Annotated in this window: 52 protein-coding genes (1 of these 52 cut by a window edge); 23 read left to right on the forward strand and 29 right to left on the reverse strand. The window is 74.2% G+C overall.

What is annotated here, in order from left to right:
• The 3 genes from ACK8OX_RS18895 to ACK8OX_RS18905 form a co-directional block, all read right to left on the reverse strand.
• On the reverse strand, positions 1 to 973 hold a 973-nt coding region (locus ACK8OX_RS18895; RefSeq protein ID WP_430665789.1), incomplete at its 3' end, for a hypothetical protein.
• A complete protein-coding gene (locus ACK8OX_RS18900) occupies positions 870 to 1,712 on the reverse strand; it encodes a hypothetical protein (RefSeq protein ID WP_430665790.1) in 843 nt (280 codons plus the stop codon). The genes ACK8OX_RS18895 and ACK8OX_RS18900, both read right to left, overlap by 104 nt.
• Positions 1,705 to 2,649, reverse strand: a complete 945-nt coding sequence (locus tag ACK8OX_RS18905; protein ID WP_430665791.1) for a glycosyltransferase family 2 protein — start codon at positions 2,647 to 2,649, stop codon at positions 1,705 to 1,707. The genes ACK8OX_RS18900 and ACK8OX_RS18905 overlap by 8 nt, the downstream gene beginning before the upstream one ends.
• Positions 2,650 to 2,733: 84 nt before the next feature.
• On the opposite strand from ACK8OX_RS18905, the gene ACK8OX_RS18910 reads away from it, so the two are divergent.
• Entirely contained in the window at positions 2,734 to 3,048 is a 315-nt protein-coding gene (locus ACK8OX_RS18910) for a hypothetical protein (protein WP_430665792.1), read from the forward strand.
• Here the strand turns inward: ACK8OX_RS18910 and ACK8OX_RS18915 are convergent.
• Together ACK8OX_RS18915 and ACK8OX_RS18920 are read right to left on the reverse strand one after the other, a co-directional pair.
• On the reverse strand, positions 3,005 to 4,189 hold the full coding sequence (locus ACK8OX_RS18915; RefSeq protein ID WP_430665793.1) for a glycosyltransferase family 4 protein: 1,185 nt from the start codon (positions 4,187 to 4,189) through the stop codon (positions 3,005 to 3,007). The two genes, ACK8OX_RS18910 and ACK8OX_RS18915, sit on opposite strands and share 44 nt — an antisense overlap.
• Positions 4,186 to 5,280: a glycosyltransferase family 4 protein gene (locus ACK8OX_RS18920; protein ID WP_430665794.1), complete on the reverse strand. Its 1,095-nt coding sequence runs from the start codon at positions 5,278 to 5,280 to the stop codon at positions 4,186 to 4,188. Before ACK8OX_RS18920 ends, ACK8OX_RS18915 begins: the two co-directional genes overlap by 4 nt.
• Before the next feature lie 245 nt (positions 5,281 to 5,525).
• Here ACK8OX_RS18920 and ACK8OX_RS18925 point away from each other — a divergent pair, with 245 nt between their 5' ends.
• Complete coding sequence (locus ACK8OX_RS18925; protein ID WP_430665795.1) at positions 5,526 to 6,914, forward strand: leucyl aminopeptidase family protein; 1,389 nt, start codon at positions 5,526 to 5,528, stop codon at positions 6,912 to 6,914.
• A 180-nt stretch (positions 6,915 to 7,094) separates the two neighbouring features.
• On the forward strand, positions 7,095 to 7,499 hold the full coding sequence (locus tag ACK8OX_RS18930; protein ID WP_430665796.1) for a MarR family transcriptional regulator: 405 nt from the start codon (positions 7,095 to 7,097) through the stop codon (positions 7,497 to 7,499).
• A gap of 172 nt (positions 7,500 to 7,671) precedes the next feature.
• On the opposite strand, the gene ACK8OX_RS18935 is transcribed toward ACK8OX_RS18930, so the two are convergent.
• From ACK8OX_RS18935 to ACK8OX_RS18970, 8 genes are all read right to left on the reverse strand, one after another.
• Positions 7,672 to 8,604: a 2-hydroxyacid dehydrogenase gene (locus ACK8OX_RS18935; protein ID WP_430665797.1), complete on the reverse strand. Its 933-nt coding sequence runs from the start codon at positions 8,602 to 8,604 to the stop codon at positions 7,672 to 7,674.
• A complete protein-coding gene (locus ACK8OX_RS18940) occupies positions 8,604 to 9,080 on the reverse strand; it encodes a hypothetical protein (protein ID WP_430665798.1) in 477 nt (158 codons plus the stop codon). Before ACK8OX_RS18940 ends, ACK8OX_RS18935 begins: the two co-directional genes overlap by 1 nt.
• On the reverse strand, positions 9,077 to 10,726 hold the full coding sequence (locus tag ACK8OX_RS18945) for an ABC transporter ATP-binding protein (protein ID WP_430665799.1): 1,650 nt from the start codon (positions 10,724 to 10,726) through the stop codon (positions 9,077 to 9,079). Before ACK8OX_RS18945 ends, ACK8OX_RS18940 begins: the two co-directional genes overlap by 4 nt.
• Positions 10,723 to 11,757 carry an ABC transporter permease gene (locus ACK8OX_RS18950; protein ID WP_430665800.1) on the reverse strand — a complete coding sequence of 345 codons (1,035 nt, stop codon included), beginning with the start codon at positions 11,755 to 11,757 and terminating at the stop codon, positions 10,723 to 10,725. The genes ACK8OX_RS18945 and ACK8OX_RS18950 overlap by 4 nt, the downstream gene beginning before the upstream one ends.
• Positions 11,754 to 12,872, reverse strand: coding sequence for a microcin C ABC transporter permease YejB (locus tag ACK8OX_RS18955; RefSeq protein ID WP_430665801.1), 1,119 nt, complete (start codon positions 12,870 to 12,872; stop codon positions 11,754 to 11,756). The genes ACK8OX_RS18950 and ACK8OX_RS18955 overlap by 4 nt, the downstream gene beginning before the upstream one ends.
• 254 nt (positions 12,873 to 13,126) lie before the next feature.
• The gene (locus tag ACK8OX_RS18960; RefSeq protein ID WP_430665802.1) at positions 13,127 to 14,998 is read right to left on the reverse strand and encodes an extracellular solute-binding protein; all 1,872 of its coding nucleotides are present in this window, start codon (positions 14,996 to 14,998) and stop codon (positions 13,127 to 13,129) included.
• 44 nt (positions 14,999 to 15,042) lie between these two features.
• Positions 15,043 to 15,825: a histidinol-phosphatase gene (gene hisN, locus ACK8OX_RS18965; RefSeq protein WP_430665803.1), complete on the reverse strand. Its 783-nt coding sequence runs from the start codon at positions 15,823 to 15,825 to the stop codon at positions 15,043 to 15,045.
• Between the two features lie 109 nt (positions 15,826 to 15,934).
• The gene (locus tag ACK8OX_RS18970; RefSeq protein ID WP_430665804.1) at positions 15,935 to 16,471 is read right to left on the reverse strand and encodes a c-type cytochrome; all 537 of its coding nucleotides are present in this window, start codon (positions 16,469 to 16,471) and stop codon (positions 15,935 to 15,937) included.
• Between the two features lie 195 nt (positions 16,472 to 16,666).
• Between ACK8OX_RS18970 and ACK8OX_RS18975 the strand changes: the two genes are divergently transcribed.
• Complete coding sequence (locus ACK8OX_RS18975) at positions 16,667 to 17,566, forward strand: prephenate dehydratase (protein WP_430665805.1); 900 nt, start codon at positions 16,667 to 16,669, stop codon at positions 17,564 to 17,566.
• A 185-nt stretch (positions 17,567 to 17,751) separates the two neighbouring features.
• Here the strand turns inward: ACK8OX_RS18975 and ACK8OX_RS18980 are convergent, their stop codons facing one another.
• Genes ACK8OX_RS18980 through ACK8OX_RS18990 form a run of 3 tightly spaced genes read right to left on the reverse strand, consistent with a single transcriptional unit; the run spans position 17,752 to position 20,495 of the window.
• Positions 17,752 to 18,663, reverse strand: coding sequence for a prephenate/arogenate dehydrogenase family protein (locus tag ACK8OX_RS18980; protein WP_430665806.1), 912 nt, complete (start codon positions 18,661 to 18,663; stop codon positions 17,752 to 17,754).
• On the reverse strand, positions 18,653 to 19,738 hold the full coding sequence (hisC, locus tag ACK8OX_RS18985; protein ID WP_430665807.1) for a histidinol-phosphate transaminase: 1,086 nt from the start codon (positions 19,736 to 19,738) through the stop codon (positions 18,653 to 18,655). Before hisC ends, ACK8OX_RS18980 begins: the two co-directional genes overlap by 11 nt.
• A 13-nt stretch (positions 19,739 to 19,751) precedes the next feature.
• Entirely contained in the window at positions 19,752 to 20,495 is a 744-nt protein-coding gene (locus ACK8OX_RS18990) for a chorismate mutase (protein ID WP_430665808.1), read from the reverse strand.
• 150 nt (positions 20,496 to 20,645) lie between these two features.
• Between ACK8OX_RS18990 and metX the strand changes: the two genes are divergently transcribed.
• Together metX and metW are read left to right on the forward strand one after the other, a co-directional pair.
• The gene (gene metX / locus ACK8OX_RS18995) at positions 20,646 to 21,800 is read left to right on the forward strand and encodes a homoserine O-acetyltransferase MetX (protein ID WP_430665809.1); all 1,155 of its coding nucleotides are present in this window, start codon (positions 20,646 to 20,648) and stop codon (positions 21,798 to 21,800) included.
• A gap of 41 nt (positions 21,801 to 21,841) precedes the next feature.
• Entirely contained in the window at positions 21,842 to 22,441 is a 600-nt protein-coding gene (gene metW, locus ACK8OX_RS19000) for a methionine biosynthesis protein MetW (protein ID WP_430665852.1), read from the forward strand.
• Positions 22,442 to 22,589: 148 nt separating this feature from the next.
• Here the strand turns inward: metW and ACK8OX_RS19005 are convergent, their stop codons facing one another.
• Positions 22,590 to 22,763: a hypothetical protein gene (locus ACK8OX_RS19005; protein WP_430665810.1), complete on the reverse strand. Its 174-nt coding sequence runs from the start codon at positions 22,761 to 22,763 to the stop codon at positions 22,590 to 22,592.
• A 205-nt stretch (positions 22,764 to 22,968) separates the two neighbouring features.
• Here ACK8OX_RS19005 and ACK8OX_RS19010 point away from each other — a divergent pair, with 205 nt between their 5' ends.
• The 7 genes from ACK8OX_RS19010 to ACK8OX_RS19040 all read left to right on the forward strand — a co-directional run bounded on the left by ACK8OX_RS19010 (position 22,969) and on the right by ACK8OX_RS19040 (position 30,281).
• Positions 22,969 to 23,958: a Bug family tripartite tricarboxylate transporter substrate binding protein gene (locus ACK8OX_RS19010; RefSeq protein ID WP_430665811.1), complete on the forward strand. Its 990-nt coding sequence runs from the start codon at positions 22,969 to 22,971 to the stop codon at positions 23,956 to 23,958.
• Between the two features lie 265 nt (positions 23,959 to 24,223).
• A complete protein-coding gene (gene phbB / locus ACK8OX_RS19015; RefSeq protein WP_430665812.1) occupies positions 24,224 to 24,946 on the forward strand; it encodes an acetoacetyl-CoA reductase in 723 nt (240 codons plus the stop codon).
• A gap of 2 nt (positions 24,947 to 24,948) precedes the next feature.
• Positions 24,949 to 25,599, forward strand: coding sequence for a YciI family protein (locus ACK8OX_RS19020; protein ID WP_430665813.1), 651 nt, complete (start codon positions 24,949 to 24,951; stop codon positions 25,597 to 25,599).
• A gap of 79 nt (positions 25,600 to 25,678) precedes the next feature.
• The gene (locus tag ACK8OX_RS19025; protein WP_430665814.1) at positions 25,679 to 26,644 is read left to right on the forward strand and encodes a tripartite tricarboxylate transporter substrate binding protein; all 966 of its coding nucleotides are present in this window, start codon (positions 25,679 to 25,681) and stop codon (positions 26,642 to 26,644) included.
• An 82-nt stretch (positions 26,645 to 26,726) separates the two neighbouring features.
• A complete protein-coding gene (locus ACK8OX_RS19030; protein ID WP_430665815.1) occupies positions 26,727 to 27,704 on the forward strand; it encodes a Bug family tripartite tricarboxylate transporter substrate binding protein in 978 nt (325 codons plus the stop codon).
• A gap of 104 nt (positions 27,705 to 27,808) precedes the next feature.
• The gene (locus ACK8OX_RS19035) at positions 27,809 to 28,765 is read left to right on the forward strand and encodes an acetyl-CoA carboxylase carboxyltransferase subunit alpha (RefSeq protein WP_430665816.1); all 957 of its coding nucleotides are present in this window, start codon (positions 27,809 to 27,811) and stop codon (positions 28,763 to 28,765) included.
• Positions 28,766 to 28,775: 10 nt separating this feature from the next.
• Positions 28,776 to 30,281 (forward strand): MFS transporter, encoded by a 1,506-nt coding sequence (locus ACK8OX_RS19040; protein ID WP_430665817.1) that lies wholly within the window; start codon positions 28,776 to 28,778, stop codon positions 30,279 to 30,281.
• 17 nt (positions 30,282 to 30,298) lie between these two features.
• Here ACK8OX_RS19040 and ACK8OX_RS19045 read toward each other — a convergent pair whose 3' ends face one another.
• From ACK8OX_RS19045 to ACK8OX_RS19080, 8 genes are all read right to left on the reverse strand, one after another.
• Positions 30,299 to 30,556, reverse strand: coding sequence for a hypothetical protein (locus ACK8OX_RS19045; protein ID WP_430665818.1), 258 nt, complete (start codon positions 30,554 to 30,556; stop codon positions 30,299 to 30,301).
• Between the two features lie 57 nt (positions 30,557 to 30,613).
• A complete protein-coding gene (locus tag ACK8OX_RS19050) occupies positions 30,614 to 32,023 on the reverse strand; it encodes an ATP-binding protein (protein ID WP_430665819.1) in 1,410 nt (469 codons plus the stop codon).
• Between the two features lie 241 nt (positions 32,024 to 32,264).
• Positions 32,265 to 32,945 (reverse strand): winged helix-turn-helix domain-containing protein, encoded by a 681-nt coding sequence (locus ACK8OX_RS19055; protein WP_430665820.1) that lies wholly within the window; start codon positions 32,943 to 32,945, stop codon positions 32,265 to 32,267.
• An 82-nt stretch (positions 32,946 to 33,027) separates the two neighbouring features.
• The gene (locus tag ACK8OX_RS19060; RefSeq protein ID WP_430665821.1) at positions 33,028 to 34,125 is read right to left on the reverse strand and encodes a trypsin-like peptidase domain-containing protein; all 1,098 of its coding nucleotides are present in this window, start codon (positions 34,123 to 34,125) and stop codon (positions 33,028 to 33,030) included.
• A gap of 428 nt (positions 34,126 to 34,553) precedes the next feature.
• Positions 34,554 to 36,998 (reverse strand): ATP-dependent helicase HrpB, encoded by a 2,445-nt coding sequence (gene hrpB / locus ACK8OX_RS19065; protein ID WP_430665822.1) that lies wholly within the window; start codon positions 36,996 to 36,998, stop codon positions 34,554 to 34,556.
• Between the two features lie 72 nt (positions 36,999 to 37,070).
• Positions 37,071 to 38,195, reverse strand: coding sequence for a G1 family glutamic endopeptidase (locus ACK8OX_RS19070; protein ID WP_430665823.1), 1,125 nt, complete (start codon positions 38,193 to 38,195; stop codon positions 37,071 to 37,073).
• A 4-nt stretch (positions 38,196 to 38,199) separates the two neighbouring features.
• Positions 38,200 to 39,180, reverse strand: coding sequence for a phosphatase PAP2 family protein (locus ACK8OX_RS19075; RefSeq protein WP_430665824.1), 981 nt, complete (start codon positions 39,178 to 39,180; stop codon positions 38,200 to 38,202).
• A gap of 49 nt (positions 39,181 to 39,229) precedes the next feature.
• Positions 39,230 to 40,789 (reverse strand): winged helix-turn-helix domain-containing protein, encoded by a 1,560-nt coding sequence (locus ACK8OX_RS19080; RefSeq protein WP_430665825.1) that lies wholly within the window; start codon positions 40,787 to 40,789, stop codon positions 39,230 to 39,232.
• Positions 40,790 to 41,009: 220 nt separating this feature from the next.
• On the opposite strand from ACK8OX_RS19080, the gene ACK8OX_RS19085 reads away from it, so the two are divergent.
• The 3 genes from ACK8OX_RS19085 to ACK8OX_RS19095 all read left to right on the forward strand — a co-directional run bounded on the left by ACK8OX_RS19085 (position 41,010) and on the right by ACK8OX_RS19095 (position 45,607).
• Positions 41,010 to 42,008, forward strand: coding sequence for a TAXI family TRAP transporter solute-binding subunit (locus ACK8OX_RS19085; protein ID WP_430665826.1), 999 nt, complete (start codon positions 41,010 to 41,012; stop codon positions 42,006 to 42,008).
• Between the two features lie 144 nt (positions 42,009 to 42,152).
• Positions 42,153 to 44,471 (forward strand): methyl-accepting chemotaxis protein, encoded by a 2,319-nt coding sequence (locus ACK8OX_RS19090; RefSeq protein ID WP_430665827.1) that lies wholly within the window; start codon positions 42,153 to 42,155, stop codon positions 44,469 to 44,471.
• Positions 44,472 to 44,587: 116 nt separating this feature from the next.
• Positions 44,588 to 45,607: an aspartate-semialdehyde dehydrogenase gene (locus ACK8OX_RS19095; protein ID WP_430665828.1), complete on the forward strand. Its 1,020-nt coding sequence runs from the start codon at positions 44,588 to 44,590 to the stop codon at positions 45,605 to 45,607.
• Positions 45,608 to 45,731: 124 nt separating this feature from the next.
• Here ACK8OX_RS19095 and ACK8OX_RS19100 read toward each other — a convergent pair whose 3' ends face one another.
• Positions 45,732 to 45,881 carry a hypothetical protein gene (locus ACK8OX_RS19100; RefSeq protein ID WP_430665829.1) on the reverse strand — a complete coding sequence of 50 codons (150 nt, stop codon included), beginning with the start codon at positions 45,879 to 45,881 and terminating at the stop codon, positions 45,732 to 45,734.
• Between the two features lie 167 nt (positions 45,882 to 46,048).
• Here ACK8OX_RS19100 and sdhC point away from each other — a divergent pair, with 167 nt between their 5' ends.
• From sdhC to ACK8OX_RS19120, 4 genes are all read left to right on the forward strand, one after another.
• Positions 46,049 to 46,492 (forward strand): succinate dehydrogenase, cytochrome b556 subunit, encoded by a 444-nt coding sequence (gene sdhC, locus ACK8OX_RS19105; protein ID WP_430665830.1) that lies wholly within the window; start codon positions 46,049 to 46,051, stop codon positions 46,490 to 46,492.
• Between the two features lie 8 nt (positions 46,493 to 46,500).
• The gene (gene sdhD, locus ACK8OX_RS19110) at positions 46,501 to 46,926 is read left to right on the forward strand and encodes a succinate dehydrogenase, hydrophobic membrane anchor protein (RefSeq protein ID WP_430665831.1); all 426 of its coding nucleotides are present in this window, start codon (positions 46,501 to 46,503) and stop codon (positions 46,924 to 46,926) included.
• Positions 46,927 to 47,001: 75 nt separating this feature from the next.
• Positions 47,002 to 48,813 carry a succinate dehydrogenase flavoprotein subunit gene (gene sdhA, locus ACK8OX_RS19115; RefSeq protein ID WP_430665853.1) on the forward strand — a complete coding sequence of 604 codons (1,812 nt, stop codon included), beginning with the start codon at positions 47,002 to 47,004 and terminating at the stop codon, positions 48,811 to 48,813.
• A 7-nt stretch (positions 48,814 to 48,820) separates the two neighbouring features.
• Complete coding sequence (locus ACK8OX_RS19120; protein WP_430665832.1) at positions 48,821 to 49,603, forward strand: succinate dehydrogenase iron-sulfur subunit; 783 nt, start codon at positions 48,821 to 48,823, stop codon at positions 49,601 to 49,603.
• Between the two features lie 49 nt (positions 49,604 to 49,652).
• Here ACK8OX_RS19120 and ACK8OX_RS19125 read toward each other — a convergent pair whose 3' ends face one another.
• Positions 49,653 to 50,414, reverse strand: coding sequence for a sulfite exporter TauE/SafE family protein (locus tag ACK8OX_RS19125; protein ID WP_430665833.1), 762 nt, complete (start codon positions 50,412 to 50,414; stop codon positions 49,653 to 49,655).
• Positions 50,411 to 51,010: a DUF938 domain-containing protein gene (locus ACK8OX_RS19130; RefSeq protein ID WP_430665834.1), complete on the reverse strand. Its 600-nt coding sequence runs from the start codon at positions 51,008 to 51,010 to the stop codon at positions 50,411 to 50,413. Before ACK8OX_RS19130 ends, ACK8OX_RS19125 begins: the two co-directional genes overlap by 4 nt.
• A gap of 145 nt (positions 51,011 to 51,155) precedes the next feature.
• Here ACK8OX_RS19130 and ACK8OX_RS19135 point away from each other — a divergent pair, with 145 nt between their 5' ends.
• Entirely contained in the window at positions 51,156 to 52,361 is a 1,206-nt protein-coding gene (locus ACK8OX_RS19135) for a PQQ-dependent sugar dehydrogenase (protein ID WP_430665835.1), read from the forward strand.
• Complete coding sequence (locus ACK8OX_RS19140) at positions 52,361 to 52,945, forward strand: c-type cytochrome (RefSeq protein ID WP_430665854.1); 585 nt, start codon at positions 52,361 to 52,363, stop codon at positions 52,943 to 52,945. The genes ACK8OX_RS19135 and ACK8OX_RS19140 overlap by 1 nt, the downstream gene beginning before the upstream one ends.
• An 18-nt stretch (positions 52,946 to 52,963) precedes the next feature.
• Here the strand turns inward: ACK8OX_RS19140 and pip are convergent, their stop codons facing one another.
• Positions 52,964 to 53,914 (reverse strand): prolyl aminopeptidase, encoded by a 951-nt coding sequence (pip, locus tag ACK8OX_RS19145; protein ID WP_430665836.1) that lies wholly within the window; start codon positions 53,912 to 53,914, stop codon positions 52,964 to 52,966.
• A gap of 134 nt (positions 53,915 to 54,048) precedes the next feature.
• Here pip and ACK8OX_RS19150 point away from each other — a divergent pair, with 134 nt between their 5' ends.
• Positions 54,049 to 54,529: the 5' portion of a hypothetical protein gene (locus ACK8OX_RS19150; RefSeq protein ID WP_430665837.1), read on the forward strand. It continues 272 nt past the right edge of the window; only the first 481 of its 753 coding nucleotides appear in the window; its start codon is at positions 54,049 to 54,051; the stop codon falls past the right edge of the window.

Here is a 54,529-nt window from a genome sequence, read left to right on the forward strand (position 1 = left end):
GCATGTCGAGCAAGGCAAGGCTGGCCTCGGCCGGCACCAGCATCGCCCCCGCCTCGGCCTGACCTTCCGCCAGGGTCAGCCCGGCGGCGGCCAGCGCGGTCTGCTGTTCCTCCGACGCGCCGGGCGCCGCCAGCGGCCCCGGCGCGCCGCGCAGCAGGGCCAGCGCCTCGGGCGGGGGCAGGGCGGTCTCGGCCGCGGTCTCGGCCAGCGCGCGGGCCAGCGTCGCGCTCGGCGCGCCGCCGTCGAGGGCGTCGATCCGCGCCTCCAGCGCGCGCAGCGTCTCGGCCTGTTGCAGCGCGAAGGAGGTGAAGCGCTGCGTCTGTTCCGACACCGCCGCCTGGCGCGTCGCCGCCAGTGCCTCCTCGAACCGGGCGAGGCGCGGGGCGGCATTGGCCAGGCGCTTCAGCCCGCGCGCGGTGCGGGTGGCCGGGCGCAGCGCGGCACCGAGCGGCGATTCGCGCAGCCGCCGCCGCACGCGGTCGCTGAAGGCCTGCAGGGCGACGCCGGGGATGGTCGCGCCCCGCGCCTTCGCCTCCGGCTCGCGCAGCAGGCGGTCGAGGAAGACGGCGCGCGTCATCCGCCGCCGCATGTCCCAGTTGGCGCGCTCCAGCTCCCGCGCATCCGGGGACCGGCCGAGGGCGACGCGGAAGGCGGCCTCGATGAAGGCGTCCTCCGGCAGCTGCTCGAACTCGGCGCAGGTCGCGGGCAGCGCGTCCATGGCGAGCGCGCCGGCCGCCAGGGCCTGGCGCCGCGCCGCGAGCTCGGCGCGGATGCGGGCCATGATGGCGTCGAGTTCCGCATCGTCGGGCGAGGCGGGCAGGCGGGCGCGGTCCAGCGTCGTGCTCCGGTGCAGCGTGGGGTGGCAGCTTCTAGCCCAGCCGCCCCGGCCCCGGAAGCGCGGGCGGCAGGTGGGCGGCGCTCCGCGCCAGGCCGAGATCGGCGCCGAGGTCGAGCGCCCGGCGCGTCGCGGCAAGCGGCAGGTCCAGCGCGCGGAGCGCGGCGGGGTCGTAGGCCGCCGCCGTCGCCGCCCGCGCCAGCGCGGCCGCATCCGGCAGGGCGTGCAGCGGGTGGTGCGGGCGCAGCCCGGCGAAGCCCGCCGCCTCGGCCAGGACCGGCAGGCCGCTGGCCAGCGCCGCCGCCTGGTCGGGCACGCGGGCGCCGGCCGGCAGCAGCACGGCATCGGCCTGCGCGGCATCGCCCGCCGCGGCGAAGGGCCCGGCCGCCTCGCCCCCCGGCAGCAGGACGGTGAGGGGCGCGAGCGTCCGGCGCCAGACCTCCCGCCCGGCCTCGATCATCCGGGCCCGCGCCGCCGCGTCCCCCGCGACCCACAGCCGCAGGCCGAGCGCGGGGTCCGGCGGGGCAGGCTGGCGCGGCGCGGAGGGGGCGGCGTGCGGCACCGCGACGGCGGGCAGCGCGCTGCGGAGGCGGAAGGCCCATTCCTCCTCGTCGCGCAGTGTCCAGACCAGGCCGGCCGTGCCGGTCGCCGCGGGCAGCTCCGCGCCGGCATCGAGGATGCGCAGCGCGCCCTCCGGCGCGGCGGCCAGCGCCGCGGCATCGGGCGCGACCGCGACCTCGGCCGCCGCGGCATCCCCGACCGGCTCCGCGCCGAGCGCGGCCAGCCGCGTGAGGAGCGCCGCGCGCCGGTCCGCCGCGAAACCCGCGGGCGCGGGGGCGAGCCAGACCCGGCGGCCGCGCCAGCCGGCGTCAGCCATCGGCGTCGCGCAGGCCGCCGAGCAGCGCCGTGGTCAGCTTGTGGATGCCGTAGACCTGCTGGGCGAACCGCGCCGGGTCCTCGGTGGGCTGCGCCAGCCCGTGCAGGTTGCGCTGGTCGGCCGGCAGCTGCGACAGGATCCAGGTCAGCCCGCGCCAGGCTTCCGGCCCCGCGGCCGTGGCGCGGCCGGGGTCCTGGAGGAATTCCGACACCGCCTGCCAGGCGATGCGGCGGCGGAACCAGCCGGGCGTCAGCCGGCCGGGGTCGATATGGTGCCGGACCGAGGCGGCGGGGGCATAGCCGATGCGCCCGCCCGCCGCGGCGATGCGCGCCAGCAGGTCCGTCTCCTCGTTGGACAGCAGCGTCCCGCCGCCGCCGATACGGCCGAGCGCGGTGGAGAAGCCGCCCGCGGCGTCCAGCGCGGTCCGGCGGAAGGCGATGTTGGCGCCGGCCAGCCATTCGCCCTCGGCGCAGAGCCGCAACTCGCCCCCCCAGTCCACCACCGTCAGCAGGCCGAGCAGCGCGTCGTCCAGCCAGGGCGGCCGCGGCCCGGGGAAGACCGGCTCCACCCGGCCGCCCACCGCATCGGCGCCCAGCCGGTCGAAGGCCTCGACCAGCCGCTCCAGCAGGTCCGGCCCGGCTTCCGCATCGTCGTCCATGTAGTGCAGCAGCGGCGCCCGCGCCGCCGCGGCGCCGATGTTGCGGGCATTGGACAGGCCGGGCCGCGGTTCCAGCAGGTAGCGCAGCCAGGGCCGGCCGGCATGGCGCGCCGCCACCGCGGCGGCCCCCGCCTGGTCCGGCGAGTTGTCGACGACCACCACCTCGTAGCGGCCGGGGCCGAGGCTCTGCGCCGCCAGGCTGGCCAGCGCGGCCTCCAGCAGGTCGTGGCGGGCATGGGTGGCGACGATCGTGGTGATTGCCGGATCGGTGGCGGTCATCGGTGCCTTGGCTGCGGGCGCGGCGTGGCCGGACGCGGTCCGGCGCCCGTCGGGGCTGCAATTGCAGGTTGTTCCACGCTAAGCATGATGACCATGCGCCCCGACGAGACACAACCCATCCCCGAAGCCGAGGCGGCGCTGCTCCGCCTGGAGCGCGACGGCGCCGAGGCGGAGGCGCGGGCGCTGCGCGAGCGGCTCGGCGACCGCCTCACCGAACTCGGCGTCGCGCTGCGGGAGGCGGAGGCGGCGCGCGCCGCGCAGGCCGCGGCCGTGGCGGAGCGCGACGCGGCGCGGGCCGAGCGCGACGCGGCGCGGGCCGAGCTTGCCGCGCTGCGGGCCTCGACCTCCTGGCGGGTCACCGCGCCGCTGCGGCGGCTGGCGCGGCGGCTGGGGCGCTGAGCAGGGCCGCGTAGTCGGGCGCGGGGAAGGCCACCGGCGGCGGGCGCAGCGGCGCGTCGGCCAGGCGGCGCAGCGCCGCGACCAGCGCGGCCTCGTCCGGTTCCGCCCAGCGCAGGCCGGGATGGTGGTAGGTGGCCTGCGGGTCCTCGGCGGGGACCAGGGCATAGGGCAGGGCGATGCAGCCCGGCCCCCCCATGAAATCCATGTTGCCCGACCAGCCGGTGGCGATGACGGCGCGGCCGAGCGCCATCGCCTCCGCGATCGCCAGGCCGTAGCCCTCGGCCCGGTGGGGGGAGACCACCACATCGGCCGCCGCCATCAGCGCCCAGAGATCCTCCGGCGGCAGCACGGCATCAAGGATGCGGATGTTGGGCGCCGCGGCGGCGGCCGCCGCGATCTCGGCCCAGGCGGGGCCGGCGCGGCCGGCGCCATGGGTCTTCAGCAGCAGGATGCGGTCCGCCCGGTCGCCGAAGGCGGCGCGATGGGCGCGGATCGCCGCCATCGGGTTCTTCCGCGCGAGGGAGGAGCCGGCATCGAACATCGCCAGCGCGACGAAGGCCCCCGCCGGCAGGCCGAAGGCGTCGCGGCCGAGCGGCGCGGGGCGCGGCGCCGGCATCGGGTGGGGCACCACGCGCACCGGCAGGGGGCCGGCGGCGCGTACCGCGTCCGCCACGAAGCGGCTCGGCACCCAGATCTCGTGCGCGAAGCGGAACCCCGGCCGCCAGTCCGGCGGCAGCCGGGGCAGTTCCCAGGCCCAGTAGCCGATCACCCGCTTCGGCCCGACCGCCCCCCGGCCGAGCGCGGCCATCGCCCAGGGCTGCATGAAGCCGTTCACATGCACCACGATGCTGCCCGGCCCCGGCGCGGGGGGATGCAGGGGTTCGGGCTGCGCGCCCTGCCGCAGCGCGGCGGTGAGGTCCGCCTCCCCCGGGCCGAGGCCCTGGTCGCGCATCGCGGCCAGCATGCGCCGCGCGCCCTCGCCGAGCCCGGTCGGCGCCGAGAGGAAGCCCGCCACGGTCACCGGCCCGCCGGCATCCGGCACCGCCGCCGGGCGGGGCGCGACCAGCGCCTTCCACCCGAACAGCAGCCGGCGCCGCGGACCGCGCGGCAGCGCCTGCCACAGCCGGTGCAGCGCGCTCATCGCAGCACCCGCCGCAGGCCGGCGACCAGCGCCTCGGACGCTGCGCCCCAGTCGGCCGCGTCCCGGCCGGCGCGCGCGGCCTCGGCGCGCAGCGGCGCCAGCGCATCCGGCGCGCAGAGCCGCGCCATCGCCTCGGCCAGCGACTCAGCCGTGACGGCGGCGGCGAGCACGCCGCCCGCCCCCTCCCGCACCTGTTCCGACAGACCGCCGACCGGGGTCGCCACCACCGGCACGCCCATCGCCAGCGCCTGCGGCGCCACGCCGGACTGGCTCGCCTCGCGATAGGGAAGGACCACGGCATCGGCCTCGGCCAGCAGGGCGGGGATCTCGGCCTCGGCCACCCAGCGCGGCTCGACCGTCACGCCGGGCAGGGCGGCGAGGCCGGGCGCGCAGGCTTCCGCATCGCCCTCCCCCACCACCCGCAGCCGCGCCCCGGGGTGGCGGGCATGCAGCAGCGCGAAGGCGTCGCGCAGCAGGTCGAGCCCCTTGTAGGCCCGCAGCCGGCCGAAGAAGAGGAAGCGGACCTCGCCCGGCGTGGCGCCGGGCCGGGCCGGGGCGGGTGCGGCGGCGAGCAGGGCGGGCAGCGGCATGCGGATGACCGGCAGGCCGGGCGCGCGCCGCGCAAGCTCCGCCGCCACCGCGCCCGACAGCGCGACGGCGGCGCGCGCCGCCGCCAGTTCCCGCCCCAGCCGCCAGTCCCAGGCGAAGGCCGGGTCGCCCGGATGCGGCGCCGCGTCGTGCACCACCGGGACATAGGGAATGCCGGCGCGCGCCAGGCGCGGCGCCGCCCAGGGCGTCCAGAGATGCGTCATCGCGGAGACCACGACCTCCGCCCCGCGGGCGCTGTCCACCAACGCCCGCGACACGGCCGGCATGCGCGGGAGCGAGGTGACGAATCCAAGCCGGTCGCGATACGTCCGCACGATGTGGACCGGCACCCCGATGGCGCGGAAGGCGGGCAGCAGCTCGCCCTGCGCCGAGAGCGACAGTTCCAGGGAGACATCGCCGCGGCCGGCCAGGCCGCGCGCGAGGCCGAGGGCGAATTGCGCCCCGCCGCCGCGGCGGCCCCAGTACCACAGCAGGATCCGCATGCCGCTGCCCCCAGCGCAGTCCCAGCCGACATGCACCCGCCCCGGCGCCGGGGATGCGGCAGGGTCCGGCGCGGCTGCGCCCATGCACGGCACGGGTCGAGACAGCCTAGCAGCGGGCCCGCCCGGCCGGAAGGCGGCGGCCTTCAGCGGGGGGCGGCTGCACGTATTGGTTGCGGAATCGGTCGCATGCTAGCGTCGTTGGCCATGGCGATCGCCGGGCGCGGGGCCCGCCTTCAGGAGGATTCATGCTGGACGGTCTGACCGGGACGGATGCGGGCGCGCTGCCCCTGCATGCGGTCACCCCCGCGGGGCTTCCCGCGCTGCTCGCCGCGCTGCCGGCGCCACAGGCGGCCTTCCTGCGCGCCGCGGGCTTCGCCGCCAAGGCGCAGGACCTGCGCCTGCTGCCGACGGCGGAGGGGATCGGCGGGGCGGTGCTCGGCCTCGGCGCCGACCCGTCGGAAGCGGCCTCCCCCTGGGCCTTTGGCGGCGCGCCCTTCGCCCTGCCGGAGGGCACGGCCTGGAGGATCGAGGGCGCGCCGGACGCGGCAGCCGCGACGCTCGGCTGGTGCCTCGGCGCCTACCGGTTCCGGCAGTTCAGGACCGCCGCGGCGCGCGGGCCCGCGCTGCTGGCCGCCCCTGCCGGCACCGAGGCCGCGCAGGCCGAGGCCGCCGCCATCTGCCGCGGCCGGGACCTGGTGAACCTGCCCGCCAACCACCTGGGTCCGGCCGAACTCGCCGCCGCGGTCGGGCGGCTCGCGGCCGCGCATGGCGCGGGCTTCGAGGTGATCGAGGGCGCGGCGCTGGCCGAGGGCTTCCCCGCCGTGCAGGCGGTGGGCGGCGGCAGCCCGCGCGCGCCGCGCGTGGCGGTGCTGCGCTGGGAAGGGCGGGCGGACGGCCCGCTCGTCGCGCTCTGCGGCAAGGGCGTGTGCTTCGACACCGGCGGGCTCGACATCAAGCCGGCCGGCGCCATGCTGCGCATGAAGAAGGACATGGGCGGCGCCGCGGCGGCGATGGCGACCGCGGAGATGCTGATGGCGGCCCGTGCGCCGGTGCGCCTGCTGCTGCTGGTGGGGGCGGTGGAGAACGCGGTCTCGGGCGAGGCCTTCCGGCCGCTCGACGTCATCCGCACCCGCAAGGGGCTGACGGTGGAGATCGGCAACACCGACGCCGAGGGGCGGCTGGTGCTGGCGGACCTGCTGTGCTTCGCGGCGGAATCGCAGCCGTCGCTGGTGGTGGACTTCGCGACGCTGACGGGCGCGGCGCGCGTCGCGCTCGGCCCCGATCTTCCTGCGTTGTTTTGCGACGATGACCAGGTTTCGGAACGGATCTTGTCTTCCGGTCTCCTGCATCGTGACGAGTTGTGGCGGATGCCGTTACAGAAAAATTATGTTTCCTGGCTGGACAGTTCCGTGGCGGACCTCAACAACGTCTCCACGAAACCCATGGCGGGCGCGATCACGGCCGCACTCTTCCTGCGCCATTTCGTGCCGGACGGGCTGCGCTGGGCGCATATCGACCTGTATGCCTGGAACGATGGTTCCCGCCCTGGGCGGCCGGAAGGGGGCGAGGTTCAGGCTGCACGCGCCGTCGCGCGGGCCGTCCTCACGCATCCATCCGGTTGGATGACAACTTGAGACGGTAACAAAGCCAAGATGAAACGGGAACTTTCTGGGTCAAGCCGCACTCAGAAGAGTGCATCGCGAGAGCACCTTTCACGCAGCAGCACATCGGAGGAGCGCGCCCGCGCACGGGCCGGATCCAAGGCAAAGGCTACCGCCACCGGCCGGAAGCGCGCCCAGGAAGGATTTAAGGACATGGCCACGCAAACCAATCCGGATACGCTGGTCGGCATTCTGAGGGACACCGTCGTCGCATTGGTCCGTCGCGACGGTCCCGACCTGTCGGCGCGCCAGCTCGGCGTCTTCCTCACCGTCTACCTGACGGACGGGCCGCACACCGTGCGCGGCCTGGCGGCGGAGCTGAACGTCTCCAAGCCCGCCATAACCCGCGCGCTTGACCGGCTGGGCGAACTGGACCTGGCGCGGCGCAAGGTGGACCCGATGGACCGCCGCAGCGTGCTGGTCCAGCGCACGCTGAAGGGCGCGGCCTTCCTGCGCGACATGCGCAGCATCATGGCCCAGGCCGAGCAGACCGCGCGCGAGGCGCCGCCCGTGACCGACGTGGCGGTCGAGGCGAACGCGCCGCGCAAGGTGGGCTGACGGCCGGGGAGCCGTCCCGTCCTTCCAAATTCAGGGGAGGGACGGGGCGCTTCACCCGCCCGGCGCCGCCCAAGGCGTGATCCGCGCCGATGCAAGCGCAGGTCACGCTTTCGTCCATTCCTCCATCGCCTGATCCACCGCTCCGGCGATCCCGCCTCCGCGGGTCGCGGCGCTAGTATCCTGCCGAGAAATCCACGAGGTTCACCAGCGGCCGCCCTTCCCGCGCGCGGCGGAGGTTGTCCACCACCTGCGGCGCGGCGCTGGCGGGGATGGTGATGCTGGCCGCATGCGGCGTCATCACCACCTTCGGATGCGACCAGTACGGGTGGTCCGCCGGCAGCGGTTCCGGCTGGAAGACGTCGAGCGCGGCGCCGGCCAGATGCCCGCCATCCAGCGCGGCCAGCAGGTCCGCATCCACCACATGCCCCCCGCGCGCCCCGTTGATGACGAAGCCGCCGCGCGGCATGAGGCCGAGCAGCGACGCATCCACGATGCCGCGCGTCTCCGGCGTCAGCGGCAGGAGGCAGACCAGGATGTCGCTGCGCGCCGCCATGGCGCGGAGCCCGTCCGGGCCGTGCAGGTTCTCCACCCCCTCCACCGCCTTCGGCCGGCGCGTCCAGCCCATCACCGGGAAGCCGATGCCCCGCAGCAGCCCCGCCGCATGGGTGCCGAGTTCCCCGAGCCCGAGGATGCCGATGCGCCGTTCCGCCGTGACCGGCGCCGGGAGCTCCCGCCAGACGCGGTCGCGCTGCTGCGCGCGATAGTCGGGGTCCTGCCGGTGGAAGCGCAGCACGTTCAGCAGCACCCATTCGCCCATCTGCGTCGTCAGCATCCGGTCCACCAGCCGCGCAACCGGGATGCCGGGCGGCGGTCCCGGCGGGCGCAGCAGGTGATCGACCCCCGCCCCCATGGAGACGATGAGCTTCAGCTTCGGGTAGCGCCGCAGCTCCGCCATGTCATGCGCGGTCCAGACCACCGCCGCCTCGATCCCCGCGGGGTCGCCGGCATCGGGGAACATGCGGATGTCGAGCGTGGGATCGACCGCGAGCAGCGCGTCGCGCCAGGCTTTCATCGCCTGCGCCTTGGTCGAGAGCAGCACGGCCATCAGGCGGCTTCCTTCGTCGGGGCCGGCGCGGAGCCCGCTTCGGCCGTCACCATGCGCACGAAGCTGCGCCAGTCGTCGCGCCGCGTGGCGGCGAATTTGCGCCCGTCCGGCAGTTCGGCGAACAGCGTCAGCAGGCCCTTGGCCCAGAGCGCGTCGAAATGCGTGTCGGATTGCAGCGCCCAGGCGCAGCTGCGGTCGAAGACGCCGTCCTTCACCTTCGGCTGCACCCTGGCCAGCCACCACCAGCAGCCGATCGCCAGGATCACGCCGCCCACATAGTAGTGCGTCAGCACCGTCGCCGCGAAGGAGGAGGTGAGGATCACCGCCACCGGCCAGACATTCTCGCCATAGCGGTACACCGGGCTGCCCGGCGAGTTCATCTTGCGGATATGGACGCCGAGCTTCAGGCGCTGCGAGTCGAGCAGGCGCTTCATCAGCTCGAGCGGCGGCGTCGGCTCGGGGTCGTCGTCGTTCACGTCCGGACATGTCCTGCGGGATCGGCGGCCAGGTCGAAGGCCGCCGCCATCAGGGCCCGCGTGTAGGGCTGTTGCGGGGCGGCGACAACCGCTTCCGCCTCCCCCTCCTCCACCACCCGCCCGTCCTTCAGCACGACGATCCGGTGCGCCACGGCGCGCACCACCCGCAGGTCGTGCGAGATGAACAGGTAGGCCAGCCGGTGCCGCGCCTGCAGGTCCCGCAGCAGTTCCACCACCTGCGCCTGCACGCTGACGTCGAGCGCGCTGGTCGGCTCGTCCAGCACCACCAGGCGCGGCTTCAGCACGAGCGCCCGGGCGATGGCGATGCGCTGCCGCTGCCCGCCGCTGAACTCATGCGGGTAGCGTTCGGTCATCGAGGCGTCGAGCCCGACCTCCGCCAGCGCCTCCGCGACGCGGGACGCCGTCCCGGCCGCCGACAGGCGTTCATGCACCGCCAGGCCCTCGCCCACGATCTCGCCCACCGTCATGCGCGGCGACAGGCTGCCATAGGGGTCCTGGAAGACGATCTGCATCCGCCGCCGCAGCGGGCGGAGCTCGGCGCGGTCCAGCCGCTCGATCTGCCGGCCCTCGAAGCGGATCGGCCCCTCGCTCGCCTCGAGCCGCAGCAGCGCGAGGCCGAGCGTGGTCTTGCCGCTGCCGCTCTCCCCCACCAGCCCGACCGTCTCGCCTTCCCGGATGGCGACGCTGACGCCGTCCACCGCCTTCACATGCGCCACGGTCCGGCGCAGCAGGCCGACCTTGACGGGGAAATGGACCTTCACCCCCTCGGCCTGCAGCACCTCGGGCGCGGCGGGCGCGACGGCGGCGGGGCGGCCGCGCGGTTCGGTCGCCAGCAGCATCCGCGTGTAGTCGTGGCGGGGGTTGGCGAAGACCTCCGCCACCGGCCCGGCCTCCACCGCGCGGCCGTGGCGCATGACCACCACGCGGTCGGCGTGGCGGCGGACGATCTGCAGGTCGTGCGTGATCAGCAGCATCGCCATGCCGAGCCGGCGCTTGAGGTCGGCCAGCAGTTCCAGGATCTGCGCCTGGATCGTGACGTCGAGCGCGGTGGTCGGCTCGTCGGCGATCAGCAGGGCGGGGTCGTTGGCCAGCGCCGCCGCGATCATCACCCGCTGCCGCTGCCCGCCCGAGAGCTGGTGCGGATAGGCGCCGAGCCGGGATTCGGCCTGCGGGAAGCCGGCGCGGGACAGCAGTTCCACCACGCGCGCGCGCAGCGCCTCCCCGGCGATCGGGCGGTGCAGCGTCACCGCCTCGCTCACCTGGCGGCCGACGCTGTGCAGGGGGTTGAGGCTGGTCATCGGTTCCTGGAAGACCATGCCGGCCACGCCGCCGCGCAGCCGCCGCAGCGCCTCCTCCGGCGCGGTCAGGACCTCGGTCCCGTCCAGCAGGATGCGGCCTTCCGGGTTGGTGCCGCCGGTCGAGAGCAGGCGCAGGCAGGACAGCGCGGTGACGGACTTGCCGGACCCCGATTCACCGACCAGCGCCAGCGTCTCCCCCCGGTGCAGGTCGAAGGACACGCCTTCCACCACGCGCCGGCCGCGGAAGGCGACGGCGAGGTTCTCGACCGCGAGGAGCGGGGCGCCCATCGCCCGCCGCGCGCCTTCGTCAGGGGTCGGCGGGCTCATCGCCCGCCTCCGGGCAACTTCCTCGGGTCGAAGGCGTCGCGCACCGCCTCCCCCACGAAGATCAGCAGCGTCAGCACGCCGCCAAGGACGAAGAAGGCGGTGATGCCGAGCCAGGGGGCCTGCATGTTGTTCTTCCCCTGGCTGACGAGTTCCCCGAGCGAGGCCGAGCCCGGCGGCAGCCCGAAGCCGAGGAAATCGAGGCTGGCCAGCACGGTGACGGAGCCCGACAGGACGAAGGGCAGGAAGGTCAGGGTCGCGACCATCGCGTTGGGCAGGATGTGGCGCCACATCACCACCGTGTCGGAGACGCCCATCGCCTTGGCCGCGCGCACATAGTCGAAGTTGCGGCCGCGCAGGAATTCCGCCCGCACCACGCCGGTCAGCCCCATCCAGCTGAACAGCAGCAGGAAGACCAGCAGCGTCCAGAAGCTCGGCTCGATCACGCTGGCCAGGATGATGAGGAGGTACAGCTGCGGCATGCCCGACCAGATCTCGATGAAGCGCTGGAAGCCGAGATCGACCCACCCCCCGTAGTAGCCCTGCACCGCCCCGGCCGCGATGCCGATGGCGGAGCTGACGATGGTCAGGCTGAAGCCGAACAGGATGGAGATGCGGAAGCCGTAGATGACCCGCGCCAGCACGTCGCGCGACTGGTCGTCGGTGCCCAGCAGGTTCCGCGCCGAGGGCGGCGCCGGGGAAGGCCGGCCGAGGTCGCGCACCACCGTCGCATGCGCATAGGGGATCGCCGGCCAGACCGCCCAGCCGCCGCGGTCCTGGAATTCCTTCCGCAGTTCCGGGTCGTGCCAGTCCATCTCGATCGGCAGGCCGCCGGGGATCACCTCCTCCTCCGCGTAGCTCACCAGCACGGGGAACAGCCAGCGGTCGTCCACGCGCGCGACCAGCGGGCGGTCATTCGCGATGAACTCGGCGAACAGCGTGAGGAGGAACAGGGCCAGGAAGATCCACATCGACCAGTAGCCGCGGCGGTTGGCCTTGAAGTTCTCGATCCGGCGGCGGGCGATGGGCGTCACCGCCGCGCCTCGAAGTCGATGCGGGGGTCCACCACGGTGTACATCACGTCCCCCACGATCTGCATCACCAGCCCGAGCAGGGTGAAGATGTAGAGGGTGGCGAACATGATCGGGTAGTCGCGCCGGATCGCCGCCTCGAACCCCAGCAGGCCGAGCCCGTCGAGCGAGAAGACGATCTCCACCAGCAGCGCGCCGGTGAACAGGATGCCGATGAAGGCGGCCGGGAAGCCCGCGATGATCAGCAGCATCGCGTTGCGGAAGACGTGGCCGTAGAGCACCCGCGTCTCGCTGTTGCCCTTGGCCTTGGCGGTCAGCACGTATTGCTTGCCGATCTCGTCGAGGAAGCTGTTCTTGGTCAGCATGGTCAGCCCCGCGAAGCCGCCGATGACCAGCGCCAGCGTCGGCAGCGCCATGTGCCAGGCATAGTCCAGCGCGCGCTGCCAGAAGGGCCAGGTCTCGCTGCCCGCGCTCGCCAGGCCGCGCAGCGGGAACCACTGCACGAAGGACCCGCCCGCGAACAGCACCACCAGCAGGATGGCGAACAGGAAGCCCGGGATCGCATAGCCCACCAGCACCACGCCCGAGGTCGCGACATCGAAGCGCGACCCGTCCCGCACCGCCTTGCGGATACCGAGCGGGATGGACACCAGGTAGATGATCAGCGTGGACCAGAGCCCGAGCGAGATGGAGACGGGCATCTTCTCCAGGATCAGGTCCACCACCGGTCGGTCGCGGAACAGGCTGCGGCCGAAGTCGAAGGTCAGGTAGCCCAGCATCATCTCCTGGAAGCGGACATGGGCGGGCTTGTCGAAGCCGAACATCCTCTCGATGTCGCGCACGATGGCGGGGTCGAGCCCCCGCGCCCCGCGATAGGTGCCGACCGGCCCGCCGCCCTCGCCCGATGCCGCGCCGGGGCTGTTGGCGCCGGGCTGGCGCACCTCGCCCCCGCCTTCGCCGGTGAGGCGCCCGAGCGTCTGCCCCTCGCCGCGCAACTCGGCCAGCATCTGCTCGACCGGGCCGCCGGGGGCGAACTGCACGACGGCGAAGTTGATGAGGATGATGCCGAACAGCGTCGGGACGACGAGCAGCAGGCGGCGGAGGATGTACGCGGCCATGGATGCGCCTAGTGGCCCGCAAGGGGGCTTCGCCCCCCTGCACCCCCCACCAGGAGGCAGTGGCCTCCTGGACCTCGGGACAGGCGTGGTCCGGAGGAGGGGCACGGCGCGCGCTTCGGGGCAGGCACGGGCTCGTCGCCCCTCCTCCGGACCACGCTGAACTCATGGGTTCCAAGGGGCCGCTGCCCCTTGGCGGGAGGGGTGCGGGGAGGGCGGAGCCCTCCCTGCGGCGCCACCCTGCGCGCCACCGCCACCTACAGGGTCCGCCTGGCGTCGCCCAGCGCCCGGTCCTTCGCCGCGTCCACCCACCAGCTGTCGAGGCCGAGCGCGTATCGCGGGTTCCGCTCCGGCCGGCCGAACTTGTCCCAGTAGGCGATGCGGAAGCTGCGGCTGTGCCAGTGGGGGATGACGAAGTTGTTCCACAGCAGCACGCGGTCCAGCGCGCGGGTGCGGGCGACGAGTTCCTCGCGGTCGGGCGCGGTGACGACCAGCTCCACCAGCTCGTCGACCGCGGGGTCGCAGATGCCGGCGACGTTCTGGCTGCCGTTCTCCCGTGCCTTGTCGCAGGTGAAGTAGTCCCGCTGCTCGTTCCCGGGGGACAGGCTCTGGCCCATGCTGTCCACCGTCATGTCGTAGTCGAAGGCGTCGATGCGGGTCTGGTACTGCGCGGGGTCCACGCTGCGCACGCGCACGCCCATGCCGACGCGTTCCAGCGCCTGGACATAGGGCAGGGCGATCCGTTCGAAGGTGGGGCCCTGGATCAGGATCTCGAATTCGAAGCGCTGGCCGCGCGGGTTCACCAGCCGGCGGTCCTGCACGCGCCAGCCCGCTTCCTGCAGCAGCGCCAGCGCGCGGCGCAGCCCTTCGCGGTTGTTGCCGGACCCGTCGGTGACGGGCAGGCGGTATTCGGTGGTGAAGACCTCGTTCGGGATGCGGCCGCGGAAGCGTTCCAGGATGGCCAGTTCCCGCCCCGCCGGCAGGCCGGAGGAGGCGAGTTCCGAGTTGGAGAAGTAGGAGGAGGTGCGCGCATAGGCGCCGAAGAACAGGTTGGCGTTCATCCACTCGAAGTCGAACAGTTCGACCAGCGCGCGGCGCACGCGGGCGTCCTGGAACAGCGGGCGGCGCAGGTTGACGGCCCAGGACTGCATCCCGGTCGGCAACTCGTGGCGGATCTCGTCGAGCTTCACGAGGCCGCGGCGGCGGGCGGGGAAGTCGTAGGCCGTCGCCCAGTCCCGCGCCACGTTCTCTGTGCGGAAGTCGATCTGGCCGGCCTTGAAGGCTTCCAGCGCCACGGTGGTGTCGCGGAAATACTCGTAGCGCATGGTGTCGAAGTTCTGCGTGCCGCGGCAGGTCGGGATGTCGCGCGCCCACCAGTCCTCCACGCGGCGGTAGACCACGCTGCGCCCGGCCTCGAACCGCTCGATCCGGTAGGGGCCGGAGCCCAGCGGCGCTTCCAGCAGCGGGCGGGTGAAGTCGCGCGTCGCCCACCAATGCGCCGGCAGAACCGGCATCTGGCCGAGGATCAGGGCCAGTTCCCGGTTCTCGTTGCTGCGGAAGCGGAAGGTCGCGCGGCGTTCGGATTCCGCCACCACCTCCGTCACGTCGCCCCAGTAGGACCGGTAGAAGGGCCGGCCGTGCTGGCGGAGCGTGTTGAAGGTGAAGACCACGTCGGCGGCGGTGACGGGGCGGCCATCGTGCCAGCGCGCGGCGGGGTTGATCTCGAAGCTGACGCCGAGGCGGTCCGCCGGCAGGTCGATCCACTGCGCCAGGTAGGGGTATTCGGTGCTGGCCTCGTCCGCGCTTTCCTTCAGCAGCGTGTCGTAGATCATCGTGCTGCCGACGGCGGCGGTGCCGCGGATGATGAAGCCGTTGAAGCTGTCGAAGCTGCCAAGGGCGGTCAGCGCGATCTCGCCGCCCTTCGGCGCCGCCGGGTTCACCCAGGGGAAATGCGGGAAGTCGGCCGGCAGCGCGGGCTCGCCCAGCAGCGACAGCGCATGGGTGCGGACCGCCTGGCCCGGCGCGGCGGTGCCGCCGGCGGGGGTGGCGGCCCGCAGGACCCCGGGCGCGAGACCCCAGGAGGTCGCGAAGGGGGCGGCGGAGAGCGAGAGGAGGTCGCGGCGGCGCATGGCGTGAGTTTGGGGTCTCGCCCGCCCGCCGGCAACCGCGGCCGTCAGCCGGCCAGCAGCTTTGATGCCTCCGCCAGCAGCGCGGGATCGCCCGCAGCCAGCACGGTCCCGTCGCCATCGAGGCGCAGCGGCCGCCCGGCCCAGTCCGTGCAGCGGCCGCCCGCGCCCTCGATCACCGGGACGAGGGCGGCCCAGTCCCAGGGCTTCATGGTGGCATCCACCACCAGGTCCACCAGGCCGAGCGCGAGGAGGCCATAGGCGTAGCAGTCGCCGCCCCAGGTGGTGCGGCGCGCGGCGGCCTTCACGGCGGCGAAGCGCGGCGCGGTCGCGGCATCGAACATGTCGGGGGAGGTGCAGGAGAGTTCCGCCTCCTCCAGCCGCGGGCAGGGCCGGCAGCGCGGCACCCCGCCCATGGCGGAGCGGAAGCGGGTGGGCTGGCCGGCAAGCCCGGTCCAGCGTTCGCCGGTAGCAGGCTGGTCGATGAGGCCGAGAACCGGCACGCCGCGGTGCAGCAGGCCGATCAACGTGCCGAACAGGGGGCGGCCGGTGACGAAGGCGCGGGTGCCGTCGATCGGGTCCAGCACCCAGACCCAGTCCGCACCGGGGTTGCTGTCGCCGTATTCCTCCCCGATCACGCCGTGGTCGGGGTGGCGGTCCGCGATCAGCGCGCGGATGGCGCGTTCGGCGGCGCGGTCCGCTTCGGTGACGGGGGAGGCATCGCCCTTCGCCTCCACCAGCAGGGCGGAGCGGAACAGCGGGCGGATGACCGCGCCCGCGGCCTCGGCGGCTGCTTCGGCGGTGGCAAGGAAATCGGCGGGCTCAGGCATCACGCCCCCTTCGGAAGGCGCAGCCCGGCAGCGTGTCCCGCCCCTGCCGCCCGGTTCCCCGCCGCGGCAGGATGCACCATCGGGCCGGGGCGGGCGCGCGGGCGGCGGATCAGGGCAGCGGCTTCGGGCTGGTGTCGAGGCTGCGCAGGAAGGCGATCAGGTCGGCGCGCTGGCCGGCATTGTTCAGCCCCGCGAAGGCCATGCGGGTGCCGGGCATGGCCGTGGCCGGGCGCGCGATGAAGGCGTTCAGCGCCTCGTAGTCCCAGGGCTTGTCGGCCAGGGCGCGGTTCGCGGCGGAGTAGTTGAAGCCCGCCACGCGCGCATGCGGCGCGCCGACGATGCCCCACAGGTTCGGGCCCACGCCGTTCGGCCCGCCCTGCGCGAAGTTGTGGCAGGACGCGCAGAGCCGGCCGGCGATGGCGCGGCCGTTGTCGGCATTGGCGGCGGCCAGCAGCGGCGCGATCGGCTCGAGCGCCGGGGCGGCCGGGGCGGCGGCGGCGGCCTGCTGCGGCGCCTCGCCGATCTGGATCGCGCTCTGGCTCAGGGGCTTCGGGTGGACGATGGCATCCGCCACCAGCCCGGCCGCCATGAAGGCGATGCCCGCGACGAGCGGGGCCGCGACGAACTTGTTGAATTCCAGACTCATCCCGGAATGCACCCTTCCCGAGCCATGATGCCGCCCCTTCGCGCGGACGCGCACCGCCGCGACCAGGGCAAGGGCGGCGCCAGGCTTGCGCCCGCGCCGCCCTGCCGTAAAACCGGCCGGAACATAGAGGCGGGCGCCGGGCTCGACAACCCGCCGCGCCCTGCCTTCCGCCCGACACGCACCCAGGATGCCGCGATGAACACGCCCGCCCCGACGCCGCGCCCGGACCAGACCGCGACGGGGGCGGCCGGGACCATCGCCTTCCAGGGCCTGCCCGGCGCCTATTCCGACCTGTCCTGCCGCCACGCCTATCCCGGCTGGGCGACCCTGCCCTGCCCGAGCTTCGAGGCGGCGATGACCGCCGTGCGCGAAGGCCGCGCGGGCCTGGCCATGCTGCCCTGCGAGAATTCGCTGGCCGGCCGCGTGCCCGACATCCACCGCCTGCTGCCGGATTCCGGCCTGCATGTGGTGGGCGAGCATTTCGAGCGGGTGGAGCACTGCCTGCTGGCGCCGAAGGGCGCGACGCTGGCCACGATCCGGCGCGCCCACAGCCATCCCGTCGCGCTCGGCCAGGTGCTGCGGCTGCTGCGGGAGATGGACCTGGCCGCGGTGATCGAGGCCGACACCGCCGGCGCCGCCGCCCTGATCGCCGAGCGCGGCGGGGTGGAGGACGCGGCCATCGCGAGCGAACTGGCGGCCGAGATCTACGGGCTCGACGTGCTGAAGCGGAACGTGGAGGACGAGAGCCACAACACCACCCGCTTCTACGTCATGTCGCGCACCCCCCTGGCCGGGCCGTTCGGGGCGGGCGAATGGGTGACCAGCTTCGTCTTCCGCGTCCGCAACATCCCCGCCGCGCTCTACAAGGCGCTGGGCGGCTTCGCGACCAACGGCGTGAACATGACCAAGCTCGAGAGCTACATGGTCGGCGGGTCCTTCAGCGCGACGCAGTTCCTGGCCGATGTGGACGGCCACCCGGACGACCCGGCGCTTCGCCGCGCGCTGGAGGAACTGGCCTTCTTCAGCAGCGAGCTGAAGGTGCTGGGTACCTACCGCGCGCATCCCTACCGGCTGGCGCAGCGCGAGGGGAACTGAGGGAGGCTGGGCCGCCCCGCCGCCTGCGGCAGGCGGGTGCTGTCATGCCGGCCGGCGTTGAAGGTGATCCGATGGCGGCGGGCGAAGCCCGCCGAGCCGCATCTGCGGCGAAGCCAGGGGACGCGGATGCGGCCCGCCCGGCGTCTGAGGGGGCGTGAATGTGTCAGCATTCACGCCGGTCAGTATCAGGCCTGCTTCCGCTCGATCAGGCCCTTGCGGATCTTCCGCCCGCGCTGGATGCGGTCCTCGATGAAGCCCGCCTCGCCCCAGCGCACGGCGCGGCCCAGCGCGTGCGCGTCCTCCACGAAGCGGCCCAGCATCTCCAGCAGGGCTTCGCGGTTGTTCAGGAAGACGTCGCGCCACATGGTCGGGTCGCTCGCCGCGATGCGGGTGAAGTCGCGGAAGCCGGAGGCGGCGAATTTCAGCACCGCCTCCTTCGTCTCCTCCGCCAGGTCGTCGGCGGTGGAGCAGATGGTGAAGGCGATCAGGTGCGGCAGGTGGCTGACGATGGCCACCACCTTGTCATGCGTCGCGGGGTCCAGCGTCTCGATCATGCTGCCGCAGCGGCGCCACAGCTCCGCCACCTTCTCCACCGCCGCCGGGTCGCTGTCCGGCAGGGGCGTCAGGATGGTGTAGCGGCCGCGGAACAGCTCGGCGAAGCCGGCATCGGGGCCGGAATACTCGGTGCCCGCCATCGGATGCGCCGGCACCAGGTGCACGCCTTCCGGCATCAGCGGGCCGAGGTCGCGCACCACGCTGCCCTTGGTGGAGCCGACATCGGTGACGATCGCGCCCCGCTTCAGGTGCGGCGCGACCGTCCGCATCACCTCGGCATAGGCGCCGACGGGGACGCAGAAGACCACACAATCCGCGCCTTCCACCGCTTTCGCCGCGTCCGGCTCCACCACGTCGGCGATGCCGAGTTCGCGCACGCGCTCCAGCGTCCGCGGCGTCTTGGCATGCGCCACCACGGTGCGGGCGAGGTCGCCGCGTTCCTTCGCGACACGCGCGATGGAGGAGCCGATCAGCCCGGTGCCGAGCAGGCAGAGCCGGTCGAACAGCGGCCCGCCGCCCGGGGCGGGGGGGTCAGCCGGCACGCGCGAAATCCGTCAGCGCCTCGATCACCAGCCCCACCTCCTCGGCCGTGCCGATGGTCACCCGCAGCGCCTGCGGCAGGCCGTAGCCGCCCATGGCGCGCACGATCAGCCCGCGCCCGCGCAGATGCGCATCCGCCGCCTTCGCGCGGTCCGCGCCGCCGAAATCCACCAGCGAGAAGTTGCCCTCGCTCGGCCAGACCTTGAGGCCGAGCGCCGCGAGCGCCGCCTCGAGGCGGCCGCGCTGCTCGGTGTTGTGGGCGACCGACCGCTCCACCCAGCCCGGCTCGGCCAGCGCCGCGATGCCGGCGGCCATGGCGGCGGCGTTCACGTTGAAGGGCCCGCGCACGCGGCCGAGGATGTCGACGATGGCGGGCGGCGCGTAGCACCAGCCCAGCCGCATCCCCCCCATGCCGAAGATCTTGGAGAAGGTGCGGCACATAACGGTGTTGGACCCCGCATCCACCAGCTTCTGGCCAGGGTCGTAGTCGGGCCGCGTGACGTATTCGGCATAGGCGGAGTCGAGCACCAGCAGCACGTCCTCGCGCAGGCCGTGGCGCAGGCGCACCACCTCGGACTGCGGCAGGATGGAGCCGGTGGGGTTGTTCGGGTTGGCCAGGAACAGCATCCGCGTGCGCGGCCCGACCGCGGCGAGCAGGCCGTCCACATCCGCCGTCAGGTCGCGTTCCGGCACCTTGATGACGCGGCAGCCGGCCCAGCGGCCGGTGATGTCGTACATCATGAAGCCATGGGCGGACATCACCAGCTCCGTCCCCTCCCCGCCATAGGCGAGGATGAGCATGGAGAGCAGTTCGTCCGAGCCGTTGCCGCAGACGATCCGCGCGGGGTCGAGCCCGAAGCGCGCGCCGATCGCCTCCCGCAGTGCCGTCGCGCCGCCATCGGGGTAGCGGTGCGCCTCCCTCGCCATCCCTGCGATCGCCGCGACGGCGCCGGGCGGCGGGCCGAAGGCGCCCTCGTTGGAGGAGAGCTTGATGATGCGGTTGACGCCCGGGACCTTGGATTCCCCCCCGACATAGGGCTCGACCGACAGGATGGACGGGCGCGGCATGACGCTCATGGCGGTGATCCGGTCAGGAGGGGAGGGGGACGGCATAGGCGCCGAGCACGGCCGCGCCGGCGGGAAGGCGCGGGTCGCCCGCAGGCAGGAAGCCGTCGATCTCGGCCAGCGCCAGGTCGCCGTCGCGGGTGAGGGAGGTGGCATGGAGGCCCGCCGCCCGCAGCGCGGCCTCGGCGCCGGCTTCCGGCAGGCGGACCAGCGTGCGGTCCTCGCCCGAAGGGTCGGGCGCGGCGGGGGAGAGGAGGAAGACCGGCGCGGCGGCCGGGCCGAAGAAGGGCAGCCGGGCGGTGACATGCAGGCGGTTGGGATCGAGCGTCCGCCACCATCGCCCCATCGGCAGGGCGGCGAGCGCGGCGGCCCCGGCCCCGGCCGCCGCGATGGCCGCGGCCGCGTCCTCCAGGCGGCTGATCGGGGCGGCAAGGCCGGCATGGGCGCGCAGCACCTCCATCCCCGCCTCGTCCAGGCAGGCGGCGAAGGGCAGGGGGGCCTGCATCGTGGTGGTGGCGGCCAGCAATTCGCGCCAGATCCGCACCAGCGCCGCCCGCGGCAGCGCCCCCCCGTGGCGGCCGAGCAGGCGGCGGAGGATGGCGGCTTCCCGCCCGGGGCGCAGCGCCGGGCCCGCGCCCTTGGCGCGGCTCGCGGCCAGGCGCGCCACCACGGCGGCGCGGCGCATCAGCAGGTCGTGCAGCGCGTCGTCCAGCGCGTCGATCTCGGCGCGCAGCGCGGCGATGTCGGAAGGCGGCTGGGTGTCGGGCATGGGGCTCACGTTTCCAGGCCCGTGCATAGACGCGGCGGCGCGCGGCGTGAAGGCGGCCCCCTCACGGGCGCGGGATGCGCCACACGCAACGGTTGCCGGCCGGGCCGCCCGCGCCTATTGCTGCCGCCCCCGTTGACGCCCCCGGACCCGATGACCGAGGCCCTTGCCCCCTTCCAGCGCCTGGACCACCAGCGCGTCGTCTTCGCCGACGGCCTGGCGCTGGATTGCGGCGCCGTGGTCGCGCCGCTCGCGGTCGCCTACCGCACCTACGGCACGCTGAACGCGGCGCGCAGCAACGCGGTGCTGATCTGCCACGCGCTGACCGGCGACCAGTACGTGGCGGAGCCGCACCCGCTGACCGGCAAGCCCGGCTGGTGGGAGACGCTGGTCGGGCCCGGCCGGCCGGTCGACACCGACCGCTACTTCGTCGTCTGCGCCAATGTGCTCGGCGGCTGCATGGGAAGCTCCGGCCCGCCCGAGGAGATGACGGATGCCGAAGGGCGGCCGACGGGGCGGCCCTGGGGCACCGATTTCCCGTCCGTCACCATCCGCGACATGGTCCGCGCCCAGAAGCGCCTGGTGGACCACCTGGGCATCCCGCGCCTGCTGGCGGTGGTCGGCGGGTCGATGGGCGGGATGCAGGTGCTGGAATGGGCCGCGACCTACCCGGAGATGGTGGTCGCCGCGGCGCCGATCGCGACCGCCACCTACCACTCCGCCCAGAACATCGCCTTCCACGAGGTCGGCCGCGCGGCCATCCACGGCGACCCCGACTGGAAGGGCGGCCGCTACTGGGAGGACGGACGCATCCCCGCCAAGGGCCTGTCGGTGGCGCGGATGGTGGCGCACATCACCTACCTGTCGGAAGCCGCGCTGGGGCGGAAGTTCGGCCGGCGGCTGCGCGGCGCCACGGCGCTGACCTTCCTCGAGGACGTGTTCGAGGTGGAGAGCTACCTGCGCCACCAGGGCAGCACCTTCGTCCGCCGCTTCGACGCCAACAGCTACCTGACCATCACGCGGGCGATGGACTTCTTCGACCTGGCGGCGGAGCACGGCGGGGACGTGGCCGCCGCCTTCCGCGGCACCGGCACGCGCTTCCTCGTCGCCTCCTTCAGCAGCGACTGGCTGTTCCCGACGGAGGAGAGCCGGAGCCTGGTGCGCGCGCTGAACGCGGCCGCCGCCAACGTGTCCTTCGTGGAGATCGCGACCGACAAGGGTCACGACGCCTTCCTGCTGGACGAGCCGGTGTTCCACCGCGCGCTCGGCGGCTTCCTGCGCGGCGCGGCGGAACGGGTGGGGGTGTGATGCCGGACGCGCCGCAGGAGATCCGCTTCGTCGCGAAGAACATGCGCCTCGACCTCCGCCTGATCGCGGGGATGATCGAGCCGGGGGCGCGCGTGCTCGACATCGGCTGCGGCGACGGCGCGCTGATCGACCACCTGACGCGCCAGAAGCGGGCCGATGCGCGGGGGATCGAGATCGACATGGCGGAGGCGACGGAAGCGGTGGCCGCCGGCCTGCCGGTGATCCACGGCGACGCCGACACCGACCTCGCCTTCTACCCCGACGGCGCCTTCGACTACGTGGTGCTGAGCCGCACGCTGCAGGCGGTGGAGAAGCCGCGCGAGGTGTTGCGCCAGATGACGCGGATCGGCCGGCACGCCATCGTCAGCTTCCCGAATTTCGGCCACTGGCAGCTGCGCTGGAAGCTGCTGACCACCGGGCGGATGCCGGACAACGAGACCTGGGACCGGAAGTGGTACGAGACGCCCAACATCCACCCCTGCACGATCCGCGACTTCTTCGACCTCTGCGCGCTCGAAGGCTATGTCGTGGACCGCTGGCTGGCGGTGGACGAACAGGGGCTGCGCTCGCCCTGGAAGCGTTCGCCCTGGCTGGCCAACCTGTTCGGCGAACAGGCGCTGTTCCTGCTGCGGCGGCGGTAGCGGCGCCGGGTCGTCGCCGGTCGCGGTGCCGGGTCGTCGCCGGTCGCGGTGCCGGGTCGTCGCCGGTCGCGGTGCCGGGTCGTCGCCGGTCGCGGCGCCGGGTCGTCGCCGGTCGCGGCGCCGGGTCGTCGCCGGTCGCGGCGCCGGGTCAGTGCAGCGCCGCGCCCGCCAGCGTGCGGCGCTGCGCCAGGGCGGGCACCAGGGCGGCGGCGATGGCGGCGTGCTTCGCCGCGGCCTCCGCGCCCAGGCGTCGGCACTCGGCCTCGACATAGGCCAGCATCATCACCAGCGCGGCGTGATCGGACGACTCGGTCTCGGGCATCGACGACATGGTGTGATCCATAGTGCTGGGGGGCAGAGAACGGCTGGGCATGTCGAGCGTGACTCTGCATGTCGGTCACGGGGTTGTGAAGACTGAATATAATAAGATGATATTCAATTCTTGGTTGAGAATCGGCCGCCGCCACTCCCCCCGTTGTCCCGCCCCGCCCCCGCCGCGCATCATGCGGCACCTGGGAGACGACACGATGACGACGACACGCCGCACCCTGCTCGGCGCCGCCCTGGCTGCGCCGCTTGCCGCCCCCGCCCTTGCGCAGGGCGTCGCGCCATCGCCCTGGCCGACGCGGCCGATCCGCCTGGTCATCCCCTTCGCCGCCGGCGGCACCACCGACATCATCGGCCGGCTGATGGCGGACGAGATGTCGCGCAGCCTCGGCCAGCCCATCGTGGTGGAGAACCGCGGCGGCGCGGGCGCCACGCTCGGCACCGGGCTGGTCGCGCAGGCGGCGCCGGACGGCTACACGCTGCTGCTCTCCACCATCTCCGGCATGGCGATCGGCAACACGCTGTACCGCGACCGGATCCAGTGGGACGCGGACCGCGACTTCGCGCATATCGCGATGCTGCTCGGCACGCCCTACCTGCTGGTGGTGAACCCGCGCTTCCCCGCGCAATCCGTCGCCGACTACGTGGCGGAGGCGCGGCGCCGGCCGCAGGGGCTGGAATTCGCCACCTCCGGCGTCGGCAGCGTGCCGCACCTGCTCGGCCTGCGGCTGGCGCAGGCGACGGGGATCAGCCTGACCCACATCCCCTATCGCGGCGGCGCGCAGGCGGCCACCGACGTGATGGCCGGCGTGGTGCCGAGCATGATCGACAGCCTGACGGCCGCCAGCGCCAACATGCGCGCCAATGTCGTCCGCGCGCTCGCCTTCTCCTCGCCCGAGCGGATCGCGGATTTCCCCTCCGTCCCGACCTTCGCGGAACTCGGCATGCCGCAGCTCAACGCCGACGGCTGGGCCGGGCTCGCCGCGCCCGCGCGCACGCCGCGCCCGGTGCTGGAGAAGCTGGCGGAGGCGGTGCGCGCCGCGCAGGCCGCACCCAACGTGCAGCGCCGCTTCGCCGAGACGGCGACCCAGCCCGGCCGCGTCTTCCTCGACGACGCGCAGGCCTTCGTCCGCGCCGAGGTCGCGGCCTGGGCGCCGGTGGTGCGCGCTTCGGGCGCGACGCCGGAATAGGCCGGGGCGGGGCGCGAAAGAAACCCCGGCGGGAAGCCCGCCGGGGCGAGTCGAGGGAGGAAACGTCCAGGAAGGTCCCCGGCGCCCTGCGCCGCGGGACGGGGCAGAGAATGGCGGTCCCGCGGTCGTTCCGCCTTGACCTGCATCAACCGCCGTCGCGGATCGCGCCGAGGATGCGTTTGCCCTGCCCGCCAACCCGCGCGAGGATGGGCAGCGCGGGAGCATCCCGCGCCGAAAAGGCAGGCCGAACAGGGAGAATGGCGGCATGGCACGTGTGGCACTGGTCACCGGCGGACAGCGCGGCATCGGCGCCGCGATCAGCGAGGCGCTGCAGGCCGCCGGGCGCAAGGTCGTGGCCTCCTACGCCGGCAACGATGCCGCCGCGCAGGCCTTCACCGAGCGCACCGGCATCCCCTGCTACAAGTTCGACGTCGGCGACTACGAGGCCTGCACCGCCGCGGTGGCGCGGATCGAGGCGGAGGTCGGCCCGGTGGAGATCCTGGTGAACAACGCCGGCATCACCCGCGACGCGATGATGCGGAAGCTGACGCGCCAGATGTGGGACGACGTGATCGATACCAACCTCGGCTCCTGCTACAACATGTGCAAGGCGGTGTGGGACGGCATGAACGCCCGCAAGTTCGGCCGCATCGTCAACATCGGCTCGGTCAACGGCCAGGCGGGGCAGCTCGGCCAGGTGAACTACGCCGCGGCGAAGTCCGGCATCCACGGCTTCACCAAGGCGCTCGCGCAGGAAGGCGCCCGCAACCAGATCACCGTCAACGCCGTCGCCCCCGGCTATGTCGACACCGAGATGGTGCGCGCCGTGCCGGCCGAGGTGCTGGAGAAGATCATCGCCCGCATCCCGCGCGGGCGGCTCGGCACCGCGCAGGACATCGCCCGCGGCGTCGCCTTCCTGACCGCCGACGACGCCGACTTCATCACCGGCTCCACGCTGTCGATCAATGGCGGGCAGCACATGTACTGACCATGGCCTTCGCGCTGCTCGCCTTCGACGGCACCGATGCGGGCGCGCCGGCGCGGCGGGCGGCGGCGCGGGACGCGCATGTCGCCTTCATCACGGCGGAGGCGGCGGCCGGTCGGCTCCGCCTCAGCCTGCCGCTGCGCGACGAGGCCGGGCGCACGCTCGGCTCGCTCACCCTGCTCGACGTGCCGGACCGCGCCGGGGTCGCCGCCTATCTCGCGGCCGAGCCGCTGGCGGCGGGGCGGGTCTGGCGGCGGGTGCAGGTGCGGGATTTCCGCATCGCCCCGCTGCCCTACCGCCCCTGGCCCGAACCCACCGGGCAGGCGCCGCCCGGGCGCACCCACACCGTCGTCGTCGCCTTCGACGGCACCGATCCGGGGGCGGAGGCGCGCCGGGGCGCCGCGCGGCCGCGGCACATGGACCGCATCCGGCCCTTCGCCAGGGACGGCACGCTGCTGGTCGGCGGCGCCCTGCTGGACGCGCCGGGGGGACGCATGATCGGCTCCATCGCCGTCACCCGCCACGCGACCGATGCCGAGGCCGCCGCCTGGTGGGCCGAGGACCCCTACATGGCCGAGGGCGTCTGGCGCGACGTCGCCCGCTGGGGCACCGCGCTGCGCCCGCTGCCCTACCCCCCGCTGCCCGGCGAGGCCTGACGCGCGAAGGCGTTTCGGCCTTTCGCGCCGCCCTGCGAGGCGCTAGGTGACCCGCAACGAACCAACCGGGAGACACCGCATGCTCACGCGCCGACGCCTGGCCGGCCTGATGGCGGCCGCGCCGCTCGCCGCCCCCGCCCTCGCCCAGGGGGCCTGGACGCCGGAGCGCAGCATCACCCTCGTCGTCGCCTTCGCGGCCGGCGGCGGCACCGACCTCGCGGCCCGGACCATCGCCCGCTTCATGGAGAAGGACCTCGGCGTCTCCGTCGTGGTGCTGAACCGGCCGGGGGCGGGCGGCGAGATCGGCTTCGCCGAACTGGCCCGCGCGCGGCCCGACGGCCACACGATCGGCTTCATCAACACGCCCCACATCGTCACCCTGCCGATCGAGCGGCGCACCCGCTTCCAGCTGTCCGACTTCACGCTGATCGCGAACATCGTGGACGATCCGGGCGGGCTCTGGGTGCTGGCGGACAGCCCGCACCGGACGCTGGCGGACCTGCTGGCCGCGGCCCGCGCCCGGCCGGAGACGATCGGCTACGGCACCACCGGCATCGGCTCCGACGACCACCTGGCGATGCTGGCGCTGGAGCGGAAGGCGAATGCGCGCTTCCTGCACGTCCCCTTCGCGGGCAGCGCGCAGGTGAAGCAGAACCTGCTGTCGCGCGCGATCCCGGTGGCGGTGATGAATGTCGCCGAGGGCGTGATCGAGATGCGCCAGGGCGTGCTGCGCCCGCTCGCGCAGATGGGGGAAGCGCGCTGGGCGCCGCTGGGGGACACGCCGACGCTGCGCGAGCTCGGCTTCGACGTGGTCGAGGGGTCGATGCGCGGCATGGCCGCCCCGGCCGGCATGCCGCCTGCCGCGCTGGAACGCCTGGCGCTGTCCGTCCGCCGCACGGTGGACGACCCCGAATTCCAGCAGGCCGCCTTGCAGCAGAACCTGCCGCTGCGCTTCCTGGCCCCCGATGCCTACAGCGCGGAGCTGCGGGCGCTGCAGGCGCGCTACCAGGCGCTCTGGGCCGAGCATCCCTGGCGCGAGCAGTAAGGCACGCGCCGCCGCGGCGCCTTCCGGGCGCGGCGGCGTGCCTGTAGCCTTGCCCGCAACACGCCGAAGGAGGAACACGCCCATGCGCCGCCGCACCCTTGCCGCCGGCCTGCCCGCCGGCCTCGCCCTCGCCGCCCTGCCGCGCGGCGCGCGCGCGCAGGCCGACTACCCGAACCGGCCCATCCGCATGATCGTCGGCTTCGCCGCCGGCGGCGGCACCGACCTGACGGCGCGCAGCCTCCAGTCGAAGCTGCAGCAGGCGATCGGCGGCAGCATCGTCATCGACAACCGCCCCGGCGCCGGCGGCAACCTGGCGACCGAGCTGACGGTGCGCGCCGCGCCCGACGGCTACACGCTGCTGATGGGCACCATCGCGGCGCTGGCCATCAACCCGACGCTGTACCGCAACCTCGGCTTCAACCCGCAGACGGACCTGACGCCGATCAGCCAGTCCGGCTCGATCCTGAACGTGCTGGTGGTGCCGGCCGACCGGCCGTGGCGGACGCTGGGCGACCTCATCGCCGCGGCGCGCGCGCGGCCCGACACCATCACCTACGGCTCCTCGGGCGTCGGCGGCGCGGGGCACCTGGCGGGGGCGCTGCTGGACCGGATGGCGGGCGTCACGACGGTGCATGTGCCCTATCGCGGCGGCGGGCCGCTGATGACGGACCTGGTCGGCGCGAAGATCGACTACGCCTTCTCCACCGCCCCCACCGCCATCCCGCAGATCGAGGCGGGCAAGCTCCGCGCGCTGGCCGTGCCCACGCCCGGCCGTTCCGCCCTGCTGCCCGACGTGCCGGCGGTGGCGGAGACGCTGCCGGGCTACGAGGTCGGCAACTGGTACGCGCTCGTCGGCCCCCGCGGCCTGCCGCGGCCCATCGTGGACCGGCTGGCGGCCGCGATGCGCACCACGCTCGAGGACCCCGAGGTGCGCCGCCACCTCGCGGCGCATGGCGTGGAGCCCACGCCCTCCACGCCCGAGGAACTCGGCCGCTTCATCCGCGACGAGACGGAGAAATGGGCGCCGATCATCCGCGCCACCGGCGCGACGCCGGACTGACATCGGCGGCATCGCGCTTGCGTGCCCCCGGGCGGCCGCCATCCGGCGGCCCGGGGCGGCTTCCCTTCCACCCGCCCCGGTTCCACGCTAAAGCCGCGCCCGACATGCGCCACTTCCTGGAATTCGAGAAGCCGATCGCCGAGCTGGAAGGCCGGATCGAGGAGCTGCGCCGGACCACCGACGCCGGCGGCATCGACGTCGCCGACGAGGTCGCGAAGCTTCGCGACAAGGCCGAGACGCTGCTGCGCCAGACCTATGCCAGGCTCACGCCCTGGCAGAAGACGCTGGTCGCGCGCCACCCCGACCGGCCGAAGGGCGCCGACTACGTGCGCGCGCTGATCGAGGACTGGACGCCGCTGGCCGGCGACCGCGCCTTCGCCGACGACCTTGCCGTGGTCGCCGGGCTCGGCCGGTTCCGCGGCCGCGCGGTGGCGGTGCTGGCGACCGAGAAGGGCCACGACACCGAAAGCCGCGTGAAGCACAATTTCGGCATGGCCCGGCCCGAGGGCTACCGCAAGGCGCGGCGCATCATGGAACTCGCCGGCCGCTTCGGCCTGCCGATCCTGTCCTTCGTGGACACCGCCGGCGCCTTCCCGGGGATCGAGGCCGAGGCCCGCGGCCAGGCGGAAGCCATCGCGCGGTCCATCGAGGCCGGGCTCGACGCCCCCGTGCCCTTCATCGCCACCATCATCGGCGAAGGCGGATCGGGCGGCGCCATCGCGCTTGCCGCCGCCGACCGGGTGCTGATGCTGGAACACGCGACCTATTCGGTGATCTCGCCCGAGGGCTGCGCGAGCATCCTGTGGCGCGACGCCGCGCAGGCGCCGCAGGCGGCGGAGGCGCTGAAGCTGACGGCCGAGGACCTGCGCCGCCTCGCCCTGGTGGATGCCGTGGTGCCGGAGCCGCTCGGCGGCGCGCATCGCGACCCGGCGGCGATGATGGCCGCGGTCGGCCGCCAGATCGGCGACTGCCTCGACCCGCTGCTCGCCCTCGACGGGCCGACTCTGCGCGCCCGCCGGCGCGAGAAGTTCCTGGAGATGGGCCGCGCCGGCGTGGCCTGAGGCGCCGCGCATGCCCCCCCGCGACGACGCCCCCGGCCCCCCCACCGATCCCGCCGAGTTGCGGCGGCTGTTCTTCCGCGTCTTCCCCGCCGTCGCGCTGGCCATGTTCGGCGCGGCGCTGGACCAGACCATCGTCGCCGCCGCCCTGCCCGCCATCGCCCGTTCGCTGGGCGAGGTCGAGCGCGTGTCCTTCGTGGTGGTCCTCTACCTCGTCGCCAACACGGTCGCGGCGCCAGTCTACGGGCGGCTCGGCGACGCCTTCGGGCGCCAGCGGATGCTGCTCGTCGCGCTCGCGGTCTATGCGTTCGGCGCGGCCTGCTGCGCGCTGGCGCCGAACCTGGCCGCGCTCGGCGCGGCGCGGATGGTGCAGGGCTTCGGCGGCGGCGGGCTGATCGCGCTGCCCATCGCGCTGATCGCGGAGGCGGTGCCACCGCGCGAACGGTCCCGCTTCCAGGGGTGGATCGCGGGCATCTTCACCACCGCCAGCGCGCTCGGCCCCGTCGCGGGCGGGGTGCTGACGGAGTTGTTCGGCTGGCGCGCGGTGTTCCTGCTGCCGTTGCCGCTCGCGGCCATCGCCGCCTGGCTGGCGGCGACGCGGCTGGGGGGTGCGTCGAAGGGGCAGCGCCGCGGCTTCCGCTTCGACTGGCCGGGCCTCGTGCTGTTCGCGCTGTTCGTCGGGCCGGCGCTGCTGGCGCTGGACCAGGCGCGGCGGCTCACGCCCGGGGCGCTGGCGGTGGGCGCGGCGCTCGCGCTCCTCGCGGCCGGCGCGCTGCTGCTGCTGCTGCGGCAGGAGAGGCGCGCGGGCGACCCGCTGCTGTCGCCCGACCTGCTGGGCGAGCCCACGATATGGCGGGCCAACCTGCTCTCGGCACTGACCTCCGCCGCCTTCGTCGGCTGCATCGCCTTCCTGCCGATCTACTTCGCCGCGGTGCGCGGCCTGTCGCCGGCGCAGGCGGGGCTGGCGCTGCTGCCGCTGTCGGCCATGGCGGGGGTGGGGGCGGTGGTCGCGGGTTCGCTGCTGGCGCGCACGGGGCGGACGATGGCCTGGGCCGGCGGCGGGCTGGCGCTGGCGGCGGCGGTGCTCGGGCTGGTCGCGCTCGGCGTCGGGGTGCTGCCGCTGTGGCTGCTGGCGCTGCTGCTCGCGCTCGTGTCGATGGGTTTCGGCGCGACCTTCCCGATGGTGCAGATCAGCGTGCAGGTGGCGGCGGGGCGGGAAAGGCTGGGGGCGGCCACCGCCTCGGTGCAGTTCAACCGCTCGCTCGGCGCCGCGACCGGGGCGGCGCTGCTGGGCGCGGTGCTGTTCGGCGCGCTGGCGGCGGCGGGGGGCGACACCGCGGCGCTGTTCGTCGCGCTGGTGAACCGCGGCCCCGATGCGCTCGCGGCCCTGCCGGACGCCGCCCGGGCGGGATTCCGCGACGACATGGTCGCCGCCTTCCGCGCCGCCTTCGCCACCGCCGCGTTGCTGGCCGCGATCGCCGCCTGGGTGTCGACGCGGGTGCCGCTGCGGCGGGTGTAGCGGATCCTGCCGGCGGATCAGCCGCCGATCGACTGCGCGGCGCGCAGCGCGCGGCGCAGCTTGGCGATGCCGGTGCGGACATGCCCCGTCTCGCACAGCCGCCGGCCTTCCTCCGCCAGGCTGCGCGTCGGCTCCTGCCGCGATCCGGGCTGGGCCTGCAGGCGCGTGGCCAGTTCGTCGCAATAGGACGAGCTGTCGGTGGTGACGCGAAGCGGCTGTTCCGCCCTGGCGGGGAAGGCCGCGAGCAGCGCCAGCAGGAAGGGCATCACGCGCATCGCGCCATTATGGGGCGACGACATGCTCGCCCCGGTGGCCAGCCGGTGAAAGCGCCGTCACGCGACCGGCAGCCGCAGCGTGACCTTCAGCCCCGGCGGGTCCGCGCCGGGATGGGCGTCATCGAGCACGACGTCGCCGCCATGCAGCGCCGCCACCGCCCGCACCAGCGACAGGCCGAGCCCCGATCCCGGCGTGCTGCGCGCCGCATCGGCGCGGAAGAAGCGTTCGCCCGCCCGCGCGCGGTCACCGGGCGGCAGGCCCGGCCCGTCATCGGCGACGGACACCTCCAGCAGCCCCGGCGCCGCGGCGGCGGCCAGCCGGACGGTCCCGCCTTCGGGCGTGAACTTCAGCGCGTTGTCCAGCAGGTTCGCCACTGCCTGCATCAGCAGGTCGCGGTCGCCCACCAGGGGCAGCGCCGCCGGCAGCTCCGCCAGCAGGTGCTGCTCCCGCGCTTCCGCCGCCGCGCCGTACAGCTCCGCCGCATCGGCCAGCGCGGGGGCGAGGTCGATGGGCGCGAAGGCGGCGCGGCGCGCGCCGGCCTCCACCTCCGCGATGCGCAGCACCGCCTGGAAGACGCGCACGATGCCGTCGAGGTCGGCGATGCCCTGTTCCACCGCGGCGCGCAGCGCCTCCTCGTCGCGCGCGGAATGCAGCGCCTCTTCCAGCTTGTTGCGGGCGCGCGCGATCGGGGTGCGCAGGTCGTGCGCGATCGCGTCCGACACGCCGCGCACGCCTTCCATCAGCTGCGCGATGCGGTCCAGCATCGTGTTCATGGTGCGACCGAGCCGGTCGAATTCGTCGTCGCGGTCGGACAGCGGCACGCGCCGCGTCAGGTCGCCCGCCGCGATCTCCTCCGCCGTGCCGTAGACCGGCAGCAGGCGCTTCTCCAGCGCGCGGCGCAGCAGGAAGGCGCCGAACAGCGCGATGGCGGCGGAGGCGGAGGCCGCCCAGGCGATGCCCTCCGACAGCAGGCCGCGCAGGCGCAGCTTCTCCGCGACATCGCGCCCGACCAGCAGGCGGTGGCCGCCGTTGAATTCCAGCCGCAGCAGCCGCGCCTCGCTCACCGCGCCGTCGCGCAGCAGCGGCATGCGGATCCAGGGCTGTTCCGCATTCGCCTCCGACGGCCAGGATTCGAGGTTGCCGGCCAGCTTGCGGCCGTCCGGCCCCACCAGCAGGTAGAGGGACTCGTTCTGCACGTCGAGCGCGAGGCGGTCCTCGATCGCCGCGACCAGCGCGTCGGCCGCGCCGTCGCGGCGGCGTTCCACCAGCGCGGCGGCATCGGCGCGGATGGCGGAATCCACCTGCCGCTCCAGCGACCCCGCGGTGTTCCACCACAGCACGACCGCGGCGGCGGTGGCGGCGGCGGCGAAGAAGGCGGTGAAGAACAGCGCGAAGCGGCCCGATGCGCTGCGCAGCAGCCCGATCAGCGGCGGCTCTCCGCCCGCGGCCAGCGGCGGCGGGGGCATTATGCGGTGCCCTCAGACGGCGGGCGGCCGCTCCGCGGCCTTGCCTTCGCGCCGACACGCCGTCGCGCCGGGCCATGCGGGGGCGCTGCGCGCGGGGCCGCGTTGCGGCCCGTCATGGCGTGCCCGGATGGCGGGCGGCCGCTCCGCGGCCTTGCCTTCGCGCCGACGCGCCGTCGCGCCGGGCCATGCGGAGGCGTCGCCAGGCCCTCCCCCGCGCCGCGGGGGAAGGCGGGGGCTGGGCTCACCCCTCCGCCCGCATCATGTAGCCGGCGTTGCGGACGGTGTGGATCAGCGGCTTGTCGAAGCCCTTGTCCAGCTTGTGCCGCAGCCGCGACACATGCACGTCGATGACGTTGGTCTGCGGGTCGAAGTGGTAGTCCCACACCTTCTCCAGCAGCATCGTGCGCGTCACCACCTGCCCGGCATGGCGCATCAGGTGTTCGAGAAGGCGGAATTCCCGCGGCTGCACGTCGATCTTCTTGCCCGCCCGCGTCACCGTGCGGCTCAGCAGGTCCAGCTCCAGGTCGGCGACCTTCAACCGCGTCGTCGGCACTTCCGCCGCCGGGCGGCGGCCCAGCGCCTCGACCCGGGCCAGCAGCTCTGCGAAGGCGAAGGGCTTGGTCAGGTAGTCGTCGCCGCCCGCCTTCAGGCCCTTCACCCGCTCATCCACCGCCGACAGCGCCGACAGGAACAGCACCGGCGTGCGGTTGCCCTGCCCGCGCAGCGTCTCCACCAGTCGCACCCCGTCCACGCCGCCGGGCAGCATGCGGTCCAGCACCAGCACGTCGAAGGCCTCGGACGCCGCCATGAACAGGCCGTCGCGGCCATTGGCGGCGTGTTCCACCGTGTGCCCGGCCTCCTGCAGCCCCTTCTTCACGAAGCGGGCGACCTCGGCATCGTCCTCGACCAGCAGGATTCTCATGGCCTCACACCGGCATGCATGCGCGTGAGTCTAGACGGGGGGCCCCAGGGCGGCAATCACGCGCCCGGCGGCCCCGTCCGCGTCAGCCCTGCGGCGTCTGCGGCCGGCGGCCGACCTGCACCGGGATCTCGGCCGGCCGGCCGTCGCGCAGGATGGAAAGGCGCACGGTCTGGCCCGGCGCCACCGCGGCGATGTTGCGCACCAGCACGCGCGACGTCTCGACCCGGTCGCCGTTGATCGCGACCACCTGGTCGCCCGCGCGGAGCCCCGCGCGCGCCGCCGGGCTGCCGCGCTCGACCCCCGCGATCAGCACGCCGCGCGCGGCGGGCTGGGCGCGCCGCGCGCCTTCCTCCGGCGGCAGGTCCTGCACCGAGACGCCGAGCCAGCCACGCTCCACCCGGCCGCCGCGCAGCAGCTGGTCCACCACCGGCCGCGCCAGGTCGGACGGCACCGCGAAGCCGATGCCGGCCGAGGCGCCGGAGGGCGAGTAGATGGCCGTGTTGATGCCGATCACCTCGCCCGCCATGTTGAACAGCGGGCCGCCGGAATTGCCGGGGTTGATCGGCGCGTCGGTCTGGATGAAGTCGTCGAAGGGCCCCGCCCCGATGTCGCGCCCGCGGGCCGAGACGATGCCCGAGGTGACGGACCCGCCGAGCCCGAAGGGATTCCCCGCCGCCAGCACCCAGTTGCCGACGCGCAGCCCCCCCGAACCGCCCCAGGGCACCGCCGGCAGCGGGCGCGCCGCCTCCACCCGCAGCACCGCCAGGTCCGTCAGCTCGTCCGCGCCGACAACGCGCGCCTGGTATTCCTGCCCGTCCTGGAGCGAGACGACGACGCGCGTGGCGTTGCCGATCACATGGTTGTTGGTCACCACCAGGCCCGAGGGGTCGATGATGAAGCCCGACCCCGCGCCCTGCACCTGGGGGCCCCGCCCGCGGCGTTCGCGGAAATAGCGTTCGAAGGGCGTTCCGCGCAGCTCGGCCGGCACCTCGGCGCCCCGCTGCTCGGTGGTGACGGCGATGTTCACCACCGCGGGCAGCACGCGTTCGGCCAGGTCGGCGAAGTCCGGCAGGGCGGCCACGGCGCTGCGCTGCGCCTGGGCGGGCGGGGCGCCGGCGCAGCCGGCGACGGGAACCAGGGCAAGGGCGGCAAGGCCGCGGCGGGTCAGGACGCTCGACATGGGACCTCGTGGGGATCTGGCGCCGGGCATATGGGCGGGCCGGCCTGGGGCGCACCATGCGTCCGGGTGGCGCCCCGTTCAACCTTGGGCGCGCGGGATGATGCCGTCGGTCATCTGCGATGACCGACGGCGTATCTTGTTGCCCTCAGGCGCCGGGCGGCCGCATCCGCGGCCTTGGCTTCGCGGCACTTGCCGCGGCCGCCATCCGGCGGCTCGGACGGCTTCGCCGTCCGGGAGTTTTCCGTGCCCTCAGGCGCCGGGCGGCCGCATCCGCGGCCTTGGCTTCGCGGCACTTGCCGCGGCCGCCATCCGGCGGCTCGGACGGCTTCGCCGTCCGGAGGTTATCCGTACCCTCAGGCGCCGGGCGCCATCCGGCGCCTCGGATCGCAGGGCCATCCGCGATTGGGCGGCGCGCGGCGCCGGCGGCGTCACCCCCCCTTCCACGGCTCCTCCGGCCAGGCGTGGCGGGGATAGCGGCCGCGCATCTCCTTCCGCACCTCCGTCCAGCCGCCCCGCCAGAACCCCGCCAGGTCCCCGGTCAGCGCCACCGGCCGCCCGGCGGGGGACAGCAGCGCGACCTGCAGCGGCACCCGCCCCTCCGCCAGCGGCGGCGTGCCGGCCATGCCGAACAGGTGCTGCGCCCGGGCCTCGAGCGTCGGCACCTCGCGGTCGTAGTCGATCGCCGCCGAACGCCCGCCCGGCAGGTCGAGCCGTGCGGGCAGCGCCGCGTCCAGCCGCCGCTGCCGGTCCCAGGGCAGCATCCCGCGCAGCACCTCCACCAGGTTCAGCGCCTTCGCCTCGGCCAGCTTCGCGCGGCCGTGCAGATGGGGGGCGAGCCACTCCCCGGCCGTCGCGGCCAGCGCGGCATCCGACAGGTCCGGCCAGTCCCCGCCTTCCACCCGGCGCATCCAGCCGATGCGGGCACGCAGCTGCCGCGCGGCCGCGGTCCAGTCGAGGTCGCGGAACCCGCGTTCGGCGATGGCGGCGGCCAGCGCGGCGGCGACCGTCGCCGGGTCCGGCGCGGGCAGCGCCTGCTCCTCCAGCACCAGCGGGCCGAACATGCGCCGGCGCCGGGCCAGCACGGCGCCCGCCCGCGCATCGAAGGCCGCCCCTTCCTCCCAGCGGAGCCGTTCGGGGAAGCGCGCCTGCAGCGTCCCGAGGTCGAGCGGCGCGGCCATGCGGATCCGCGCCTCCGTCCCCTGCAATTCCAGCTCCGCCACCGCCAGCAGCGGCGCCCGGCCGAGCGGGTCCGTCGCCGGCAGGCGGGCGCCCTGCCCGGAGGCGAGCCGGAAGGCGCCGTCCATGGTGCCCCGCTTCGCCGCGATCCGGTCCGGGAAGCCCGCCGCCAGCAGCGGCCCCGCCTCGCCCCCCGGCAGGGCGTTGCCGTGCAGGCGCAGCCGGCGGCGGTGCAGCGCGGCGGCGCGGCGGATGCGGTGCAGCGTCGCGCCGTCGGCATCGCGGTGGTCGGCGCCGTGCAGCAGTTCGAGCCGCAGGTTCACGTCGGCCGGTGCGTCCCGCCCCCTGATCGGGTCGCGCTCCTCCAGCAGGGCGGCGAGGTCGGCGGCCAGCGCCTTCTCCCCCTCATCCACCGCGGCGAGCATCATCCGCGCGAGCCGGGGATGCGTGCCCATCCGCGCCATGGCGCGGCCCATCGGCGTGATCCGCCCCGCCGCGTCCAGCGCATCCAGGTCCCGCAGCAGCGCCCGCCCCGCCGCCATGGCGCCGGCCGGCGGCGGGTCGAGGAAGGCGAGGTCGGCCGGCGCCGCTCCCCAGGCCGCGCAGTCGAGCGCGAGGCCCGACAGCTCCGCCTCCAGGATCTCCGGCCGGTCCTGGAGCGCGAGGCCGCGATGCAGCGCCTCGCTCCACAGCCGGATCGCGACGCCCGGCGCGGTGCGGCCCGCGCGGCCGGCGCGCTGTTCGGCCGCGGCCCGGCTGATCCGCACCGTGGCCAGCCGCGCGAGGCCGGAAGCCTGGTCCAGCCGCGGCGTGCGGCGGAAGCCGCCATCCACCACGATCCGCACCCCCGGCACCGTCAGCGACGTCTCGGCGATCGAGGTCGCGAGCACGACCTTGCGCCGCGCCGAGGGGTTCAGCGCGCGGTCCTGCTCGGCCGGCGGCATCTCGCCATGCAGGGGCAGCACCTCGGCCTCCACGCCCGAAAGCCGCTCCGCGGTGCGGCGGATCTCGCCCCACCCCGGCAGGAAGGCCAGCACGTCGCCCGGGTGGCGCGTCAGCGCGTCGCGGATGGCACCGGCCATCGCGTCGGGCAGCTCCCGCGCGTCCTTCAGGTCCCGCGCCCGGTGCTCCACCGCGACGGGGAAGGCGCGGCCGAGGGATTCGACCACCGGCGCATCGCCGAGCGCCGCACGGAAGGGCGCGATGTCGAGCGTTGCGGACATGGCCAGCAGCCTCAATTCCGGCCGCAGCGCGCGCTGGAGGTCGAGGCAGAGGGCGAGAGCGAGGTCGGTGTCGAGGTTGCGCTCATGCGCCTCGTCGAACAGCACGGCGGCGACGCCGTCGAGCCCCGGGTCGGATTGCAGGCGGCGCACCAGCAGCCCCTCCGTCACCACCTCCACCCGCGTCCGGTCCGAGACCGCGCGGTCGAGCCGGGTGGCAAGGCCGATGGTTCCGCCCGGCTGCGCCTCCCCCACCAGTTCCGCCATGCGGCGGGCGGCGGCGCGGGCGGCGACGCGGCGGGGCTCCAGCACCAGGATCCGGCCGGCCGCCGCCCAGGGTTCCTCCATCAGCGCCAGCGGCGCGAGCGTGGTCTTGCCCGCGCCGGGCGGCGCGACGAGCACGGCATTCGGCCCCCCGCGCAGCGCGGCGGCGAGGCGGGGCAGCGCCTCGGTGACGGGAAGTTCGGGAAGGGGCATGGGCGCAGCATAGGCGCCCGGCCGGACCCTGCCGAGCCGGCGGGGGCGGCCGTCCCCTGGCGGGGCGGGGCGTCATACCCGGCAGCGCACCGTGAGCAGGGTGCGGTCCGCGCCGGGCCGGTCGGGCAGGGCGATGCGCGGGGCGCGGCAGGGACCGGTCCGGCGGTCATGCATCCGCACCAGCCGCCGCCCGTCGAGCGCGCGCAGGTCCGCCGCCTCGTGGAAGGGTTGGCCGGGGGCGCGGATGGCGGCGATGCAGTCGGCGAAGGTCACCGCCCCGACATCCGGCAGCGGATACAGCTCCTCGCGGCCCATCACCGTCGGACGCTCGACGACCCACACGGCGGCGAGGCCGGGCACCGGCGCGGGGGTCGCGTGCGCCTGCCTCGCCAGCTCGTCCTTCGGCGGGCCGGAATGCCACAGCGCCCCATCCTCCTGCCCCGTCGTCTCGTTGCGGATGCAGAGCACGACGCGGTCCTCGGCGTGGAGCGCCAGCCAGCAGGTCACCTCGTCGCCCGGGGAGAGGCGGAAATCCTCGAAGGCCATCTCTCCATACTGCTCCCCGCGCACCCACCACTGCGCCCAGGCATAGGTGGACACCCAGCGCCGGCCGTCCTGGAAGCATTCCGCCGTGGTGGTGCCGATCTGCGGAAGCGACCCCGCCATGCGGCTGTGCCCGTCGAGCCCGACCCAGACCGAACAGCGCCGCGACAGCGGGACATCCGGGGTCGGCCCCTCGATCGGCGGCGCGGCGGTGGCCGAGGGGCGGGCGTCCGGCACGCGCCAGCGGCCGCTGACGGCCGAGAAGCGTTCGCCGTCGCGCGCGGTGAGGATGGCGCCCGACCAGTTGCGGCTGCCCTGCCAGCGGCTGCCGCCGAAACCCGCTGCGCCGTTGTTGGAGAAGCACGGCGAGTGGGACAGGTGCCGGTGCTCCACCTCCGCCCGCGGCGCGATCGTGCCGGTGGCGGCGGAGCGGCGAAGCGCCGTCCAGCGCGCCACCAGCCCCGGCGCGGCCCGCGGCCCCGGCCAGGGCGGCCGCGCGCCCCCGAGGAAGGCGGCGCGGTAGCCTTCCGGCGTCTCTCCGAATTCCGCCCCGGGATCGAGCGGATAGGCCGGCAGCCGGCGCGCCCGTTCCCGGCCGGCCCGGCGGGCGAGCTCGACGATCCTCCCGATGGCGAGGCCCGTGTTCCCGCCCACCGGATCAGCCCCACTCGGCCCGGGCGGCGGCGAGCGTGGCGGCGAAGCGGGGCAGCGCCACCACCACCGGGGCGAGCTGCGACGCCAGTTCCCGCCCCGCTTCCGTGTCGCTCGGGTAGTGCAGGCCCGCGATCTCCCGGTTGCGGGCGATGCGTTCGGCCAGCGCGTCGACCGCCGCCTGCGCCGCGGCCGATACGCTGCCCGTGGTGGCGCAGCCGATGCAGGCCGCGATCAGGAAGGCCTGGGTGGCGTGGCCGGAGGGATAGGCGGCATGGCCCGGCACCGCGACCGGCGGGCGCAGCGCCGCGCAGACCTGCGACGGCCGGCGCCGGTCCTCCAGCATCTTGAAGTGCTGGGCGGCGAAGCCCGCCACCAGCGACGCCGCGGCCAGGACGGCCTGGGTGGCCGGGTGGCTGCCCGGGGCGGCCGAGAGCACGCCCATGAAGTGGCTGATGAACTCGTTGTCCTGCGACAGGATCTCCCCCATCGCGTCGGCGCGCTCATCCTCGGCGTAGCGGATGAGCTGGTCGATCTCCTCGTCCACCGCCTCGACCAGCGGCTTGCCGCCGGCGGCAAGCCGGGTGCGCCAGCCTGTCAGGGCGAGGCCCTTCGTGCCGGTGGCGCGCCGTCCGGCCTCGCGCTGGCGGTCGCGCCAGGCGGGGGTGTCGGTGAACTCCGCCAGGATGTGCCAGGCGCGCCATTCGGCGGCCCAGCGCCGGCCGAAGGCGCCGTCATGGCCGGCGCGGAAGTCGCGGTCGGCGATGCGCTTCGGCGTGAAGGCGGAGGGCAGGGCCACGAAGGGCAGGTCCGCGCGGTCGGGGAAGAACCAGGCGCCGCCGCCCGAATACCCGCCATTGCCCTGATTTCCCTGGTTGCCCTGATTTCCCTGGTTGCCCTGGTTGCCCTGGTTGCCCTGGTTGCCCTGGTTGCCCTGGTTGCCCTGGTTGCCCTGGTTGCCCTGGTTGCCCTGGTTGCTGCCCGACATCCCGGGATCCTCCCTTGCCTCGGCACGCCGCATGTTGCGGGCCGGCAATCTATTCCGGCAACCCCGACCGCCGCAGGCGTTCCACGAACAGGTCGCGCATCGCCCCTTGCAGCGGCGTGCGCGCCGCGAAGGCACGGAGCGAGAAGCCGGGGTCGCGCGCCAGCATCGCCGCGGCCGCGCGGCGTGCCTCCTCCTCCCGCCCGAGCGCGACCAGGGCGGCGGCCAGCGTCCGCCAGTTCGGCAGGTGCTGCGGGTTCGATGCCATGGAATCGCGCGCGAAGGCGGCCGCGCGGTCGAAGTCGCCGGCGGTGTAGTGGGCCTGCGCCAGGATGTGCTCATGCAGGAAGGTGAAGGGGTCGAAGGGCGCGAGACGCAGCCCGCGTTCCGCCCAGCGCAGCGCCTCCGGTCCCTCGTCCAGCCAGCAGCGCAGCGCGCCGCCCCAGCTCCAGGCCATCGCGCAGCTCGGGCTCGTCGCGACCGCCTGGTCCAGCATCCGCCGGGCGGGCGCGAAGTCGCGCTCGGCATAGCCGCGCAGGAAGCCGCCGAGCGCGAGGGAGAAGGCGTCGTGCGGGTCGCGCTCCAGCGCCGCCGCGGCGTGGCGGCCGGCGGCTGCCTCCTCCTCCGCCCCCGCCCAGCCCTGCGCGATGCGCAGCGAATGCCACCAGGCGGTGTAGCTGTGGGGCAGGGCGCTGTCCGGATCGGCCGCCATGGCCTGGGCCAGCAGCGCGCGGGCGCGGTCCATCGCCGCGCGGTCAAGCCGCCGGATCTCGTTCAGCGCGCGCAGCACCAGGTCGTAGGCGCTGAGGCTGGCGGGCGGCTTGCGCAGCGCGCGCGCCATCTCCTGCCCGCGCAGCTCCGGCGCGATGGTGGTGACCACCGCTTCGGAGATGCGGTCCTGCAGCGCGAACAGGTCCGCCGCGTCGCCGTCGTAGCGGTCGGTGCGCAGGATGGTGCCGCGCACCGCATCGGTCAGCTCGGTGGTGATGCGCAGCCGCCCGCCGGCGCGGCGCACGCCCCCGTACAGGACGTAGCGCACGCCGAGTTCCCGCCCCGCCGCGCGCGCATCCGTGGTCACCTGCGCGAAGGCGAGCGCCGAGCTGCGGCCGATGACGAAGATGCCGTCGAGCCCGGCCAGCACATGGACGATGCCCTCGATGATGCCGTCGGCGAAATAGGCGTCCTCCGGGTCCGGGTTGTCGCGGCGGAAGGGCAGCACCGCGATGGAGGGCCGGTCGTCCGCGCGGGGCGAGAGCAGGGGAGGGGCGAAGGCGGCGGGGGGCGCATCGGCCGCCACCTCCGCCTGCAGCAGGTAGCCGCGGCGCGGCATGGTCCGCAGCAGCGACGCGCCGGCGTCGCCCATCGCCTTGCGCAGCTCGACCACGCACTGCGTGATGCTGTCGTCGGTGACGAAGATGCCGGGCCAGACCGCGTCCAGGATCTCGCCGCGCGCCACCACCCGGCCGGGGTTCCGCAGCAGGAAGCGCAGCAGGTCGAGGGTCTTGGGCCGCAGCACCGTCTCGCCGCCATCGGGCGCGACGAGCACGCCGCGCGCCTCGTCGAGGGTGCAGTGGCCGAAGCGGATCCTCCGCACGACAGACGTCAGGTCCATCACTCCACCGGGATCGTTCCCGGACAGTTTAGCGCCCCGTCCGCGGAGGGGCGGGGGCTGCGGCGCGATCCCCTGGCTGTATCACGCAGTGTTGCGACGCAACAACCGCGCGCCGGCGGCCCCCTTGCCATGCCCCGGGCCGGTGAGGCGGGCGGGCGTGTCAATTTCGCTTCCGCCCTGGTAGGGTGGCGTCCATATCGACACCACGGGAGGAAAAAGAATGCGTCGTCGCGTGATCCTGGGCGGGCTCGGTGCCGGCCTCGCGATGCCGGGCCTCGCGGGGCTCCGCCCGCTGGCGGCGCAGCCGCGCAACCCCGCCTGGCCGCGCGCCATCAACATGGGCACCGCCGCGCCCGGCGGCACCTATGCGCTCTACGGGCCCGCCTGGGGCCAGATGGCGCAGGAGGCGACGGGCGTGCAGATCAGCTACCGCACCACCCAGGGCCCGAACCAGAACATCATCCTGGTCCAGCGGCGCGAGGTGGAGCTTGGCATGGCGACGATGGGCGTCGCCCTGCAGGCCTGGAACGGCCAGGGCGAGTGGACGCAGGGCAACCGCTTCCGGGACATCCGCGCGATCTTCCCGATGTACGACACGCCCTTCCACGGCATCGCGCTGAAGTCGTCGGGCATCACCTCCCACGCGCAGCTCGGCGGGCGCAGCGTCGGCGTCGGGCCGCGGGGCGGCACGCCGGGCACCTACTACCCGCTGATCCTCCAGCATCTCGGCGTGCGGCCTTCCGCCGTCCGCTACGGCTCGGCCTCCGACCTCGCGGGGCAGATCCAGGACCGGCTGCTCGACGCCTTCCTCTTCGCGACCGGCGTTCCCGCCCCCGCCTTCAGCGAGCTGGAGGTGCAGGCCGACGTCAACTACCTCGACTTCACCGAGGAGGAGACGCGCCGCCTGACCCAGCAATTCCCCGAACTGGCGGCCGGCACGCTGCCCATGGGCACCTACCGGAAGCAGGAACGGCCGCTGCGCATCGTGGGCATGTACAACTTCGCCATCGGCCACCGCAGCCTGCCGGACGACCTGGTCTACGAGATCACCAAGTCGGTCCTGTCGCAGAACGCCCGCTTCCGCCAGGCCATCTCCACGGCGTCGGAGACACTGGCCGAGAACTGGACGAAGAACAGCTTCCTGCCCTTCCACCCCGGCGCCGCGCGCTACCTGCGCGAGGTCGGGCAGCAGGTGCCGGACAGCCTGGTCCTGGCCTGATCCCCGACATCCCGCCGCGGCAGGCGCGACGCGCCGCGCCGCGGCGGGGTGGACGGCGCGCCGCACGGCCCGGATTCCGCCTGCCTTAGCAGCGCGTCAACGTAGTGCCGCCAGTCTCCGGACGGTCAGTCCGGGGACCCTGCCATGCGCCTCATCAACCGCCTCTCCGTCGGCCGCAAGCTTGCGGCCTCCGCCGCGCTCGCCTTGCTGCTGCTGGTCGGGCTGGTCGGCATCGTCTGGCATGAGACCGCGGGCATGCTGGACGAGCAGCAGGACGCCGCCCGCAGCGAGGCCGCGCGCGACCGCATCGACGACGGCGCCGCCGCGCTGCGCTCCGTCGCCGTTCTGGAACGCGACCTGCTGCTGACCCAGGACCAGCCCGGCCAGGCTCCCGCGCGGGAGAGGCTGATGGCGCGGCTGGAGGAAGGGCTGGCGCTGGTGGTGGACGGCGCGGGCAATCACGGCGATGCCGCCGTGTCGGGCGCGGCGGACCCGCTGGCGCGCGCCGTCGCGGCCTATCGCGTCGCGCTCGCCGCGCTGGCCGAGGAGCGGGTGCGGCTGATCCGCCTGCGGGACGACCGGCTGACCGCGCTGTCCACCGAATACGACAGCGTCTTCGAATCCGTCACCGCCAGCATCGGCTTCGACCTCGGGGGCGACGCGCAGGAGGATGCGCGCCAGCGCGTGATGACGGTCCACGCCGCGGTGAACGAGGTTCGGCTCGGCGTCCAGCGCCTGCTGGCGACGGGGGAGGAGACGCAGGTGCGCCGGGTGCGCCGCGGCGCGGCGCAGGCGCGGGTGCATGGCCGCGGGCTCGGCGCCATCGAGGCGCCGCAGCGCATGAAGGACGACTTCGCGCGCCTGGCGGACAAGGCGCAGGCCATCGCCGGCGCGGCGGACGACCTGCTCGCCTCGGGCGAGACCGTCGCCCGCATCCGCCAGGAGCAGGTGCAGCCGGCCCGCGCGACGCTGGAAGGCGCGTTGACCCAGCTCGACGCCGCCTCGCTCGCCTCGGCGCAGCGGCGGCGCGCGGAACTGTCGGCGACGGCGCAGGGCGTGCAGCGCGCCGCGCTGTGGACGGGGCTCGCCATCGCGCTGGTGCTGGTGCTGTCGGGGCTGCTGATGGCGCGCGCCATCGGCGCGCCGCTGCGCCGGCTGGCGGGGGCGATGGCCGCGATCTCGGCCGGGGACACCTCGGTCGCGGTGCCGGACCGCGGCCGCGGCGACGAGATCGGCGCCATCTCCGCCGCGCTCGAGACGCTGCGCGGCACGGTCGGGCGGGCCTTCGCGCAAGGGCAGATGCTGGAACAGCTGCCGGCGGCGGTGGTCAACGCCGACCCGCGCGACGGCTTCCGCATCACCTACATGAACGCCGAATCGCACCTGCTGCTGGCGCGCATCGCGCATCTGCTGCCCTGCCCGCCGGACCAGATGACGGGTCGGGGCATCGAGGCGCTGCACCGCGGCGCCGAACGGCAGCGCGACCTGCTGTCCGATCCCGGGCGTCTGCCCCACACCGAGAAGCTGCGGCTTGGCGAGGAGGTGCTGGAACTGCGCTATTCCGCCATCCACGACGCGGCGGGCGGCTACACCGGCACGATGCTGAGCTGGCAGCTGGTGACCGAGAAGGCGCGCCTGGCCGACACCTTCGAGACGGAGGTCGGCGCGGTGGTGGAGGCGGTGGCCGCGAGCGCGGAGCGCCTGCAGGGCTCGGCGAGCGAATTGTCCGCCGCGGCCGAAACCTCGGGGCGCGAGGCGGCGGCGGTGTCCGAGGCCGGCAGCCGCGCCCACAGCGACGTGCAGTCCGTCGCCGCCGCGGCCGAGGAGATGGCGGCCTCCGTCACCGAGATCGCCCGCCAGGTGGGCGAGGCGGCCGAGGTCGCGAGCCGCGCCGTGTCCGAGGCGCGCGCGACCGACGCGACCGTGCAGGGCCTGTCGGAAGCCGCCTCCCGCATCGGCGACGTGGTGCGGCTGATCGGCGACATCGCGGGCCAGACCAACCTCCTCGCGCTCAACGCCACCATCGAGGCGGCGCGCGCGGGGGAGGCCGGGAAGGGCTTCGCGGTGGTGGCGAGCGAGGTGAAGTCGCTCGCCGGCCAGACCGCGAAGGCGACCGAGGAGATCGCCGCCCAGATCGGCCAGATGCAGCAGGCCACCACCCAGGCCGTCGCCGCCATCCGCGGCATCGGCGCGACGGTGGAACGCACCAGCCAGATCGCCACCGCCATCGCCGCGGCGGTGGAGGAACAGGGCGCCGCCACGCAGGAGATCGCCCGCAGCGCGACGCAGGTGGCCGAGGCGACGGAGACGGTGGCGAGCCGCATCTCCGGCGTGCGCGGCGCGGCGGAGGCGACCGGCGGTTCGGCCGCCGCGATGCGCGACGACAGCGGCGCGCTCGCCTCGCAGGCGGCGGCGCTGCGCGAGAAGGCGGGCAGCTTCCTGCGGGCCGTGCGGGCGATGTAGCCCGCGCGGCCGGGCCGGGAGGCGGGCGCGGAACCCCCCGGGGCCCCGCCGCCGGTTGCCCTCGCCCGCCATCCGCCCTACCTGCCCGGTCCAGCATCCCGGATCGGACAGGCAGCATGGGCTACAAACTCGCCGTGGTCGGCGCCACGGGGACCGTCGGGCGCGAGATCCTGAAGACCCTGGCGGAGCGGAACTTCCCGGCCGAGGACGTGGTCGCGCTGTCCACCGGCCGCGCCGGCGGGCAGGAGGTGTCCTTCGGCGAGGACCGCGTCCTCCGCGTCAAGGGCCTGGAAGGCTTCGACTTCGGCGACACCGACCTCGCCTTCTTCTCGGCCGGGGCGGCCGCGGCGGCGGCCCATGCGCCGCGCGCGGCCGCCGCCGGCTGCGCGGTGATCGACGACAGCCCGCGCTTCCGGATGGAGCCGGACGTGCCGCTGATCGTGCCGGAGGTGAATGCGGCGGCGCTGAAGGGCATGCGGCGGCGGCGGGTGGTGGCGAACCCTGATGCCGCTTCCATCCTGCTCGCGGTGGCGCTGAAGCCGCTGCACGCCGCGGGCCGCGCGCGGCGCGTCGTCGCCACCGTCTGCCAGGCCGTCTCCGGCGCGGGGAAGGAGGGGATGGACGAGCTCTGGGCCCAGACCCGCGGCATCTACGTGAACGAGGCGCCGCCCGCCGAGCAGTTCCCGAAGCAGATCGCCTTCAACCTCATCCCGCAGGTCGATGTCTTCCAGGATGACGGGACGACGGCGGCCGAGGCGACGCTGCCGCTCGAGATGCGCAAGATCCTCGACCCCGACCTGGCGCTGGTGGCGACCTGCCTGCGCGTGCCGGTCTTCATCGGCCATGCGGCGGCGGTCACGGTGGAGTTCGAACGCCCCCTGGCCGAGAAGGCGGCCTGGGCCGCCCTGCGGGAGGCGCCGGGGATCACCGTGCTCGACCGTCGGGAGGAGGGCGGCTACCCCAGCCCGGCGGAAATCGCGGGGGAGGACGCGGTCTTCGTCGGCCGTCTGCGGCGCGACCCGACGGTGCCGAACGGACTTGCCTTCTGGTGCGTGGCCGACAACCTGCGCAAGGGCGCGGCGCTGAACGCGGTGCAGATCGCCGAGGAGATGGTGGCGCAGAAGCTGCTGGACTGACCGACCCGGCCTTCCGGGCCGCTTCCGGGCCGCTTCCGGGCTGCCGAACGCCGGCGCCGGCCGGATGCGCCGGGTGCAAGGCGGCTGCCCGAGGGCGCCCCCCCTTCTCCCCGTCCGGCCGCCGTCAGAACAGCGCCTTCGCCAGGGCTGCCGCCGCGGCGCCGGCGGTCAGCAGCTTGTGGACGAGGTCGAGCACGCGCTGCGCCGTCCAGGGCGCCGGGGCGGGCCGGCGACGGGCGAAACGCGGCAGCCTGGGCGATTCGGAGCCTCGCATGGCATTAGGATATTATTCCTTGTGCTGCGATGCATGTCTCTTCTTCGGGACGATTCCCTTCGCCCCCCTGCGTTGACGCTGCGGTGCGGCGCACCATAGAAGACGGCCTGAGAAAGACGGCGCGCGCCGCCCCCTGCGCCGCCGCGCGACTGAGGAGCGGACGCCGCATGTCCACGATGCAGGATAACCGGGAGGCGACGATGATCGGTCGCCGTTCCGACGGCACGCCGGTGAAGCGCCCGCTTTCCCCGCATCTGCAGGTCTACGACATGATGCAGATGACGAGCGCGCTTTCGATTTCGCACCGCATCAGCGGCGTGGTCTGGACGGCGGGCGTGGTGGTGATGGTGTGGTGGCTGGTGGCCGCCGCGTCCGGGGCCGCGGCCTTCGGGCAGGTGCAGTGGTTCCTGGGATCCTTCCTGGGCATCCTGCTGCTGATGGGCGTCACGGCGGCGGCCTGGTACCACACGCTGGCGGGCATCCGGCACCTGGCCTGGGACTATGGCTGGGGCTACGACATCCCGACCACCTACCGGACCGGCCGCGCGGTGCTGATCGGCACCGCGGTGCTGACCGTGCTGACCTGGCTTGCGCTGCTGCTCTCCTGGTGATCCGATCCATGTCCCATTCCACCTCCGGCCAGCCGCCGCGCCAGGCCCAGCTCCGCACCCCCCTTGGCCGCGTGCGCGGCGCGGGGTCCGCCAAGTCCGGCGTCCATCACTGGTGGATGCAGCGCGTCACCTCCATCGCGCTGCTGCCGCTGACGATCTGGTTCGTCGCCTCGCTCGCCACCTCCGCCGGGCTCACCCATGCCGAGGCGCTGGCCTGGATCGGGCATCCCTTCAACGCGACGCTGCTGCTGGCGCTGATCGCCCTGACTTTCCACCACACGGCGTCTGGCCTGCAGGTGGTGATCGAGGACTACACGAACAGCGACACGCTGAAGATCGCGCTGATCCTGCTGACCAAGGGCGTCTGCTGGCTGCTGGGCATTGCCGCGGCGCTGGCGGTGCTCAGGATTGCGGTTTTGCGGGTTGTCGCCTGAGCCGGGCGGACCAAATTCTCATCTGACCGGCGGCGCTCCATCCCGGGCGACGCCAGACCAATGGACGACAAGCGGATGAACGCGATCTCCAAGCCTTCGCGCGGGGCCTACCGCGTCGTGGACCACACCTACGACGTGGTGGTGGTGGGCGCCGGCGGCGCCGGCCTGCGTGCGACCTTCGGCATGGGCGCGGCGGGGCTGAAGACCGCCTGCATCACCAAGGTCTTCCCGACCCGGTCCCACACGGTCGCCGCCCAGGGCGGCGTCGGCGCCGCGCTCGGCAACATGGGCGAGGATGACTGGCGCTGGCACATGTACGACACCGTGAAGGGGTCGGACTGGCTGGGCGACCAGGACGCCATCGAGTACATGTGCCGCGAAGCCATCCCGGCCATCATCGAGCTCGAGCACTACGGCGTGCCCTTCAGCCGGACCGAGGACGGCAAGATCTACCAGCGGCCCTTCGGCGGCCACATGCAGAACTACGGCAAGACGCCCGCGATGCGCGCCTGCGCCGCCGCCGACCGCACCGGCCACGCCATCCTGCACACGCTCTACCAGCAGTCGCTGAAGCACAACTGCGAGTTCTTCGTCGAATACTTCGCCCTCGACCTCATCATGGACGAGGACGGCGCCTGCCGCGGCGTCACCGCCTGGTGCCTCGAGGACGGGTCGATCCATCGCTTCCGCGCCCAGACCGTGGTGCTGGCGACCGGCGGCTACGGCCGCGCCTATTTCTCCTGCACCTCGGCCCATACCTGCACGGGCGACGGCGGCGGCATGGTGCTGCGCGCGGGCCTGCCGCTGCAGGACAACGAGTTCGTGCAGTTCCACCCGACCGGCATCTACGGCTCGGGCTGTCTCGTCACCGAAGGCGCCCGCGGCGAGGGCGGCTACCTGACGAATTCGGAAGGCGAACGCTTCATGGAGCGCTACGCGCCGACGGCGAAGGACCTCGCCTCGCGCGACGTCGTCTCCCGCGCGATGTCGATGGAGATCCGCGAAGGCCGCGGCGTCGGCCCGTTGAAGGACCACATCCACCTGCACCTGGAGCATCTGGGCGCGGACCTGCTGCATGAGCGGCTGCCCGGCATCTCCGAGACGGCGAAGATCTTCGCCGGCGTGGACGTGACGAAGGAGCCGATCCCGATGCTGCCGACCGTCCACTACAACATGGGCGGCATCCCGACCAACATCCACACCGAGGTGCTGAACCCGACCGCCCAGGACCAGGACCGCGTGGTCCCCGGCCTGATGGCGGTGGGCGAGGCCGCCTGCGTCAGCGTCCACGGCGCCAACCGGCTTGGCACCAATTCGCTGCTCGACCTCGTGGTGTTCGGCCGCGCCGCGGCGCACCGCGCGTCCGAGACGCTGAAGCCCGGCGCGTCCCAGCCGCCACTCCCCGCCGGCGCGGGGGAGGCCAGCCTCGACCGCTTCGACCGCGTGCGCCACGCCAAGGGCGGCTCCTCGGTGGCCGATGTGCGGCTGCAGATGCAGCGCACCATGCAGGAGCATGCGGCGGTGTTCCGCACCAGCCAGCTGCTGAAGGAAGGCGTCGAGAAGATGAACCGCGTGGCCGCCGGCTACGACGACATCAAGATCGCCGACCGGTCGCTGATCTGGAACAGCGACCTGGTCGAGGCGCTGGAACTCGACAACCTGATCGGCAACGCGCTGACCACCGTGGTCGGCGCCGAGGCGCGCAAGGAAAGCCGCGGCGCGCACGCGCATGAGGACTTCCCCGAGCGCGACGACCAGAACTGGATGAAGCACACCCTGGCCTGGGTGGACGACAAGCGCGCGGTCAAGCTCGACTACCGCGACGTGAAGATGCGCACCCTGACCAACGAAGTTCAGGTCTTCCCGCCCAAGGCGCGGGTGTACTGAGGCGGCAATGGCAACCTTCACCCTTCCCAAGAACTCCACGATCACGAAGGGCAAGCACTTCCCCGCGCCGTCCGGCGCGAAGAAGGTGCGGTCCTTCCGGATCTATCGCTGGGACCCGGACTCGGGCGAGAACCCGCGCACGGACACCTACGACATCGACCTCGAGCAGTGCGGGCCGATGGTCCTGGACGCGCTGATCAAGATCAAGAACGAGATCGACAGCACGCTGACCTTCCGGCGGTCCTGCCGGGAAGGCATCTGCGGCTCCTGCTCGATGAACATCGACGGGCTGAACACCCTCGCCTGCCTCAAGCCGATCGAGGACGTGAAGGGCGAGGTGAAGATCCACCCGCTGCCGCACATGCCGGTGGTGAAGGACCTCGTCCCCGACCTCAGCCAGATCTACGCGCAGCTGCGCAGCGTGGAGCCCTGGCTGAAGGCCGACACGCCCCCGCCGCCGGACGGGGAGCGGCTGCAGTCGAAGGAGGAACGCGCGAAGCTGGATGGCCTGTGGGAGTGCATCCTGTGCTTCTGCTGCTCCACCGCCTGCCCGTCCTACTGGTGGAACGGCGACCGCTACCTCGGCCCCGCCGTGCTGCTGCAGGCCTATCGCTGGATCGCCGACAGCCGCGACGAGTCGACGGGCGAGCGTCTCGACGCGCTCGAGGATCCGTTCAAGCTCTATCGCTGCCACACCATCATGAACTGCGCCCGGACCTGCCCGAAGGGGCTGAACCCCGCGCAGGCGATCGGCGAGATCAAGAAGATGCTGGCCGAGCGCCAGGTCTGATACGGCGCGCCATCCCGGCCAGCCCCGTCCCGGCGGGGCTGGCCGGACCTTACCGCAGCCACCCGTCCCAGACCGGCAGCGACACCAGCGCCGCCGCGGCGATCATCGCATAGCAGGCGCGGCGGAACACCGCCTCCGACACCACGCCGAACAGCCGCGCGCCTATCCAGACCCCGGCGCCATAGACCGGCCAGGCCACCAGCAGCGGCCCCAGCAGCGCCGCGGTGAACAGCCCCGCCACCGCATAGGCCAGCGCCGTCACCACCCCCGCGGCCGCGAGGAACAGGCTGAAGATCGCGCGCAGCTGCGCCGGCGGCAGGTGCCGCCCCAGCAGCCAGGCCATCACCGGCGGCCCCGGCACCAGCGCGACCCCCGCCAGCACCCCCGCCACCGCGCCGACGCCGAGCGTCACCCGCAATCGCGGCGCCGCGGAGAAGCGCCACCCCGACGCCACCATCGCCAGCAGCGCCAGGATGACGGCCGAGACCAGCCAGCGCAGCGCCACCGGATCGCCCCCCGCCAGCAGTGCCACCCCCGCCGGCAGCCCCGCCGCGACGCCGAGCGTCAGCCACCCCACCTCCTTCCGGTCCGCCATCCGCCAGCCGCCGGGAAGCAGCGCGACGATGGCGGCGAAATCCATCACCAGCAGCAGCGGCGCCGCGACCCGCGGCCCGACCGCGGCGGCGGCCAGCGGCACGAAGATCAGCGCCGCGCCGAAGCCCGAGAAGCCGCGCGCCACCCCGGATGCCAGCGCGGCGAAGGCCAGCAGCAGCGCGGCGGGCGCGGCCGGCAGCAGGTCGGGCACCGTCACCGCCGCCGGAAGGCCACGATCAGGTTGTTGGCAGGCATCTCCGTGACCTCCGGCGGGCCGAAGCCGGCGCGCGCCGCGGCCTCGGCCACCTCCTCCAGCCGCCGCAGCCCCCATTGCGGGTCGCGGGCGCGGAGCGAGGCATCGAAGGCCTCGTTGCCCGGCGCGGTCGGCACGCCGGCCCGCAGGAAGGGCCCGTAGAGCACCAGCGGCGCCCCCGCGCCCAGCACCCGTGCCGCGCCGTGCAGCAGGCCCGCCGTCGCGGCCGGGGGCGCGATGTGGATCATGTTGATGCACAGCACGGCATCGGCCCGCGCCAGCGGCCAGTCCGCCGCGGTCGCGTCCAGCGGCAGGGCGGGGCGGACATTCGGCAGCCCCGCGCACCAGGCATCGATGCTGGCGCGGTCCTCCGCCCCGGGGTCGGTGGGCTGCCAGGCGAGCGCCGGCAGCGCGGCGGCGAAATGCGCGCAATGCTCGCCCGTGCCGCTCGCCACCTCCAGCACCAGGCCGGCGGGCGGCAGCAGGCGGCGCAGCACGGCCAGGATCGGGTCGCGGTTGCGGGCGGCGGCCGGTGCGGTGCGGCGGGGATCGTCGGACATGCGCCCCTGTCCCGCCGGGCCGCGGCGGGGTCAAGCCGGGCCGCGGGCGGCAGCACGCAATCGGTTGCGGCCGGACGGCAAGGCGGGGCATCCTGCGGCCGCGCGCCCGCCACGCCGAGCGGGCCGATGCAGGGAGAGACAGAGGATGGTCCGCAGCATGCTTGCGGCCGGCCTGGTGGCGGCCGCCTTCGCCCTTCCGGCCCTCGCGCAGGCGCCGGCCGCCCCGCCCACCGGCGCGCCGCCCGGCACGGCGATGAACCCCGCCCTCGCCCCCCATGCCCCGCGCATGACGGTGACGCCGCCCGACCAGCTGCCGGTCGCCGCGCTGCGACTGCCGGACGGCTTCCGCGCCGAAGTCTTCGCCCATGGCATCCCCGGCGCGCGGATGATGACGGAAGGGCCGGGCGGGACGATCTTCGTCGGCACCCGCACCATCGGCCGCGTCTATGCGGTGAGCCCGAACCCGGACGGCACCACGCGCACCCGCATCGTCGCGCAGGGGCTCGCGCAGCCGAACGGCGTCGCGATGGTGGGCGACAGCCTCTACGTCATGGCGATCAACCGCGTGCTGCGCTTCGACGGGATCGAGGCGCGGCTCGACAACCCGCCCGCGCCGGCCGACCTGACCGCGGCGTTCAACCTGCCGCCGGACCAGCATCACGGCTGGAAGTTCCTGACCCTCGGGCCGGACGGGCGGCTCTATACGAATGTCGGCGTGCCCTGCAACATCTGCGAATTCGACCGCGACCGCTTCGCGCTGCTCGTCTCCTTCAACCCCGACGGCAGCGACCGCCGGATCGAGGCGCGCGGCATCCGCAACAGCGTCGGCATGGGCCACCACCCGGTGACGCGGGAGCTCTGGGCCACCAACAACGCGCGCGACTGGCTGGACAACGACCTGCCCGAGGACAGCCTGCACCGCATCCGCCGCAGCGGCGAGGACCACGGCTTCCCCTATTGCGTCGGCAGCTTCGCCGATCCCGGCGCGCATGCCCGGCGCGACTGCGCGGAATTCGACCAGCCTGCCGCCCTGCTCGGCCCGCACACCGCGGCGCTCGGGATGCGCTTCTACACGGGCGCGATGTTCCCCGAGGCCTACCGCAACGCCATCTTCATCGCCCGCCGCGGATCCTGGAACCGCGAGAGGCTGTCGGGCTTCGACGTGGTGGTGGCGAAGCTCGACGCGCAGGGCAACGTGACGGGGATCGAGCCCTTCATGACCGGCTGGCGCGACGATGCGAACCAGCGCTTCCTTGGCCGGCCGGTGGATGTGCATGTGATGCGCGACGGCTCCCTCCTCGTCGCGGATGAGCAACTGGGCGCGATCTACCGCGTGACCTACGGGCGGTGATGCGGCTGGCCCTGGCGGCGGCCGCGCTGGCCGCCGCGCTGTCCGCGCCCGGCGCCGGGGCGCAGGATGCACGGCGCGGGGCGGCGCTGGCCGCCCATGCCTGCGGCAACTGCCACGGCGCCGACGGACGGTCGCAGATGGCGGGCATCCCCTCGCTCGCCGGCCAGCCGGCACCCTTCGTGACGATGCAGATGATCCTGTTCCGCGAGGGGCTGCGCATCGCGCCGCCGATGGGCGACTTCGCGCGCGGCATCCCCGATGCCGACATCGAGGACCTCGCGGCCTTCTTCGCCGCCCAGCCCCCCGGCCCGCCCGATGACCGCGCCCCGCGCGAACCGGCGCTGTTCGACCGCGGGCGTGCCCTGTCCGAACGGATGCGCTGCGGCGCCTGCCACCTGCCGGACTATCGCGGGCGGGAACAGATCCCCCGCCTCGCCGCCCAGCGGGAGGAGTTCCTGGCGGCAACGCTGGCGGAGTACCGCGACAACCGCCGCGTCGGCAGCGACACGCAGATGAATGCGGTGATGTACGGCGTCGCCGATGCGGACATCGCCGCCCTGGCGCATTACCTGGCGCAGCAGTAGCGCCAGGCGGCCCGGCGCCTACCGCGCCCGGCGGAAGCGTTCCACCGCCGCGACCAGCGCCGTCCGCACCCCCGGCTCCAGCGCGGAATGCCCGGCATCGGGCACCACGGTCAGCCGTGCGCGCGGCCAGGCGGCGGCCAGTTCGAAGGCGGTGTCGGGCGGGCAGACCATGTCGTAGCGGCCCTGCACGATCTCCGCCGGGATGTGCGCGATGCGCTCCATCCCGCCGAGCAGCCCCTGCGGCGGCAGGAACAGGTCATGCGCGAAGTAATGCGCCTCGATCCGCGCGAGGCCGAGGGCGCTGCGGTCCTGCGCGAAGGACGCCACCGTCTCCGGGCTCGGCAGCAGGGTGGAGCAGGAGCCCTCATAGAGGCTCCAGGCCCGCGCGGCCGGGCCGTGCACCACCGGGTCGGGGTCGCAGAGCCGGCGCAGATAGGCGCCGAGCAGGTCGGCCCGCTCGGCCGGGGGCACATGTTCGGCGAAGGCGGACCAGGCATCGGGGAAGACGCGCTTCAGCCCGTAGAGGAACCACTCCACCTCGCTCTGCCGGCCGAGGAAGACGCCGCGCAGCACGCAGCCGGCCACGCGGTCGGGGTGCGCCTGGGCATAGGCGAGGGCGAGGGTCGATCCCCAACTGCCGCCGAACAGCAGCCAGCGCTCGATCCCGAAGAAGCGGCGCAGCGTCTCGATGTCGGCGACGAGGTGCGGCGTCGTGTTGTCCCGCAACTCGCCCAGCGGGCGGGACCGGCCGGCGCCGCGCTGGTCGAAGATGATGACGCGCCAGTGGCCGGGGTCGAAGAAGCGGCGATGGATCGCCCCCGCCCCCGCCCCCGGCCCGCCATGGAGGAACAGCACGGGCTGGCCGCGCGGGTTGCCCACCTGCTCCCAGTACATGACGTGGCCGCCTGAAAGCGGCAGCAGGCCGGTCTCAAAGGGAGCGATGTCGGGGAACAGGTCGCCGCGCGGCATGGCGGGGATTTACCGGCGGTTGGATTGGTCAGGCAATGGGCAGCATCGGCCCAACCGCGTGATCGGGCCGCGCCGGCGCAATGTTTCCACAACCCCCCTTCGCCCCGGCGCCGTTCGTGCCTAGGTTGTCCGGGATGGCCGAGACACCCTCGGCCGGCTCCCGCTCCGTGGCGTCCGGCAGCCTGCGCTGCGGCGTCTGCGGCACCGAGAGCCGGCACCCGCCCTTCCGCCCGAGCCCGCCCGAACAGGCGCCGGACCTCGACCTGCGCCCGGGCGAGCCGGTGCGCTCCACCATGCCGCGCTGGCTGCAGCAATGCCCGGGCTGCGGCTACGCCGCCCCCGACATCACCCGCGCCCATCCGGCGGCGGCCGAGGCGGTGCGCGCCGCACCCTTCCGCGCGCTGCTGGCCGACAACGCCATCCCCCCGCTCGCCCGGCGCTTCCTGGCCTGGGCCCTGGTGCTGGAGGAGACGGGCGCGCTGCACGCCTCGGCCGAGGCGACGCTGCACGCCGCCTGGGTGGCCGACGACCTCGACCGCCCCGACCTCTCCCGCGCCTGGCGGCTGGATGCGGTGGCGCTGTGGCGCGGCGGCCCGCCGCTGGATGCCGAGCAGA

The organism is Falsiroseomonas sp. CW058, from assembly GCF_050563535.1.
Classification (GTDB): Bacteria; Pseudomonadota; Alphaproteobacteria; order Acetobacterales; family Acetobacteraceae; genus Falsiroseomonas.

What these genes read in the sequence shown, in the direction of transcription:
- ACK8OX_RS18900 (WP_430665790.1), bottom strand. Translation starts at nt 1,712, where the DNA reads ATGGCTGACGCCGGCTGGCGCGGCCGCCGGGTCTGGCTCGCCCCCGCG.
- ACK8OX_RS18905 (WP_430665791.1), bottom strand. Translation starts at nt 2,649, where the DNA reads ATGACCGCCACCGATCCGGCAATCACCACGATCGTCGCCACCCATGCC.
- ACK8OX_RS18910 (WP_430665792.1), top strand. Translation starts at nt 2,734, where the DNA reads ATGATGACCATGCGCCCCGACGAGACACAACCCATCCCCGAAGCCGAG.
- ACK8OX_RS18915 (WP_430665793.1), bottom strand. Translation starts at nt 4,189, where the DNA reads ATGAGCGCGCTGCACCGGCTGTGGCAGGCGCTGCCGCGCGGTCCGCGG.
- ACK8OX_RS18920 (WP_430665794.1), bottom strand. Translation starts at nt 5,280, where the DNA reads ATGCGGATCCTGCTGTGGTACTGGGGCCGCCGCGGCGGCGGGGCGCAA.
- ACK8OX_RS18925 (WP_430665795.1), top strand. Translation starts at nt 5,526, where the DNA reads ATGCTGGACGGTCTGACCGGGACGGATGCGGGCGCGCTGCCCCTGCAT.
- ACK8OX_RS18930 (WP_430665796.1), top strand. Translation starts at nt 7,095, where the DNA reads ATGGCCACGCAAACCAATCCGGATACGCTGGTCGGCATTCTGAGGGAC.
- ACK8OX_RS18935 (WP_430665797.1), bottom strand. Translation starts at nt 8,604, where the DNA reads ATGGCCGTGCTGCTCTCGACCAAGGCGCAGGCGATGAAAGCCTGGCGC.
- ACK8OX_RS18945 (WP_430665799.1), bottom strand. Translation starts at nt 10,726, where the DNA reads ATGAGCCCGCCGACCCCTGACGAAGGCGCGCGGCGGGCGATGGGCGCC.
- ACK8OX_RS18955 (WP_430665801.1), bottom strand. Translation starts at nt 12,872, where the DNA reads ATGGCCGCGTACATCCTCCGCCGCCTGCTGCTCGTCGTCCCGACGCTG.
- ACK8OX_RS18960 (WP_430665802.1), bottom strand. Translation starts at nt 14,998, where the DNA reads ATGCGCCGCCGCGACCTCCTCTCGCTCTCCGCCGCCCCCTTCGCGACC.
- hisN (WP_430665803.1), bottom strand. Translation starts at nt 15,825, where the DNA reads ATGCCTGAGCCCGCCGATTTCCTTGCCACCGCCGAAGCAGCCGCCGAG.
- ACK8OX_RS18970 (WP_430665804.1), bottom strand. Translation starts at nt 16,471, where the DNA reads ATGAGTCTGGAATTCAACAAGTTCGTCGCGGCCCCGCTCGTCGCGGGC.
- ACK8OX_RS18975 (WP_430665805.1), top strand. Translation starts at nt 16,667, where the DNA reads ATGAACACGCCCGCCCCGACGCCGCGCCCGGACCAGACCGCGACGGGG.
- hisC (WP_430665807.1), bottom strand. Translation starts at nt 19,738, where the DNA reads ATGAGCGTCATGCCGCGCCCGTCCATCCTGTCGGTCGAGCCCTATGTC.
- ACK8OX_RS18990 (WP_430665808.1), bottom strand. Translation starts at nt 20,495, where the DNA reads ATGCCCGACACCCAGCCGCCTTCCGACATCGCCGCGCTGCGCGCCGAG.
- metX (WP_430665809.1), top strand. Translation starts at nt 20,646, where the DNA reads ATGACCGAGGCCCTTGCCCCCTTCCAGCGCCTGGACCACCAGCGCGTC.
- metW (WP_430665852.1), top strand. Translation starts at nt 21,842, where the DNA reads ATGCGCCTCGACCTCCGCCTGATCGCGGGGATGATCGAGCCGGGGGCG.
- ACK8OX_RS19005 (WP_430665810.1), bottom strand. Translation starts at nt 22,763, where the DNA reads ATGCCCGAGACCGAGTCGTCCGATCACGCCGCGCTGGTGATGATGCTG.
- ACK8OX_RS19010 (WP_430665811.1), top strand. Translation starts at nt 22,969, where the DNA reads ATGACGACGACACGCCGCACCCTGCTCGGCGCCGCCCTGGCTGCGCCG.
- phbB (WP_430665812.1), top strand. Translation starts at nt 24,224, where the DNA reads ATGGCACGTGTGGCACTGGTCACCGGCGGACAGCGCGGCATCGGCGCC.
- ACK8OX_RS19020 (WP_430665813.1), top strand. Translation starts at nt 24,949, where the DNA reads ATGGCCTTCGCGCTGCTCGCCTTCGACGGCACCGATGCGGGCGCGCCG.
- ACK8OX_RS19025 (WP_430665814.1), top strand. Translation starts at nt 25,679, where the DNA reads ATGCTCACGCGCCGACGCCTGGCCGGCCTGATGGCGGCCGCGCCGCTC.
- ACK8OX_RS19030 (WP_430665815.1), top strand. Translation starts at nt 26,727, where the DNA reads ATGCGCCGCCGCACCCTTGCCGCCGGCCTGCCCGCCGGCCTCGCCCTC.
- ACK8OX_RS19035 (WP_430665816.1), top strand. Translation starts at nt 27,809, where the DNA reads ATGCGCCACTTCCTGGAATTCGAGAAGCCGATCGCCGAGCTGGAAGGC.
- ACK8OX_RS19040 (WP_430665817.1), top strand. Translation starts at nt 28,776, where the DNA reads ATGCCCCCCCGCGACGACGCCCCCGGCCCCCCCACCGATCCCGCCGAG.
- ACK8OX_RS19045 (WP_430665818.1), bottom strand. Translation starts at nt 30,556, where the DNA reads ATGCGCGTGATGCCCTTCCTGCTGGCGCTGCTCGCGGCCTTCCCCGCC.
- ACK8OX_RS19050 (WP_430665819.1), bottom strand. Translation starts at nt 32,023, where the DNA reads ATGCCCCCGCCGCCGCTGGCCGCGGGCGGAGAGCCGCCGCTGATCGGG.
- ACK8OX_RS19055 (WP_430665820.1), bottom strand. Translation starts at nt 32,945, where the DNA reads ATGAGAATCCTGCTGGTCGAGGACGATGCCGAGGTCGCCCGCTTCGTG.
- ACK8OX_RS19060 (WP_430665821.1), bottom strand. Translation starts at nt 34,125, where the DNA reads ATGTCGAGCGTCCTGACCCGCCGCGGCCTTGCCGCCCTTGCCCTGGTT.
- hrpB (WP_430665822.1), bottom strand. Translation starts at nt 36,998, where the DNA reads ATGCCCCTTCCCGAACTTCCCGTCACCGAGGCGCTGCCCCGCCTCGCC.
- ACK8OX_RS19075 (WP_430665824.1), bottom strand. Translation starts at nt 39,180, where the DNA reads ATGTCGGGCAGCAACCAGGGCAACCAGGGCAACCAGGGCAACCAGGGC.
- ACK8OX_RS19080 (WP_430665825.1), bottom strand. Translation starts at nt 40,789, where the DNA reads ATGGACCTGACGTCTGTCGTGCGGAGGATCCGCTTCGGCCACTGCACC.
- ACK8OX_RS19085 (WP_430665826.1), top strand. Translation starts at nt 41,010, where the DNA reads ATGCGTCGTCGCGTGATCCTGGGCGGGCTCGGTGCCGGCCTCGCGATG.
- ACK8OX_RS19090 (WP_430665827.1), top strand. Translation starts at nt 42,153, where the DNA reads ATGCGCCTCATCAACCGCCTCTCCGTCGGCCGCAAGCTTGCGGCCTCC.
- ACK8OX_RS19095 (WP_430665828.1), top strand. Translation starts at nt 44,588, where the DNA reads ATGGGCTACAAACTCGCCGTGGTCGGCGCCACGGGGACCGTCGGGCGC.
- ACK8OX_RS19100 (WP_430665829.1), bottom strand. Translation starts at nt 45,881, where the DNA reads ATGCGAGGCTCCGAATCGCCCAGGCTGCCGCGTTTCGCCCGTCGCCGG.
- sdhC (WP_430665830.1), top strand. Translation starts at nt 46,049, where the DNA reads ATGTCCACGATGCAGGATAACCGGGAGGCGACGATGATCGGTCGCCGT.
- sdhD (WP_430665831.1), top strand. Translation starts at nt 46,501, where the DNA reads ATGTCCCATTCCACCTCCGGCCAGCCGCCGCGCCAGGCCCAGCTCCGC.
- sdhA (WP_430665853.1), top strand. Translation starts at nt 47,002, where the DNA reads ATGAACGCGATCTCCAAGCCTTCGCGCGGGGCCTACCGCGTCGTGGAC.
- ACK8OX_RS19120 (WP_430665832.1), top strand. Translation starts at nt 48,821, where the DNA reads ATGGCAACCTTCACCCTTCCCAAGAACTCCACGATCACGAAGGGCAAG.
- ACK8OX_RS19130 (WP_430665834.1), bottom strand. Translation starts at nt 51,010, where the DNA reads ATGTCCGACGATCCCCGCCGCACCGCACCGGCCGCCGCCCGCAACCGC.
- ACK8OX_RS19135 (WP_430665835.1), top strand. Translation starts at nt 51,156, where the DNA reads ATGGTCCGCAGCATGCTTGCGGCCGGCCTGGTGGCGGCCGCCTTCGCC.
- ACK8OX_RS19140 (WP_430665854.1), top strand. Translation starts at nt 52,361, where the DNA reads ATGCGGCTGGCCCTGGCGGCGGCCGCGCTGGCCGCCGCGCTGTCCGCG.
- pip (WP_430665836.1), bottom strand. Translation starts at nt 53,914, where the DNA reads ATGCCGCGCGGCGACCTGTTCCCCGACATCGCTCCCTTTGAGACCGGC.